The following is a 55,430-nucleotide window of genomic DNA, read 5'->3' on the forward strand; positions in this document are numbered from 1 at the left end:
GCCGCCTGGACGCTGACCCCAACCGACCTGCGGGACCGGGGCTGGAACGCCGATCTCACCGCCCGCTACCGGGTCAGCCGCACCCTGATCGCCGTGCTGGGCGGCGAGTTCGGCCCGCAGAACAACGTCTCGGGCGGGGTGGAGTGGCGGCGCGACCTCACCCGCGTCCTGCCCCCCGCCAAGGGGGACGACCCGGAGGCGGAACCGGCCACCGAGCGCGCGGGCACCCTCACGCTGCGCCTGGGTGCCCGCGCGGGCCGGGGAGTGCTGGGCGTGACCGGCGGCGTGACCTACAGCACCGAGGCGGGCGTGTCCGTGGCCCTCGACGCCCTGGCCGGACCCGGCTCCCTGGGAGCGGTGGGGAGCCTGAGCGCCGCCGACCTGCTGGGCGAGGGCAGCACCACCCGGCTCTACCTCGCGTACGAGCCGTGGCGTCTTGCCAGCGCCCCCCTGCGGGCCGGGGCGGAGGCCACCCTCCCCGCCGGTCCGGGCACCCTCAGCGTGGACGTGCGCGGGGGGACGGGCGGCCTGGGCGCGCGGCTGGGCTACAGCCTGCCCCTGGGCGGCCCGCCGGACGAGGGGCGGTGAACCCCCCGTCAGCGTGCGCCCTTCCTTCTCATGAGAGGGGGTGGAAGACTCCGGGGGTGAACCGACTCCTTCCCCTGCTGACCCTTATGGCCCTGGCCTCCACGGCGAGCGCCCAGACTGTGCAGGACATCCTGAACCGGGTGGACGCCGCCCAGAAGGCCGCGAGGGACGTGACCTTCCGCCTGAGCGGCAGCGCCACCCTCGAATCCTCCCCCCAGAAGATCGACCTCACCGTCAAGAGCATCCCCGCCCAGGGGGTGGCCCGGCTGCAATTCGCCGCGCCCGACGCGCTGGCCGACAACATCGTGGTCGCGGACCGCAACGAGATCCGGCAGTACCTCTTCCTGACCAATCAGGTGACGGTCACGCCCGTCAAGAAGGCGGCCGAGAGCGCGGGCTTCGGCGGGCTCGACTTCACCCAGCTCACGAACGCGGCCACGCTGCTCAGCCAGTACAACGTGCGGCTGCTGAGCACCGCCACCATCTCGGGCAAGAAGGTCTACCAACTGGAGGCCACCCCAAAGAACGCCGGCACCACCGACCGCGCCCGCGTCTGGATCACCGAGGCGGGCTGGCGGCCCACCCGCGTGCAGCTCGTCGGCGGCGGCAAGGTCCTCGCCGACCTCACCGTGAGCAACTACAAGGTCAACAGCGGCCTGACCGTGGCGGGCCTCAAGACCCTCCCCAAGGACGCGCAGGTGATCCGGCAGTAACGCTCCCCCGGACGAGCAATTAATACAACAGTGAAGAGGGGAGCTGTCCAACACGGGGCGCTCCCCTCTTCCGGTCCACCCAGACAGGCGCCCCCACCGGGCGGGATGGGGGCGGGGTCGAGCGCGTTCTCCTCCCGGGTTCAGCCCAGGATGCGGCGGGCGCCGACGAAGCGGCTGGCCCAGTAGGCGTTGCCGAACAGCGGCTCAATCATCGTGCGGCCGTAATAACTGTTGGCGTTCGCCATCATGCCGTTCCCCACGTAGATGCCGACGTGGCTGGCGACCACGCCCGTGGTGTTGAAGAACACCAGGTCACCGGGTTGCAGGTTGCGGCTGCTCACCGCCGTGCCCATGCGCCACTGGCCCGCGGCGCTGTGCGGCAGCCGAATCCCCATCTCCTGGAACACCCGCATCGTGTAGCCCGAGCAGTCAAAGCCCCAGCTCCCCGTGCCGCCCGCCGCGTAGCGGAACCCCAGGAACCGGGTGGCCGCCGTCCTCACAAAAGCCCCGCCGCCGCGCGCTGCCGGGGCGGCGGGCTTGGCCGTACTCGCCTGGGCGGGCGTCCCAGTCACCTTCAGCTTCTGGCCCACCTGGATGGTGGAGCTGTTCAGACCGTTCAGCCGCATGAGCTGCGCCGGGTCCATCCGGTACTGGGCAGCGATCTTGGACAGGGTGTCACCCGCCCTCACGGTGTATGAGGCGGCGAGCGCACTGCCGCTTCCGAGAGCGGTGGCAAGGAGGAGGACGCGGAACGCTTTCATCGACGGGGGAAGTTTACCCCGCCTTTATTCTTTTTTCCTTAATCCTCGGCCTGAGGGGCAGTTTTTATACGCCTATACGGACATTATACGGTGCCGGGGACGATAAATACGCGAGAAATCGGCCTCTTCGACTCAAGCTTCTCAGGATCTGACTCATTTCTGAAATCGCCAGGAAAGAGGGCGCTGGCTGGGCCGCTGCCCTGTCCCCCATCAAGTACTGCTTCCCATGGTTCTCATGAATTGGGTGGGGCGGGGTCCGGGGCGGTGGAAAGGCCCCGCACGGGGAACCCTATACTCCTCTCAAGACGCCGAGTTCGGGCCTTTCCCGCTCCACGGAGGACCAATGAAGGAACCCCTGACCACCGAGCAGCTCCTGCAAGGCCTCAAGCACTACCGCCGCATCGCCCGCCAGGACATGCTACGCGCGCCCGAGACGCCCCACCCCGACGCCTTCCTGCGTCACGCCGAGAGCCGCCGCGAGGTATACGCGGCGCTGGGCGCCTATGCCGAGACGCACGCCAGCGACGAGGTGATCGAGCATGCCCTGGAGCTGTACCGCCAGCTCCCCTTCGTGACCGGCACCGCCGAACACGAGCATCCCGACATCAAGGGCCGCGAGAACGCCCTGGAAAACTTCTTCCTGCTCGTCGGCCTGGACCCCAAGACCCGCCGCGAGGCCCGCAGCAAGCGCCCCCGGCTGAGCGAGGGTGTCCCCGCCCAGGGCTGAGGCCGCCGTGACAGCGCCCGGCGTGCCCGCCCTGCGAGCCCTCGAACTGCGGGCGAAGGGCTGCACGGCCTGCCGCCTGCGCCCGGGCGCCACCCAGGTCGTCGTCGCCGATGGCAATCCCGGGGCGCCCCTGGTGATCATCGGCGAGGCGCCGGGGGGGGAGGAGGACCGCCTGGGACGCCCCTTCGTGGGTCCGGCGGGACAGCTCCTCGACCGCATCCTGGCCGCCGTGGCCCTCACCCGGCAGGACGCCTACCTCACCCACGTCGCCAAGTGCCGCCCCCCCGGCAACCGGACGCCCGAGCCGGACGAGATCGAGGCTTGCACCTCGCTGTGGCTGGGGCCGCAACTCGCCCTGCTGCGGCCCCGGGTGATCCTGAGCCTGGGCAACACCCCGACGCAACACCTGCTGAATACCCGCCTGGGCATCACCCGGCTGCGCGGCACCTGGCACCGCTACCGCTGCCCGGACGCCCGGGGCGGCACCCACGACGCCCTCCTGATGCCGCTCTTCCACCCCGCCTACCTGCTGCGCCAGGACACCCGCTCCCCCGGCGGTCCCAAAAGCCTGACCTGGCGCGACCTCCGCGAGGCGGCGGCCGTCCTGCGCGGGGAAAAGGAGCCCGAGGGTCCGGTCTCCGCCCCCCCTCAGCCTCTGGGAGATCAGCCCACCCTGTTTTAAGTTGATAATTAATACAAAAGATGCCCGGGTAGGAACACGAACACCTTGCATCGCCCATGCGTCTAGCCCCAGAGCTCCCGGGCACGGGCTCGCCGCCCGTTCCATCCCCGATCGCTGCGCCCTACCCCCCTTGCTGACCCTGGCTGCAGTTGCGGTGGGCGCCCTCCTCCAGTTCGCCGTCCCGCAGGTGAGGAGGCGCGGCGGGGACCACCCCGCCTGCATCCCCCCGTACACTGCCCCCCATGCCCCATCCCGAATTCGTCGGACTCGTGAATTCCCTGCAAGCCACCGCCGAGGCGGCCCTGGGCGACCTCAACGCCGCCACCTCCAGCGCCGCCCGCGACGGGCTGCTGGAGGAGGGGCGGGCGCGCCAGGTCGCCGAGCGGTCCCTGCGCCTGCTCACCATGCTCGCCGAGAAGACCCGCGGCAACCTCGACCTCACGGAGGCCGAACTCCTCACGGGCGCCATCGGCAGCCTGCGCGCCCGCCTGGGCAACTAGCATGCGCGCCGTCCTCCAGCGCGTCACCCGCGCGACCTGCACGGTCGAGGGCCGCGTCACCGGCGAGACCGGTCCCGGCTTCCTCGTCCTCCTCGGCGTGGCCCCGGGGGACACCCCCGAGACCGCCCGCACCCTCGCCGCCAAGATTGCCCGGCTGCGCGTCTTCGGCGACGAGGCGGGAAAGATGAACCGCAGCCTCCTCGACCTCGGCGGGGGCATCCTCAGCATCAGCCAGTTCACCCTGTACGCCGACACCCGCCGCGGCAACCGCCCCAGCTTCACGGACGCCGCCCCACCCGACCAGGCCCGCGCCCTGTACGCCGAATTCAACGCGGCCCTGCGCGCCCACAGCCTCCCCGTCGGTGAGGGCGTCTTCGGCGCCCATATGACCCTCGACCTCACGAACGACGGCCCCGTCACCCTGATCCTCGACGCCGAGTAAATTAATACAAGATAGATTGAGTCTAGCTGCAAGAACCCGCCGCCCCCACCCTTTCACCCGCCCCGCCGCGCCCACCGCTATCCTGCCCCGCATGAGCTTGCGCCATCTCCCCCTCGCCGCCGCACTCCTGCTGGGGCTGGCGGGCGCCTACACCGTCAAGCCGGGCGACACCCTCTACTCCATCGCGCGCGCCCACGGCACGACCGTCGCGGAGCTCACCCGCCTCAACCGGCTGACGGGCACGACCATCGAGGTGGGGCAGACGTTGCGTCTGCCGGGCGAACCCGCCCCCGTGCCCACCCCGCCCCTGCCGCGCAGCGACGGCGGCCAGGGGAGCCTCCCGGTGCCCGCCGCGCAGATCGCCGGGCTGACGGTCTCCGCCCCCACCTCACTCCAGATGGGGGACGCCTTCGTGCTGCGGCTCAGCGGGCCGCGCGCCGGGGAGGCGACCGTGCGCTTTCCCAGCGAGGTGGGCGAGGACGTGCGGCGGCCGGCCGAGCGGCTCACCCCCAGCGGCGCGGCGGGGGAGTACGTGGTCCTGGGCCGCGTGGTGCTGGGCAAGACCACCCCGGTCGTGTACGAGGTCCAGGTGGGGGACGACCTCGTGCGCGGCAGCATCCCCGTCGCGGGGCTCGACCAGACCATCCAGCACATCAACCTGCCTCCCAGCATCAGCCGCAAGCTGGAGGACCCCGGGCGCAAGGCCGAGGACGCCGCCGTCGAAAAGGCCTACGCCCGGCGCACCCCCCAGGCCTGGACCCGCCCCTTCCAGCCCGCCGTGGGCGTGAAGGCCCAGAGCAGCGCCTTCGGCCAGCCGCGCACCTACGTCGCGGGCGGCCCGGTGCAGTACCACTACGGCACCGACTACCCGGCGCCCGTGGGCACCGCCGTGACCGCCGTGAACGACGGCACCGTGGTCCTGGCGGGCAAGTACCCGGTGCGCGGCGGCCTCGTCGTGATCGACCACGGGGCGGGGCTCACCAGCCTGTACTTCCACCAGAGCCGCGTCCTCGTGAGGCCGGGGCAAAAGGTCACCCGCGGCCAGAAGATCGGCGAGGTCGGCTCGACCGGCCTGAGCGCCGGGCCCCACCTCCACCTGGAGATGCGCGTGCGCGGGGAGGGCACCAACCCCGCCGACTGGATGAACCGCATCTGGCCGAAGTGAGGCGGGCCTCCCGCACGCTGGAGCGCTGGCTCGGCCCGGCGGCGCAGGGCGAGCGCGGCCCCTCCGCGCCGTCCTGTGCCCCGACCTCCGGCCCCACGCGGGTGACCCCGCATCAGCCCAGGACGTGAATCACCGCCGCCCCGGCGAGCGGGGCGCGGGCCTCCCAACCCCCGGCTTCCGCCCGGGAGCCCTGTACGCCCGGCTGAGGGGGCACGGGTCGCCTGCCCTTCGGCCCCCAAGCCCCTACCTCTCCCAGACCCAGCCCCCCGGCGCCGCCGCCACCCCCACCGCCCGCGGCCCGGTATGCACGTTCAGCACCGGATTCACCCCCGCAAAACCCGCCCACACGACCGGGTGCCGCGCCCCGATCGCCGCGAGCAGCGCGTCCGCATCCTCCCGGACGCTGCCGTACAGCAGCCCCAGCCGCAGCGGGGTGCCCTCCCCATACCGGGCCGTGACCTGGGCCGCGACGGCCTCGATGGCCCCCCGGTAACTCCGCGCCCGGCCCACGTTCGTGTACGTGCCCGTTTCCCGGTCCACCGTGATCACCGGCTTGAGGTTCAGCAGCCCCCCCAGCGTCGCCTGCACCCGCCCGATGCGCCCGCCGCGCCGCAGGTACTCCAGCGTCTCGATGGTGAAGTACAGCTCCGTCTCGTCGTGCGTGCGCCGCACCCAGTCCAGCGCCGTCTCCAGCGTCTCACCCCGCCCCGCGGCCGTCACCGCCGCGTGGACCTGAAACGCCTGCGCCGCGCTGAGGGTCCGCGTGTCATGGACCCTCAGCGGAATCTCCGGCACCAGCGTCCGCGCCTGCTCCGCCGCGTTGCGGCTCCCCGAGAGCCCGCCGCTGATCGTCAAGGCCAGGACGGGCAGGCCCCCCTGACCCGCCCGGCGATACGCCTGTGCCCAGTCCTGCGGGGTGGGCTGGCTGGAGGTCGGGTGCGCCGGGTTCGTCCCCAACTCCCGGAACAGCGCCTCGCGGGTGATCTCGTCCATGCGGTACGTCGTGGAGCCGAAGGTCAGGCTGAAGGGCGCTACGGGCACGTCGTTCCGCAAATCCGCGAAGGCGTCCAGCCCACCGTCGGTGGCAATCGCGAAGGAGGGCGCGCTCATCGCAGCTCCACAGCGTTCATCCGCTCGATCAGCCGCAGGGCGGCGGTGTGATCCACCTCCGGCCCGATGAGGGTGGCGGCGGCGCGGGTCAGGGCCTCGACCTGCATCAGCACGGGCGCGCTGGCCCCCGCCCCGCGCACCACGTCGGCGGCGATGCCCGCGTCCTTGGCGAGCAGGCCCAGCCCGAAGGTCGCGGGGAACTCGCGCGTCAGCACCCGCTGCCCAATTAGGTTCTGGGAGGCGTTGCTGCGCCCGCTGCTCGCATTGATGACCTCCAGCGCGGCCCCCAGGTTCACCCCCCCGCGGGCCAGCGCGGCCAGCCCCTCGCCCGTCGCCCACAGGGTCACCGCGAGCAGCGCGTTGTTCACGGCCTTCACCGCGAAGCCCGCGCCCACCCCGCCCACGTGCACCACCGTGCCCGCGAAGGCGAAGTCATCGCGCACCGCGTTCAGCGCCCCCGCGTCCCCCCCGACCATCACCGTCAACCGCCCAGCCCGCGCCCCCGCCGTGCCCCCGCTCACCGGGGCGTCCAGAAAAGTCACGCCCCGTTCCGACAACCGCTCCGCCTGCCGCCGCGCCGCCTCCGGGTGGCCGCTCGTGCAGTCCACCCAGATGGTGCCGGGCCGCAACGTCCCCTCCAGTTCGCCCAGCATGCCGTCCACCTCCGCGCTCGTGGGCAGGCAGGTGAAGACCACGTCGGCCCCCGCCACCCCGCTCAACTCCACCGCCTCGCTGCCGAACTCTCGGGCGTGTGCCCCCGCCTTTTCCCGCGTGCGGTTCCACACCAGCGTGTGCCCACCCGTTTCCCCCGCGCGCCGCGCGAGGTGCCCCGCCATCGGCCAGCCCATCGCGCCCAGTCCCAGAAATGCCAGCGTTTTGCCCATGGAGCCAGGCTAGGGCGGCCCCGCCGCCTGGCCCCGAACTCTGAACCGAGTCCAGAAAGGCGGCGGCGCGTATCCTGCCCCCCGTGTTCCAGGCCCTCCTCAACGTCGTGCTGCCCGTCGTGCTCGTGGCGGGGGTGGGGGCGCTCCTCGCCCGGCGCTTCACCCTCAGCCAGGACACGCTGGGCAAGGTCAGCCTGAACGGCCTCACGCCCGCCCTGGCGCTCAGCAGCCTGCTGGGCACGACCGTTGGGGTGGGGGAGGGCCTGCACCTCGCCGCCGCCTATTTCGCCCTGGCCCTGGGCGGGGTGCTCCTCGCCTTTCTCGCCACGCGCGGCGTCCCGAGTGCCACCCGCCGCGCCGTCATGGCGAGCGTCGCCACCTTGCAACAACGGCAACTTCGGGCTGCCGGTCGCCCTCTTCGCGCTGGGGCAGCCGGGGCTGGACCAGGCGGTCGTGATCTTCCTGTGTTCGGTCGTCCTCACCTTCACGCTGGGACCGCTGCTGTACGGCTCGGCGGGGGGAGCGCGGGCAGGGCTGCTCGCCGTCGCCCGGCTGCCCGTCGTGTGGTGCATCGCCGCCGCGCTGCTCGTGCGGCTGCTGCATGTCCCCGTCCCGCTGGGGCTGCGGCGCGGCATCGACCTGCTGGGGCAGGCCGCGCTCCCGATGGTGCTCCTGTCGCTGGGGATTCAGCTCGGGCAGGCGGGGCGGCTCTCGCTCACCGGGCCGGTGTTCACCGCCGTCTCGCTGAGGGGGCTCGGCCTTCAGGGGCTGGTCCTGGCCTCGGCGATGCCGACCGCCGTGAATGCCTTTCTGCTGGCGCGGGAGTATGGGGCGGATTCGGAGACGGTCGCCAGCGCGGTGGCGCTCAGCACGTTGGCGAGTCTGCTCACGGCGGCGCTGGTGGTGGCGCTGCTTCCGCGGATCGGGGAGCTGGGGTGAGGGTGGGACCTTCACGGTTGGGCTTTTGGTGGAGGGAGGGGCAGGGTATCTTGCCGCGGTTTACCCCCACCCCCCCAACCCCCCTGCCCCCACCGGGGGCGACGACTCCGCCGCGCGGGGCGGCCCGCGCGTTGACGCCAGGCTCGCTGACGTGTCTCTCCTCTAAGTAGAGGGGGGAGCTTTCCGCTGCGCTCGGCAAGGGGCTCGCCCATCACGCCTGTGGCCGTCCTCTTCTACCCGGAAGGTTTGATCTTGCTGCATTCTGAGCCGCTCGCCCACCGTCTCGCTGCGCGAGCAAGGCGGGGTGAAGGCGGTGCGAGCGCAAGTTCCTTGTGGGGATGGGCCGTCCGCAATAGACGGTTTTGGGAAGCAGAAGCTTCGGCTGGGATGTCTTCCAGGTGCTGCTCAGGACTTTTCGGCGGGCAGGACCAGTTCGCCGCGACTTTGCTGGCCTATGCATCCGGCAGGTCCGGTGCCCGGAGGCCCGCCTTCGAGGGTCGGCCTTCCGTTCGGTTCTGGGGTCATCGTGCCTCACGTGCGGGGATCATGCGGGTCCACGCCTTCCACATATACCCATGCGCCGTTCAATCTTACGAACGTGCTGCGCTCGTGCATACGGTGCCCGCGACCAGCCACCCGCAGCGTCGCGGAGAATTCCACCTCGTTGCCCTCCGCGCGGTGAATCTTGAGCCCCAGGTAGCGCGTGTCATCTTCTTCCGAACTGAGGTCCGGCGGGCAGGTGTCCGGGTGCCACGTCCGCCGCACGTACTCCGTGTCGCGCAGGGCGTAGGCCGTGTAGCGCGAGCGCATCAGCGCCTCGGGTGTCTCGGCGGGCCGCTCGCCGCGGTGCCGGGGGCCGCAGCACGCGCCGTAGGAGCGCCCCGAGCCGCAGGGGCAGGGCTTCAGGGCCGGGAAGGGGAGAGGCATCCCGCCGAGCATAGCGGGCATACTGGGGACCCGATGACCGCTCCTGACGTGATCACCTCCCTGCAAAACCCCCACGTCAAACGGCTCGTACGGTTGCGGACCCGCCGCGAACGCGAACGTGAGGGCGTGATCCTGGTCGAGGGCGCCCGCGAGCTCTCCCGGGCGGTGGCGGCGGGGCTGACGCCAGCCACCCTCTACACCTGTGAGGCCCTCTACAGCCCTGAGGCGCGCGAGGTGAAATCAGCCCTCCCCGGCCCCCGCCTCCGGCTCTCCCGCGAGGCCTTCGAGAAGGTCAGCGGGCGCGAGAACCCCGACGGCCTGCTCGCCCTCATTCCGGCCCCAGCCCCGCGCCTGCCCGAACCGCATGGAGACGCGGTCATCGTCGTCCTGCACGGCCTGGAAAAGCCCGGCAACATCGGCGCGATCCTGCGGACGGCGGACGCAGCGGGGGCGGCGGGCGTGTTCGTTCTCGGGCGAGGCGCCGACCCGTACTCCCCCAATGTCATCCGCGCCTCCCAGGGCAGCGTCTTCTCCCTGCCCGTCGCCGCGCTGGGCGAGGAGGAGGCCCTGGCGTGGCTGGCAGAACGTGAGTTCACCCGTGTCGCCTGCACCCCCGACGCTCCCCAGGTGTACTGGGACGCCCCCCTCACCGGCCGGGTCGCCCTGATCCTCGGTGCCGAGCACGAGGGCCTACCCCCAGAATGGCGCGCCGCCGAACTCCCCGTCCGGGTGCCCATGCACGGCGCCGCCGACAGCCTGAACGTCGCCACCGCCGCCGCCCTCGTCCTGTACGAGTGCCTGCGCCAGCGCCGGGCGTCCCGGTAGGCCAAACACGGGGCCGGAAGCGGTGTTAGCCTGCCCCCATGACCATCACCCAGAGGAAGGCGGCGCTCCCGCCCCGGGCCGACGTGCCGCGCGAGCAGACCTGGGATATCGAGGCCCTCTTCGCCACCCCGGGGGACTGGGAGGCGGAATCGCAGGCCCTCCCCGCCGCCATCGACGCCCTCGCCGCCCACTCGGGAAAGCTGGGGAGCAGCCCCGAGGCCCTGGCCGCCTTCCTGCGCGAGTCCGACGAGGTCGAGCTGCGCCTGGGCCGCTTCTTCTCCTATGCGAGCATGGGCGCGAGCGTGGACGGCCGTGACGCCGCCGCCGCCGCCCGCCGCGACCGGGCGAGCGCCGTCGCCGCCAGCTTCGGCAGCGTGACCGCCTTCGCGGAGCCCGAACTCCTGGCGATGGACGAGGCGACCCTGCGCGGCTGGCTCCAGCGCCCCGACCTCGAAGGCCACCGCATCCGGGTCGAGCGGGTCCTGCGTGACCGCGCCCACGTGCGCTCCGCCGAGGTCGAGGAACTCCTCGGCGCCGTCCAGGCCCCCTTCTCCTCGGAGCGCGGCATCCACCCCGCCCTCGCCAACATGGACCTGCGCTTCGGCACGGCGGGCGGCGAGACGGTCACCCAGGGCAATGTGGACCGCCTCACCTCCGCCCCCGACCGTGAGGTGCGGCGCCAGGCCTGGGAGAACTACGCCGACGCCCACCTCGCCGTTCGGCACGCCCAGGCGGGGATGTACGCCACCAACGTCCGCCAGAACGTCTTCCTGGCCCGCGCCCGCCGCTACCCCGACGCGATCACCGCGGCCCTCGCCCCCGACCGCATCCCGGTCGAGGTCGTCACCACCCTCCTCGACACCTACCGCGCCCACACCCCGACCTGGCACCGCTACTGGAACGTGCGCCGCCGGTGGCTGGGCCTCCCCGAACTGCGCGAGTACGACGTGAAGGCCGCCCTGGTGCCGCCCCGTCCCGTGAGCTACGAGCAGGCGGTGGAGTGGATCGCCGAGGGCATGGCCCCCCTGGGCGAGGATTACGTGCGCGAGCTGCGTGCCGGGCTGACCACCGAACGCTGGGTCGATTACGCCGAGAACGACGGCAAGCGCCAGGGGGCCTATTCCGCCGGGGCCGGACGGGTCAAGCCCTACATCTTCATGACCTGGAGCGGCACCATGAGCAGCTACTCCACCCTCGCCCACGAGATCGGCCACTCCATGCACTCGCTGCTCTCCCAGCGCGAGCACCCCTTCGCCGTGCCCCGCTACACCCTCTTCCACGCCGAGGTCGCGTCGAACTTCAACCAGGCGATGGTGCGCCAGCATCTCTTAAAGCGGGCCCGTGAGGCGGGCGACACCGACTTCGAGGTGGCGATCATCGAGGAGGCGCTCGGCAACTTCCACCGCTACTTCTTCATCATGCCGACCCTGGCCGCCTTCGAGCTGGAATGCTACCGCCGCATCGAGGCGGGCGGCACCCTGAGCGCCCCCGACCTCATCACGCTGACCGCCGACCTGCTGAAACAGGGCTACGGCGACGGCGTGACCATGGACCGCGAGCGCAGCGGCATCCTGTGGGCGCAGTTCTCCACCCACCTGTACGCCAACTTCTACGCCTACCAGTACGCGACCGGCATCAGCGCGGCGCACCAGCTCCTCGCGCAATTTGGGGAGGACCCGGGGGGCGCCCGCGAGCGTTACCTCGCCTTCCTGCGCTCCGGCGGCAGCCTCGACCCCATCGACGCGCTGCGGGAGGCGGGGGTGGACATGCTCTCGCGAGGGCCCGTGGAGGCCACCTTCCGCACCCTGGCGGGCTATGTGGACCGGCTGGAGGACCTCCTCGCCGCCCGCCCCTCACCCAAGTGAGGACCACCGCCTGACCCGTTTCCCGCACACTGTGGGGTGAACATGCCCGACCGTTTCATCCCACGTACGGGGAGTGGCCCGCTCCCCCTGCCCGGCCACCGGGGCGCCCCATGATCCTGCGCCGCGTGCTGGGCGTCCTCTTCGGCCTGCTCGTGGTCCTGGCGCTCGCGGGCTGGATCGGCCTCCAGTTCCCGCCCACCCCGTTCCCCGCTGCGGCGGGGAACGCGGCGGGGCGCGCGTCCACCCCGGAGGTCGTGCCGATCCCCGCGGGTCTCCCCGGGCCCGTGGAACGCTTCTACCGCCAGACCTACGGCGACTGGGTCCCGGTGATCACCAGCGCCGTGATCACGGGCCGGGCTGGCCTGCGCCCCCTGCCCTGGGTCCCCACCATTCAGGGCCGCTTCCGCTTCACCCACGAGGCGGGCCGCAACTACCGCCACGCCGTGGAAGCGACGTGGTACGGGCGGCCCTTCCTGCAATTTGACGAGTCCTACCTGGGCGGGGTGAGCCGCCAGGAAACCCCCTTCGGCTCCAACGCCAACGATCCCGAGGGCGCCCAGGCCGCCAACCTCGCCCTGTGGGCCGAGGCCGTCTGGTTTCCCGCCCTCTACCTCACCGACCCCCGCGTGCGCTGGGAGTCGCTGGACGACGACACCGCCGTGCTGAGCGTGCCCTTCGGGGACGACCGCGAGCGCTTTCTCGTCCGCTTCGACCCGGCGACCGGGCGCCCGTTCCTCCTGGAGGCCATGCGCTACAAGGATGTGAGCAACCCCAACAAGGTCCTGTGGCTGGCCCAGATCCGGGAGTGGGGCGCCTACGGGGGCGTCAACCTGCCCCGCACCGTCACCTTCACCTGGGCCGACGAGGGCCGCCCCTCGGAAACCTTGACGGCAGAAGACATCGACTACAACGTGGACGTGGTTCCTGCTCTCCGGGGAAGCGGGTGAGGGAGCAGATACCCCGAAGAAAAGGTTCACAAGCTAATAGCTAGAGAACAGTTTCACTTGTTTTCCGCGAAAAGAGGGCGGATTTCCCCGCCCCCTTCCTTACGCCTGGGGCTGCTGGAGCTGCGGCCCGGGCACGTAGCCCTCCAGCGCGGCGTAGTCGTCCTGGAAGTGCATCAACACGCCGCCGAAGAGGGTGTCGAAGGTCTCCTGGGGCATCTCGGCCAGGGTGGGGTAGAAGCCCACGTACTCCAGCCAAACGTTGCCGTCGGCGTCGATAGAGCGGCTGAACGCGCGCTCGCGGTTGCGGTCGTTGAGCATCATCGCCACGTCGAGGCGGCGCTGCGCGTACTGCTTCTGGGTCACGCAGGTGATCTCCAGGCGGCTGGTGTTGTTGGGGCCGTCGTTCACGGAGACCAGCACCGCCGCGTCGCCCATCTCGAAGCGCCAGCCCATGCGGATGAACCGCTGACCGTTGTTTTCTTCCATGTCGAGCTGGACTTCCTTCTCGCGCAGGTACTTGGCGAGCGTGTCCAGCGTCAGAAGCGCCGTTTCCATCGTCATCGAAACTCCTCCTCTTAGGGGGTGAAACCCGGGCCGATTCTAACACCCGGCCCGGGTCCGGGGTGCCTCAGGGCCGCGAGAGCACCCGCACCGTCACCGGGGCCACCCCTGAGGACAGGATGCCCAGCCGCGCCGCCGCCGTGCGGGACAGGTCGATCACCCGCGCGGCGCTCCCAAACGGCCCCCGGTCGTTGATCATCACGTCCACCGAGCGGCCCGTGCCCCGGTGCGTCACCCGCACCCAGGTCTCGAAGGGCAGGGTTCGGTGCGCCGCCGTCATGCGGGTGTGGGGGTTGTACCGCCCGCCGTAGTACACCGCTTGGCCCCGCTGAAGTGAACTCGCCCCCGCCCCGCCCAGAAACGGAGACGCCAGGAGGACCCCCGCCAGCGCCAGCGCCCTCACAACCGCTCCTTCGGCGTGCGGCTCAGCACCTCGTATCCCGTCTCCGTCACCAGCACCAGATCCTCGATGCGGACGCCACCGACCCCCGGCAGGTACGCGCCCGGCTCCACCGTCACGACCACGCCCGGCTCCAGCACGTCCTCGCTGCCCTTCCTGAGACTCGGCCCCTCGTGGATGTTCAGGCCGACCCCATGCCCCAGCGAGTGCGCGAACGCCTCCCCTAAGCCATGACGCTCCAGAATGCCGCGCGCCAGGGCGTCCAGGTCGCCCCCCGTCACCCCAGGGCGCACCGCCGCCACCGCCGCTTCCTCCGCCTCCAGCACGGCGTTGTAGACCCGCCGCAGCTCCTCCGATGGTGTGCCGACCGCCACCGTCCGCGTCATGTCGGAGTGATAACCGCGCAGGCGCGCCCCGAAGTCAATCGTCACGAGGTCTCCGTCCTCAATCACCTTCTCGCTCGCCACCCCGTGCGGCATCGCCCCGCGCGGCCCGCTCGCCACGATCACGTCGAAGCCCACCTCGGCCCCGGCGCGGCGCAGGCCGAGTTCGAGTGCGAGGGCCACGTCGAGTTCCCGCACCCCTGCGCGAATCATTGGGCGCACCTCGGCAAAGACCCGGTCCGCCAACGCCTGCGCCCCGCGGATCGCCTGCACCTCCCCCGGCGACTTGACGAGCCGCACCCGCTCCACCAGCCCGCGCGTCGGAACCAGCTCCGCGTCCCAGTGGGCGCGCAGGTCCTCCAGCCTGGCGACCGTCAGGTGCTCGGCCTCGAAGCCCACCCGCAGGCCCCTGACCCGTTCCGCCGCGTCCTGATACGTCTCCGGCGGGCGGGCGATCACTTGCGTGAGGGCCGATTCCTCCCGTGCCTGCACGGTATACCGCGCGTCGGTGTAGAGGATGGCGTCCCCCTCCAGCACGAGCACCTTGCCGTCCCCGCCGCTCGTGAAGCCGCTGACCGCGCGCACATTGGCCGGGCCGCTCACCCACAGGGCGCCCACGCCCGCCTGCCCCATCGCCGCCCTGAGCTGCTCAAGAACCGTCATACGGCGGAAGGTAACACGTCACCCTGCTCCCAACGGAACCCCGCCCCACTGTCCCCACCCGGGGGACAAGGGGCCTGCCTCCCCGGAACGGGGCTTATACTCCTGGATCGGGACAAAAGACAGGCCGCCACGCGCGGAACCCCCCAAGGAGGAGAGAGTCCGTGAAACTTCACGAGTATCAGGGCAAGGAACTGCTGCGCCGCTTCGGCGTGAACGTGCAGGAGGGCCGGGTGGCCTACACGCCCGACGAGGTGCGGCAGATCGCCCGCGAGTACGGCCAGCCGGTCGTCGTCAAGGCGCAGGTCCACGTCGGCGGGCGCGGCAAGGCGGGCGGCGTGAAGTTCAGCCCGACCATCGACAAGGCGTTTGAAAACGGCGAGAAGATCCTCGGGATGGACATCAAGGGCCTGACCGTGAAAAAGGTCCTCGTCACCAAGGCCGTCGATATCGACGCCGGGACCGAGTACTACGTCGGCATGATCGTCGACCGCAACGTGCAGAGCTACACCCTGATGGCGTCCGCCGAGGGCGGCATGGAGATCGAGGAGGTCGCCGCCGCCACCCCCGAGAAGATCATCCGCCACCGGGTGGACCCCGTCACCGGCCTGCGCCCCTTCGAGGCGCGCGAGGTGGCGATCAAGGCGGGCTTCAAGGGCAACCTGAACAAGATCGCCGACATGATGGTGAAGATGTCGGAAGCGGCCCTGAAGATGGACGCCGTGCTGGTCGAGATCAACCCCCTCTTTGTAGAGGCCGACGGCACCCCGCTCGCGCTCGACACCAAGTTCGAGATCGACGACAACGCGATGTACCGCCACAAGGACCTCCTCGACTGGCGCGAGCTGGAGGCCGAGCACCCGCTGGAAATCGAGGCCAGCAAGTACGGCTTCGCCTACGTGAAGCTTGACGGCAACGTGGGTGTCCTGGGCAATGGCGCGGGCATCGTGATGACTTCCCTCGACGTGGTCAACCGCGCCGGGGCCAAGCCCGCCAACTTCCTCGACATCGGCGGCGGCGCGCGGGCCGACATCGTGTACAACGCGGTCAAGCTGGTGTCCAAGGACCAGGACGTGAAGTCGATCTTCGTGAACATCTTCGGCGGCATCACCCGCGCCGACGAGGTGGCGAAGGGCATCATCCAGGCGCTGAACGAGGGCATCCTCACCAAGCCCGTCCGCATGCGCGTGGCCGGGACCGCGGAGGAGGAGGCCAAGGCCCTGCTCGCCGAGGTCAACAGCCCCCTGATCCAGATGTACCCCGACATGTTCCAGGCCGCCGAGGCCGCCGCTCAGGAGGCGAACCAGTAATGGGCATTCTCGTCGATAAGAACAGCCGCGTCATCGTGCAGGGCATCACCGGCCGCGAGGGCGCCAACCACGCCCGCGCGATGCGCGAGTTCGGCACCCAGGTCGTCGCGGGCGTGACCCCCGGCAAGGGAGGCCAGCAGTTCGAGGGCTGGCCCGTCTACAACTCCGTCGAGGAGGCCAAGGCCGCCCACGACGCCAACGTCTCCATCATCTTCGTGCCGCCCGCCGGGGCCGCCGACGCCGTGCTGGAAGCCGCCCACGCGGGCGTCCCCCTGATCGTCCTCATCACCGAGGGCGTCCCCACGGTGGACATGATGCGGGCCGTGCAGGAGGTCAAGCAGCTCGACGCGCGGAGCCGCGCGCAGGGCGGCCAGGGCATCCGATTGATCGGCGGCAACTGCCCCGGCCTGGTCACCAGCGGCGAGTGCAAGGTGGGCATCATGCCCAACCGCATCTACCAGCAAAAAGGGCGCGTCGGCCTGATTTCGCGCTCCGGCACCCTGACGTACGAGGCGGCCAAGCTCCTCCTCGACGCGGGCCTCGGGACCTCCACCACCGTCGGCATCGGCGGTGACCCGGTGATCGGCACGACCTTCGCCGACGTCCTCCCCATGTTCGAGGCCGATCCCGAGACCGACGCCGTCGTCGTGATCGGCGAGATCGGCGGGGCCGACGAGGAGGCCGCCGCCGAGTACATCGCGGGGAACATGAAAAAGCCCGTCGTCGCCTTTATCTCGGGTCGCTCGGCCCCGGCGGGCAAGCGCATGGGCCACGCGGGCGCGATCATCATGGGCAACGTCGGGACGCCCGAGAGCAAGCTCGCCGCCTTCGGGGCCGCGAACGTGCCCGTCGCCGACACCATGCCCGAGATCGTCGACCTGGTGAAAAAGGCGCTCAACGTCACCGCCTGAGCTGGACCGGGAGGGGCCGGGGCAACATGGCTCCGGCCCCTCCCCCTTTTTCCTCAACCCAGCGTCATTTTTCGTCACACACCCGTCAGCCCGGCGCGTAGACTGGGGGGTATGAAGCGCCCTTCCCCCCTGGTGCTGGCCCTTCTCGCGGCGGCGCTCCTCGCCCCCTCCGGTGCCGCCCTGACCGTGACGGGGAAGGTCGAGGGCACGGTCCCCGCGGACACCCGGGTGAGCGGCTGGGCCGTCAGCGCCTCCGGCCAGCCCGTGCAGGAGATCGTGAGCGTGCCCGTGAACGGCGGCCAGTTTCGCCTGGAAATTCCCGGTGCCTCCCCCAGTTTCCGCGCCCAGACCGCACTGAATGCCCAGAACGTTACCTGGCCCGGCGTGCTCGACCCGGTCACGGTGAGCGCCGAGACCCAGACCGCCGAACTCAAGTTCTTCACCTACCGTGACGCCAACCGCAACGGCCAGAACGACGAGGGCGAGGAACTGCGTGAGGTCACCCTGAACGCCGGGCGCGGCTCGCTCTTCGTCGTCTGGGTCAACTCCGACGTGGCCGTCAAGGCCAGCCGCGGGTATCAGGTCGCCCTCAAGCGCGGCTGGAACGCCTTTGTGGTGGAGGTCGGCCGCGCGGTGAAGGTTGCGCCGTTCAGGGACGGCGTGGCCGCCGTAAGTCTGAGCCTGGGCCGCTGAACGGGATGGTTGGAGGGCCGCCTGATCTGCTCCTCACAGCATCAGGCGGCCCTCCAGCCTACCTGAGTAGAACAACAAAAAATTCACGATCAAATCTATCGTGAATCTATTCACTTGAGTGCTGAAGAGCCAAAGGGGAAGGGGGGCCTCCCCCTCCCTTACCCCTCCGCGCCAACCGGAGAAGCCACCCGCACCCCCACCTCCGCCAGTTGGGCAGCATCGACAGGGGAGGGCGCCTCCGCCATCAGGTCCGCGCCGCGGTTGTTCTTCGGGAAGGCGATCACCTCGCGGATGCTGCCCGCGCCCGCCATCACCATGACCAGGCGGTCAAAGCCCCAGGCGATGCCGCCATGTGGGGGCGTGCCGTACGCGAGCGCGTCGAGGAAGAAGCCGAATTTGTCACGCGCCTGCTCCTCGCTGAGGCCGATGGCCCGGAACATCTGCGCCTGCACCCCGGGGTCGTGGATACGGATGGAGCCGCCCCCGATCTCGTAGCCGTTCAGCACGAGGTCATAGGCCTGGGCGCGAATCTCGCCCTGCCGGTCCGTGCCGAAGAGGGGGAGGTCCTCCGGGCGCGGCGCCGTGAAGGGGTGGTGCATGTAAGTCCAGGTCCCCGACTCCTCGTCGAATTCGAGCTGGGGGAAGTCCACCACCCAGGAGACGTGGAAGCGCGGGCCATTCGCCGCCAGGTCGAAGAGGTCCCGCAGCGCGAGGCGCACTGCTCCGAGAGCCGACACCGCCTTCTTCCACTCGCCCGCCGCGAAGAGGAGCGTGCCGCCCTGCTCCACGCCCGTCCGCTCGATCAGGGCCGCGGCCTGCCCGCCCACGAACCGGCTGATGCCGCCCGTAAAGCCCTCACCGTCGCGCCTCAGCCAGGCCAGCCCCCTTGCCCCGTTCTGCTTCGCCACCCGCTCCAGCTCGTCGATCTGCTTGCGGGTGAGTTCCGGTGCGGCGAGGACCTTCACCGCCTCCGCCTTCGCAAAGGCCCCGAACTCGCCCCCCCGGAAGAGGTCGGTCACGTCCACGAAGCTCAGGTCGAAGCGCAGATCGGGCTTGTCCGACCCGTAGCGGTCCATCGCCTCGAAGTAACTCAGGCGGGGGAAGGGGAGGGCCAGTTCCACCCCCAGCACCTCGCGGAAGACGTGGGCGAGCAGGCGCTCCTGCACCTCCAGCACGTCCTCCTGGGTGACGAAGCTCATCTCCATGTCGAGCTGGGTGAAGTCGGGCTGGCGGTCGGCGCGCAGGTCCTCGTCGCGGAAGCAGCGGGCGAGCTGGTAGTAACGGTCTAGACCTGCGATCATCAGCAGTTGCTTGAACAGTTGCGGCGACTGCGGCAGGGCGTAGAACTCGCCCGGATTCAGCCGGGAGGGCACCAGAAAGTCGCGCGCCCCCTCCGGCGTGGAGCGCGTGAGCATGGGCGTTTCCACCTGCACGAACCCCGCCGCGTCGAGGAAGGCCGTCACCGCCGCCACTGCCTTGCTTCTCAGCATCAGCGCCCGCTGCATCTCGGAGCGGCGCAGGTCGAGGTAGCGGTACTTCAGGCGGATGTCCTCGGACACAGGAACGGGAGAGCCGTCCACCGGGAAGACGGGCGTTACGGCGCGGTTCAAAATTCGCAGCTCGGACGGAATGACCTCAATTCCACCCGTGGAATAGGCGTCCGTGCGCTGGGCCTCTCCCCGCTCACGAACCAACCCGGTCACCTCAATGACGTACTCGCTCCGCAACTCGCCCGCCGCCCCATAGGTGGGGTTGTCCGATTCAATGGTGAGCTGCACGATCCCGCTGCGGTCGCGCAGGACCACGAAATACTGCTCGGGGAAGTCCCGGACGCGACTCACCCACCCCTGCAAGGTGACCGTCTGCCCGACGTACGACTCGTTCAGTTCCCCGACATAACAGGTGCGTTTCATGCTTGCTCCAGAAAGGCATTCAGCTCGGCCAGCGGCACTTCCCGCCCCTCACCCGAGTTCAGATTCTTGATGTTCAGGACCCCCCGCGCTGCCTCGTCGCTGCCGATCACGGCGGCGTAGCGGGCGTGGCGGCGGTCGGCCTCGCGGAAGGCGTTCCCCGGCTTCAGGGCGCGGTAGGCGAACTCCACCCGGGCGACCCGGCGACCCTGAAGCGCCACCCGCGCCGCCAGCCCCACATTCTCCTCGTCCATCGCGGCGAGGAAGAGGAGCGGCCCCTCCGCCCCCGGGAAGGCCATACCCTCCGCCTCCAGCGCGAGGAGCAGCCGCTCAATGCCGAAGGCCCAGCCGATGCCCGGCACCTCCGGCCCGCCGAGCTGCGCGGCCAGCCCGTCATAGCGCCCGCCCCCGCCCAGCGCCGACTTCGCCCCCACACCCTCGTGGTGCAGCTCCCAGGCCGTGCGGCGGTAGTAGTCCAGCCCGCGCACGATGGAGGGGTCGATGTCGAAGGGCACCCCCCAGTCACGGAGGTAGCCCTGCACCATCTCGAAGTGCGCCCGGGCCTCCTCGCCCAGGAAGTCGAGCATGGGGCGAACACCCAACTCCCGGATCAACGCCTGGTCCCCCTCGCTCTTGGAATCCAGAATCCGCATGGGGTTGCGGATTAATCGGTCCTGGCTGTCGCCCGAGAGGCGCCCCTCATGCGGCTTGAAGAGGTCACGCAGGTAGGCGTTGTAGGCCTCGCGGTCAGTCGGGTCGCCGATGGAGCCGAGCTTCACCCGCACGCCCGTGAGCCCCAACTCGCGCACGACCTCCCACATCAGCCAGATCGCCTCGGCATCTACTAGAGGGTCGGTCGAGCCCAGCACCTCGTAATCCACCTGGTGAAACTGACGCAAGCGGCCCTTCTGCACGTTCTCGGCCCGGAACATCGGGCCGTGCGTCCAGAGCTTGAGCGGCGCCGGAAGCTGCTTGAGCCCGTTCTGGAGGTAGGCCCGGACGATGCTCGCCGTGCCCTCGGGGCGCAGGACATACCCGCCGTGATCCCCGAAGTAGTACACCGTGAACATCTCCTTGCGGACGATATCGGTGGACCCGCCCACCCCGCGCCTCACGAGTTCGGCCTCCTCGAACAGCGGCGTGTCGATGAACTGCGCCCCCGCCCGCTCCAGCACGCGGCGGGCGGTGTCCTGCACATGGGTGAACGCGGACGCCTGCACGTCTCTTGTCAGTTTCGGGCTGCCGTCCGGCAGGTGATCCTGGGTGCCCTTGGGGCGTTGGAGCGCCATAACCCTGGAAGTGTAGCAGGGAGCGGTCAGCGGGAAAAAATAGGGGAGAGGGCGGCCCCACGCGGGTAGGCCGCCCTCTCCCAAAGGGCCTTACTGCCGGACGCTGTAAGGCAGCCCGGTCGACTGCCGCCCGCCGACCTCGACGAACAGCCAGGAGCCGCCGACCGGGGCATCTGCCGGGATGGTCAGGACGATCTCGCTGTCGGTCCAGGAACGCACCGCCGAGGCGGGGAAGACGTAGCCGCCCTCGCCCGACTCGTTCGCGCCCAGCCGCACGCGCCCGGTGGACGGCCCGCCCAGGTAGCGCCCCTGGATGGTGAGGGTGCCGCCCCGCGCCGCCGGTTCGGACAGCTTGATCAGCACCGGGGTGACAGTCACGCCCGCTGTCGCCTGCTGACGCGGCGCGCAGGAGGCCAGGACACCCATGAACAGTAAAGAAGCAAAGAAGAAACGCACCATAGCAGCAGCCTCCGTGCGGGCAGTCTAATGAGCCCCAGATGACGGGTCAAACCACCCCCCCTGTTGGGGAAAATGCCACATCCCCGGACGGGGGCGCGAGTCTGGCGGGCAAGCGCGTGCTCGTCGTCTTCAACCCCCGCAGCGGCCAGGGGGAGAGCACCCTCCCCGCCTTCGTGGAGCGGCTGCGGGCCGGGGGCGCCGAGGTCACCGAGCGCGAACTCCAGCCGGATACCCCCATGTCCGAGTACGTCTCCGACTTGACAAACCACGATTGCCTCGTCGGGGCGGGGGGGGACGGCACCGTGAGCAGCCTCGCCTACGCCGCCCGCTACACCGACGTGCCGCTCCTCGCCTACCCGGCGGGCACCGCGAACCTGATCGCGCAGAACCTGGGCCTGCCGCGGGACCCCGCCGCGCTCGCGGACATCCTCGCGGACGGGCATACCGTGCGGGTGGATCTGGGCGAAGTGGAGGTCAAGGGCGAGAAGAGCGGCTTTGCCATGCTCGCCGGGGCGGGGGCGGACGCCGCCATGATCCGCGACTCCGAGGACCTCAAGGAGCGGTTCGGCGCGATGGCCTACGTCCTGAGCGCGATGAAGCAGCTCAGCCCCAAAAAGACGACCTTCCACCTCGTCCTCGACGGCGAGCCGCGGGAGTTCGAGGGCATCGGCGTCATGGTGGCGAACTTCGGCATGGCGAACTACCGCCTGCCCATCACCAGTGACATCAGCCCGTCGGACGGCCGCTTCACCGTCGTCCTGCTCAAGGCCGGAAACATCCTGCGGCTGGTCCCGAACCTGATCGATTCCGTCCGGGTCAAGCTCAACCTGGGTGACCCCCTGTTCAGCGGCAACCTGGAGACCCTCTCGGCCAAGACCGTCACCGTGGACGCCGACGAACCCTTTCCCCTCCAGTACGACGGCGAACTGCACGTGGAGACCACCCCCTTCACCGCCAGCATCCTGCCGGGCGCGATCCGCTTCCTGACGCCGGTAAGAAAGGCCGATCTGGACACCTGAAGGATATTCCTGGTCTCAGACTCCCTTTTCCGGCTTCCCCACAGGAAGGCTAGGAAGGGGCCTCGAACGGTTCCCGAGGGTTCAGGAGGGGGCAAACGGCGGGCGACTCCGGGAGGCCAGTCGCGGAGAGCGGGTCATCCTTGGCGCGGTTGCGCGGCTCACGGACGATGGTGAGGTTCTATCGCATGTTTCGGGTTTCCTTGGGGAGCGGGCTGACGTGATGACCCGCCTAGCCGAAGGTGTCCGGCGGGCCGAGCGAGGAGGCGCACCTCGCCACAAGAGAGACACCGCCTCTACCGCTCCAGGTCCACCCTCTACTCCTGATAATTTGAGTTCTGCGGAGTATAGTGGTCCTGTGACCAAAGCTGTCCCCGGCCTGGCCCTGCAACTGGCGAGCAAATGGAGCAGTCCCGAGAACCGGCGCCGCGAGGGGTTGCGGGCGGCGCACGCGCAGGACGCCGGGACGCTCATTGACCTGACAACCACGTACATGCGGCTCAAATCCAGCCGCAAGGGCCGCACGAGCGAGCTGACCCTGAAGGCCTACGCGGAGTCCATTCGGCAATTTCTCCAGTTCACTGGCCCCCCCGAGTCGCCCAGCCGCGCGCTCAACCAGCTCACCGCCGAGGACTTCGAGGTCTGGCTCCTCACCATGCAGGAGGCCGGGCTGAAGCCGAACACCGTCAAGCGCCACCTGTACGGGGCGCGGAATCTGATGAAGGCCCTGGTCTGGGCGAACGTGCTGAAGGCGGACCCCAGCGCGGGCGTCTCGCCGCCTTCCGACCCCACCCCCGCCCACGCGAAAAAGCGGGCGCTGACGCAGACCCAGATCCGCGAGTTGTTGGCCCTGCCCGCCGAACTGCACGCGGGGGACGGGCTGCGCGCGAGCCGCGACGCGCTCCTGCTGGTGCTGGGGGGCACCCTGGGCCTGCGGGCGGCGGAAATCGTGGGGCTGGACGTGGGCGACGTGGACCTGACCGGGGGGTCACTCACCGTGCGCGGCAAGGGCGGCAAGACGCGGGTGGTTCCGCTGCCCGCTGGGGTGAAGGCCCTGCTAGGGCGCTGGCTCGTGGCCCGCCGCGCGGTGACGGTGGATGGGGGGAACCCCGCCCTCCTCGTATCCCTGTCGGGCGTGAATTACGGCGGGCGGCTCTCGACCGACGGGGCCCGCTTCATCGCCCACACCTACTACCGCCACCTGGGCCTGCCCCCCGAGATGTGGGGCCTGCACACGCTGCGGCGCACGGCGGGCACCCACCTGTACCGGGCCACTCGCGACCTGCACGTGGTCGCCGACCTGCTGGGCCACGCCTCAGTCACGACGAGCGCGATCTACGCGAAGATGGACGTGGACGTGCGCCGCGAGGCCGTGGAGGCGATGGAGCGGCTGCGGGCGGGGGAGGAGTGAGGCTCTCCCCCACTCAGCGGTCGAGCCGCCGGGCATAGACGAGCATCAGCGCGGCGAGGAGCAGGGCGGGCAGATCGCCGAGTCGGGTATAGAGGGTCTGCCCGGTCAGCAGCCGGGGACGGACGTGCAGGGCACCCTCCCCGGCGCTCAGGGTCTGGACCGGTTCGCCGAGGTCGTTCACAGCGGCGGCGACGCCCTCGTTCACGCTGCGGACCAGCCAGCGCCGGGTCTCGATGGCGCGCACCCGGCCCATCAGGAAGTGTTGCTGCACGCCCCAGCCCTCGTACCAGCCGTCGTTGCTGGGGTTGACGAGGAGCTGGGCACCTTTCCGCACCAGGTGCCGGGCGACCCAGGGGAAGACGCTGTCGTAACAGACGTAGGTGCCGTAGAGGGTGCCGCTCAGGCGGAGGGGAGTGACTTGCCGGGCCGGGAGAATGGCGAGGGCGGCCAGGTCGAGGCCGGTGGCCTCTTCAATCAGGTGGTAGCCCGGGCGCAGCGCCCGGTAGAGGGGAAAGGTTTCGCCGAACGGTACGGGCCTTGCTTTTTCATTGAGTGCGGTCACCCGCCCCGAGGCGTCCACGCTTACCACCGCGTTCTGGCGGGGCTGGAAGGTGCCCAGTCCACTGATTCCGGGGCCGGGAAACTCCGGGAGCCGTATGGGCACCTCGAAGCTCGTCAGGGCGGTTTCGCTCCAGACGACGAGTTCCCCGGGGATGCGGGAGGCGCTGAGCCTGCGCTGAACCTCGAGCTGCTCCTCGGGCGTGAGCTGACGGGTGGCCCGCCCAAACGAGTCGAACTCGGTCCGCAGCACCAGCATGGGCTGAACGGGTCCCGCCCCCGGCACGCGCGTCACCCCGTAGGCCAGCGCCGCCACCCACAGGGCCGAGAGCAGGACGAGGGGGGGGCGTCTCCCCCACCAGAAGCTGACCAGCGCGGCGGCGGTGGCCGTGACGAGCACGCTGCCCAGCAGCACCCCGCCCAGGTCGGCGATCTGGATGGCGGGGGTGGGCAGCAGTGTGTAACCCAGGGTGGGCCAGGGAAAGGCGAGGGGGCCGAGGAAGCGCAGCCCTTCCAGGATCACCCAGCCGCCCGCCAGCGCCCAGACCCGCGCCTCGCGCGAGGCGGCGAATCGTGCGGCGAGCCAGGCCATCAGCGCCAGGAAGGCCCCCTCCAGCGCGAAGAGGGCGAAGGCGAGGACCCCCAGGACGGGCGTGCCGAACAGCCTCGCGAGGAAGGCGGTGAGCCACCACAGGTGGACGGCGCTGTAGGCGGTGCCCGCCCACCACATTCGCCCGGCCATCTGGCGGGGGGAGGCGCCGCCGGAGACGAACAGCAGCAGCAGCGCGAGCGGCAGGTACGACAGGAAACTCCAGGGGAGCGGCAGGCCGCAGGCGGCGAGCAGGGCCCCGAGGAGGGCGGCGGTGAGGGGGGGCGGCGGGCGCACCGGGCCATGATAGGGCGGGCCAAATTTGGGAAATGCGGCAGCGGGCGGGCGGGCTTTGCACTAGCATGGGGGCACCTTGAGACTGGCGTTTATCAGTGACCTCCACGGCAACATTCACGCGCTGACGGCCGTGAAGCGCTTCCTTTCCGAGAACGTGGTGAACGGGGTCGTCGTGGTCGGCGATCTGGTCGGCTACGGCGCCTCGCCGGGGCCCGTGATCGACTTCGTGCGCCGCGAGGGCTGGCAGACCGGCCTGGGCTCCAGCGACCTGCGGGTGGCCCTGGAACTGGGCGAGCGCCCCGCGCGCGGGGGCGTCGCTGACCAGATCCTGGAGTGGACGCGCAAGGTGCTCTCGCCCGATCAGCGCGACTTCCTGCGCCGCTTGCCCCCCGGTGGCCGCCTGATGACCCCGGTGGGGCGGGTGCGCTTCTTCCACGGCTCGCCCCACGCCCCCGAGCAGCGGCTCGACCTGATGGCCCCCGAGCGCGAGCTGGAGGACCTGGCCGAGGCGCTGGGCGCGCGGGTGATCGTGGCGGGCGGCTCGCACATCCCGTTCGTGCGGGTGGTCAGTGAGACGACCTTCGTGGACCCCGGCTCGGTGGGCCTGAGCCTGAACAGCGAGCCGGGGGCGGACGTGGCCCTGATCGACTGCGTGGGCCGCAAACCCCGGGTCACCCTGCACAAGGTGCCCTACGACTACGCCTCCTCCGCCTTCGACATCCTGGCGTGGAACCTGCCGCCGGTGGTGGCGGACGTGATCCGCACGGGGCGGATGGGGTAGGCGGGGAGTGGCCCGTGGGCAGTGGGCTCGATCTTTCCCACTCCCCACTGCCGGTCAGGCGGGCACCGCGCCCAGCGCCGCCTCGAAGCGGGCCACCAGGCCGCGCTCGTTCAGCAATTCCTCCAGGGCGGCGAGCAGGGCGCGGTAGGGGGCCGGGCGCGCGGCTTCCCCCATCAGGCCCAGGCGCCAGATCAGGCCCGCGGTGGGGCCCAGGCCGCCCGTCACGCTGATCTCGCGTTCCCGCAGGGCGCGGCGAATCCCGGCGTCGTCGAAGCCCGCGGGAAGCCGCAGGGCGAGGACGGTGGGGAGCCGCGCGGCTCTTTCCCCGACGTAGGGGGTGAAGCCCAGCGGGGTCAGCGCCGCGAGGACGGCCTCCCCGATTTCCCGCACCCGGGCCTGGCGAACGGTGAGGCCCTCCTCCAGCGCGGCCTCCAGCGCGGCGTGCAGGGCGTAGTGCAGGTTGACGGGCACGGTGTGGTGGTAGGTGTGGTCCTCCCAGTAGTCGCGCAGGCCCCCGAAGTCGCAGTACCACAGCGGCGTGGGGGTGCGCCGGGCCGCGTGCCGTGCGAGGGCCCGCTCGCTGATCGCCACCGGGGCGACGCCGGGGGGGGCCGAGAGGCATTTTTGCGCGCCGGTGTAGACGTAGTCGATCCCCCAGGCCTCCATGTAGAAGGGCTCCATCCCGGCCGTCGTCACCGCGTCCACGGTCAGGAGGGCGCCGCTGCCGCGCACCACCTCGGCGATCTCGGGCACCGGGTTGAGGACGCCGGTGCTCGTCTCCCCGTGGACGACGGCGACCAGCCTCGCGCCGTCCAGCTTCGCGGCCACGTCCGCCGGGTCGATGGGCTGCCCGAGGGGCGCCTCCACCAGGCGGACCCGCGCGCCGTAACGCCCCGCCATCTCCGCCATGCGCCGCCCGAAGGACCCGTTCACGCAGACCAGCACCTCGTCCCCCCTTTCCACGAGGTTGGCAAAGCCCGCCTCCATTCCCAGGCTGCCGGTTCCCGCCAGCAGCGCGGTGAAGGTGGCCGGGGCCGTGCCGTACAGGGTCCGTAGGCCCGCCTGAATCTCCCCGTTCAGGGCGAAGACCTCGGGGTCCATGTGCCCGAGCATGGGGCGCAGCAGCGCCCGCTGGGCCCGCGGGTGGATCGGCGTGGGTCCGGGCGTCAGCAGGAGGTGTTCCGGGTGGGCGCTGGGACGGTCCTCGAACATAGGGCGGAGTGTAGCACCCCGACCGGGCAAGGGCGCAATGAAATTGCTCTGAACGGGCTAGGCAGGCGAGTGGGCGCAATAGAATTGCCCCACCCTCTCCGGGTCGGCGCTATCTCGGGAGCAGATCGGGGCAGGTCGCTCTGCTAGTGATAAGATTCACGATACATCTGGTGCGTGAAATTTTTGTTCTGTTGGGCATAGGGAGAGCTTAGAATGTTCGATCGTGACAACTTCAAGAGCTTCCGGGCGGCTGCTCGCCGTTCTCTTCGACCGTGACGACACGCTGGCGTATGCCGACCCGGGGGTGTACCGGGAGGCGGCGCTGTGGGCGAGTGAGCGGTTCGGAGTAGACTCCTAGGTGGCCGGGCGGGTGCTGGCGGGGCTGTGGCAGGAGCAGGCGTCCTCGTGGTGGGACCTGCGGACGCCCGAGGAGGAGGCGTTCTGGACGCGCTACGGGGAGGGGCTCGGCGCCCGGCTGGGGCTGGGGGTGGAGCAGGCCGCCCAGGTGCTCGCCGCCTTTCCCTATGAGCGGTACCTCAGGCCGGTGGAGGGGGCGCGGGAGGTGCTGGCGGGGCTGCGGGCCCGGGGCCTGAGGATCGGGGTGCTGAGCAACACGCTGCCGAGCATTGACCGGACGTTGCGGGCGCTGGGGCTCGACGATCTGGTGGATGTGGCGGTGGCAAGCTGCACGGTGGGCGCCCACAAGCCGGAGGCGCGGGCGTTCACCTCCGCGCTGGAGAGGCTGGGGCTTCCGGCGGGCGCGGTGCTGTTCGTGGACGACCGTCCCGAGAATGTCGAGGCCGCGCGGGCGCTGGGGATGCGGGCGGTGCAGATCGACCTCTGCGGGCGGGTGCCGGGGGCGCTGCACCGCCTGCGGGACGTGCTGGCCGTGGTGGACGGGCCGGTGCCCGCTTGACCCGGCCTCCCCCGCTGATCGACGGGCACCTCGACCTGGCCTATAACGCGGGGCTGGGCCGGGACCTGACGTTGGAACTGGGGGCGCTGCGGGCGCGGGACCCGGTGCCCGGCCAGACGGCGACGGTGACATTTGACGAGCTGCGGGCGGCGGGGGCGCGGGTGGCCTTGGGGACGCTGTTCGCGCTGCCGCGGACGGGTGAGAGCCCGGGGGGCTATACCGACCACGCGGGGGCGCGGGCGCAGGCCCTCGCGCAACTGGACACCTACCGCCGCTGGGAGGACCGGGGGCTGATCCGGCTGCTGCGGAGCGGGGCGGAGGTGGCGGAGCACCTGGAGGGCGCGGACGGCCCCCTGGGCGTCGTTCTCCTGATGGAGGGGGCGGACCCGGTGCGGGACGCGGACGACCTGGGGTTCTGGGTGGGGGCGGGAGTGCGGCTGATCGGCCCGGCGTGGGGGCGGACACGTTACGCGGGGGGTACGGACGCGCCGGGGCCGCTGACGGCGGAGGGCCGCGACCTCGTCACGGCGATGCGGGACCTGGGCATAGCGCTCGACGCCTCGCACCTGGATGACGCCGCGTTCTGGGAGGCCGCAGAGATCGGGCCGCGGCTGGTCGCCTCGCACTCGAACAGCCGCGCGTTCCTGCCCGGGAACCGGCACCTCACGGACGGGATGGCGCGGGCGGTGGCGGCGTCGGGCGGGGTGATCGGGCTGGTGTTCCTGAGCCCGTTCATCCGGCCGGGGTGGGACGTGGCCCAGCCGCGGGTGGGGCTGGACGAACTCGCGGCGCACGCGCGGCACTATGCGGGGCTGGTGGGCTGGGAACACGTGGGGCTGGGCACCGATCTCGACGGCGGGTTCGGGCGGGAAAAGGCCCCGGCGGGGATTGGAAGTTACCGGGATGTGGGCCGCTTTCTGGACCTGTTGCCGGGGGAGCACCGCGCGGGGGTGGCGGGCGGCAACTGGGCGCGCTGGCTGACCCGCTTCCTGTAGGGGGAGGCGCTACCCTGGGGATATGCTCACCGCTCCCCCCCTGGACCCCCGCACGCACGCCTTCGACCCGGCCACCCGGCTGGCGGCGGCGGAGTTGCGCGGCCTCCTGCCGGACGAGGGGTGGTCGTTCGTCACCCCGCGCCCGGCCCGGGCCGGAAATGCCCGCGTCAGCCTGCGGGCGCGGCCCGACCTCGCCGCCTCGCAGGTCACGGAGGCGCTGCCCGGCGAGGGGCTGGAGGTGCTGGCCGAGCGGGACGGCTGGGCCTGGGTGCGGACGGGGCACGACCGGTATCTGGGCTGGGCGAGGGCGGACGCGCTGCGGGCGGGCTCCGGGACGCGGGGGGAGGAGTTGCGCGTCACGGCCCTGCGCGCCCACGCCTTCGCGGGGCCGCGGGTGAGCCGTCCCATCGTCGCGGAGCTGTGCGCCGGGGCGCGGCTGACCCGTGCGCCCGGCGAGGTGGAGACCGAGGACGGGCGCCGCTGGGTGCCGGTCCTCCTGCCCGACGGGACGGGGGCGTGGGTGCAGGAGGTCGTCCTCTCCCCCGCCCCGTGGGCGGACGCGGCGGAGTTCGCGCTGCGGTTCCTGGAGACGCCCTACGTCTGGGGCGGGCGCAGCGCGTGGGGCGTGGACTGCTCGGGGCTGGCGCAGCTCGCGTACGCGGCGCTGGGGCTTGCCCTCCCGCGCGACGCGGACCAGCAGCAGGAGGCGCTGCGGCCGGTGGAGACGCCGGGTCGGGGCGACCTCGTGTTCTTCCCCGGGCACGTGGGGATCATGCTCGACGGGCGGCGGCTCGTCCACGCGAACGCCACGCACATGCGCGTCACGGTGGAGACGCTGGGCGAGGGCGAGTACGGGGGGCGGCTGGCGGGGGCGCTGACGGGCTTCGGGCGGTGGCCCGCGTGAGCGTGACCTGGGAGACGCTGGAGCTGCACACCGCCCGGCCCTTCGGCATCGCGCGCTGGACGCACTCGACCTACCCGCGCACCCTCGTCACCTTCGAGCAGGGCGGGATCGTGGGCCGGGGGGAGGCGGCGCCGAACGCCTTTTACGGCGAGACGCGCGGGACGGTGGAGGCGGTGCTGCCCCTGCTGGCGGGCGCGCTGACGGACGGGTGGGACTGGGACGGGCTGGACGCGCGGCTGAAGGCCCGGATGCCGCAGGGGCACCCCAGCGTGAGGTGCGCGCTGGAGATGGCGGCGGTGGAGTGGGCGGCCTGCGCGGCGGGCGTGCCGGTGTGGCGGCTGCTGGGGCTGTCGCCCTCTCCCCTGCCGGAGAGCAGCTACACGGTGGGCCTGGGCGAGCTGGACGACATGCGGCGCCAGGCACGCGAGGCCGTGGCGCGCGGGCACGGCGTCCTGAAGGTGAAGCTGGGCACCGACCGGGACGAGGCCATCCTGGAGGCGCTGCGGAGGGAGGTCCCTCAGGTCTCGCTGCGGGTGGACGCGAACGCGGGCTGGACGCGCCCGCAGGCGAAACGAATGCTGGCCGTGCTGGAGGCGGCCCGGGTGGAACTCGTCGAGCAGCCCCTGGCGGCGGGGGACCTGGAGGGGCACGCGGAGTTGCGCCGCCTCGCCCGGGTCCCCATCGTGGCGGACGAGAGCCTGCACCACGTGCCCGACGTGATCCGGCTGGCGGGGGCCTTCGACGGGGTGAACCTCAAGCTCGCCAAGCTGGGCGGGCCGTTGCGGGCGCTCGCCGCGCTCCGGCTGGCCCGCGCCCACGGCCTGGGGGTGATGATGGGCTGCATGATCGAGAGCAGCCTGGGCATCGCGGCGGCGGCGCATCTGGCGGGGCTGTGCGACTGGGCGGACCTCGACGGGGCGCTGCTGCTGGGGGAAGACCCGTTCACGGGCCTGGAGTGGACGGCGGGGCGGCTGGAGCGGCCGACCGGGGTGGGCTGGGGGGTGGAGCGGAGGTGACGGTCACCGTCGCCATCCTCGGCTGCGGCAACCGGGGGGCGGACGTGTACGCGCGGCATCTGGCGGCGCAGGGGGCGCGGGTGACCCACCTCGTCGATCCCCGGCCCGCCCGCTTGGGCGAGGTTGCCGCTCGGCACGGGTTGGGGCCGGAGGCGTGCTTTCTCGATGCGGACGCCTTTTTCGCCCTGGGCCGGGTGGCAGACGCGCTGGTGATCGCCACACCCGACCATGCCCACGTGGGGCCGTGCGTGCGGGCACTGGGCCTCGGCTACGACGTGTTGCTGGAAAAGCCCATCTGTCTGGAGGAGGCCGAGCTGGACAGGCTGCTGGCGGCGGAGGCGGCATCGGGCGGGCGCGTGACGGTTTGCCACGTGCTGCGCGCCACGCCTTTTTTCCGCAGGGTCCGGGAGGTGCTGGACTCGGGGCGGCTGGGGCGGCTGGTCGGCATGCAGCATGCGGAGAACGTGGCGTACTGGCACTACGCGCATTCGTTCGTGCGGGGCAACTGGGCGCAGTCGCCGCCCGCCGCGCCCTTCGTGCTGGCGAAGAGCGGGCACGACCTCGACCTGCTGCGCTGGTTTGCGGGGGCGTCGCCCGTCCGGGTGAGCAGCGAGGGGTCGCTGTTCCACTTCCGGCCGGAGGAGGCGCCGCCGGGGGCCTCGGATCGCTGCGTGACCTGCCCGGTGGTGGAGTGCCCCTACGACGCCCGGCGTATTTACCCCACCCGCGACCCGGAGCGGTGGCCGGTCACGGTGCTGACGGCGGGGGGCATCTCTCTCGCCGACGCCCTCGCGTCTGGGCCCTACGGGCGCTGCGTGTACGGCGGGGGGAACGACGTGGTGGACCACCAGGCGGTCACGGTCGTCTTCGAGGGCGGGGTGACGGCGGGGCTCACGGTGAGTGCCTTCACCCACAACAACACGCGGACCTTGAAGCTCCTGGGCACCCACGGCGAGTTGCGCGGGCACCTGGACCGGGGCGAGATCGAGGTCCACGACTTCCGCACGGACGGGGTCGAGCTGTTGGCGGTCGATGTGAGCGGCAACCACGGCGGCGGGGACACCGCGCTCGTCGCCGCGTGGCTGGCCTTCCTGCGGGGGGAGGCGGGGGTGCCCACGCCCTTGGCCGAATCGCTCGACTCGCACCGGATGGCGTTCGCGGCGGGGGGGGACGGTGGAACGGGTGTGAGGCGGCTTGTACGGTCCTGAGTGGCCGGGCTCATCCCTCTCTCCTTGTATTAATTAGAAAGCTACCTCACCTCGCGGGTGCCTCTCCTCACGCCCCCACCTCCCGGAGGAAATCGAGGGTGTAGCGCGCCACCGTTCGGGGAAAGGAGTCGGTGAGGGCGTGGGTGCCGCCGGGGATCTCGCGGACGGTGGCGTCGGGGATGGCGGCGCAGATCGCCTCCAGGGTCCAGGCCTGGATGACGGGGTCGTGGGTGCCGTCGAGGAGCAGGGTGGGGGCCAGCACGTGGGGGAGCAGGGGGCCGGTATCGTGTTGGCTCTGGTCCTGCGCCAGGCGCAGCATGCGGGCGGGGCCGCTGCGGGTGTAGGCGGCCAGGGCGGGGAGGAACAGGCCGGGCCGCTCGCGGGGCAGGTCGAGGAGGAGGCGCAGCAACTGCTCCCGCACGCTGGGGTTTTCCGGGATGCCGGTGGGCGCGCAGGCGATCGCGGCGGAGACGTGGCCGGGGTAGCGCGCGGCGAGGTCGAAGACCACCTCTCCCCCGAGGGAGTGGCCCAGCAGCGGCACGCGGCCCAGGCCCGACTCGGCGAGCCAGGCGGCGAGGTGATCGGTCAGGCCCTCGATGGTGCGCGGGGAACCGGGGCGGCCCGCGCTCCGGCCGTGGCCGGGGGGGTCGTAGGCGTACACGGTGCGCGCGCGGGCGAGCTCCCGGGCGACCCGGGTGTACATCCAGGAGGCGCAGCCCAGGCCAGGAATGATGACGAGAGGTGGCCCCTCGCCGCGCACCCGGGCGTGGGTGAGCAGGCCGCGGACGCGGGTGTAGCGGGACTCGGCGTTCAAGTGCCCTCACGCAGGAAGTCGAGGACGAGCGCGTTGAACTCCCCCGGCGCGTCCACCATCACCACGTGGCCCGCACGGGGAATCTCCTCGTAGCGGGCGCCGGGGATCGCGGCGGCGAGCGCGCGGCCCAGCGAGGGGGGCACCAGCGCGTCCCGCCCGCCCCAGATCACCAGCGTCCGGGCGGTGAGGCCGGGCAGGAGGTCCTGCACGCTGTCTTTCAGCAGGTCGCGGGTGCTGCGCCACAGATTGAGCGGCCCGCTGCGCGCGGCGTCGGCGAGGATGCGCGGCACGAAGGTGACCCGGCCGGTCAGGACGGCGCGGGGCAGGTGCAGGGCGACCCGGTAGAGCCGGTCCCGCAGCAGGCCGCTCGCGCAGGCGAGGACGAGGACGCGCACCCGCTCGGGGCGGCGGGCGGCGACGTGCATGGAGATGTGGCCCCCCAGGGAGTGCCCGATCAGGGTGACGTTCCTGAGGTCGAGGTGGTCGAGCCAGGCGGCGATCAGGTCGGCGGCGGCCCGCACGCCCAGCGACCGCTGGCGCCGCGCCTGCCCGTAGCCCGCGAGGTCGAGGACGTAGACGCGGTGGGTCCCCGACAGCGCGGGGACATTGTGCCGCCACCAGCGGCTCGACCCGCTCAGGCCGTGGACGAGCACGATGGGATCGCCGTGCCCGGTCGCGTCGTACCTCAGGGTCGCCCCACGGGAGCGAAATTGCAGGGCTCGCACGCGCCCGAGCATACGGGAAAGGCGGCGGGGAGGGCTTAAGGAAGCGGTGACCCTTCAGCCGGGGACGGGGACGGCGGCCATCTTCAGGAACAGCGCGTGCAGCCGCGTGTCGGGCGTGAGTTCGGGGTGAAAGGAGGAGGCGAGCAGCCGCCCCTGGCGGGCGAGGACGATCCTTCCCTCGTGCCGGGCGAGCACCTCCACCCCCTCCCCCACCCGCTCGATCACGGGCGCGCGGATGAAGACGGCGGGGAAGGGGGCGCCGAGTTCGGGGATGTCGAGCCCGGTGTGGAAGGAATCCACCTGGCGCCCGAAGGCGTTGCGCCGCACGCTGAGGTCCATGACGGCGAGGCTGTCCTGCTGGCCGCCGAACTGGGGGGGGGCGCCGAGAACTTCCCGGGCGAGCAGGATCGCGCCCGCGCAGGTGCCCCAGAGGGCCCCGCCGCGCGCGTGGAACTCACGGATGGGGTCCCACAGCCCGAAATCGGTCATCAGCCGGGCGATGGTGGTGCTCTCCCCGCCGGGGAGGATCAGGCCGTCCAGTCCGCTCAGGTCGGTGGGGAGGCGCACCTCGCGGACGCGGGCGCCGAGGGCTTCCAGGCGCTGGCGGTGTTCGCGGAAGGCGCCCTGGAGGGCGAGGACGCCGATGGTGGTGGTGGGGGATGGGGTCATGGGGGCTCCGGGAGAGGAGGAACTGTTGCTACTGCTTTTGCTTTGTCTCTTTTTGTATTAATTACAAAAGGAAACGGAGGGGCGAACGCTCAGCACCCCTCCCCTTCCCTTACCAGCCGCGTCCGGCGAGGCGCTCCTCGGGGATCAGGCTGTCGATGTTGATGCCGGTCATGGGGGCGCCGAGGTCCTCGCTGACTTCGGCGAGCACGTCGGGGTTCCCGTAGTGGGTGACGGCCTTGACGATGGCGCGGGCGCGGCGCTCGGGGTTGCCACTCTTGAAGATGCCGCTGCCGACGAACACGCCGTCGAGGCCCAGGTGCATCATCAGGGCGGCGTCGGCGGGGGTGGCGACGCCGCCGGCGGCGAAGTTCACGACGGGCAGCTTGCCGTGCTCGTGGACATACTGGACGAGGTGGTAGGGGGCCTGGAGGTCGCGGGCCACCGTCATCAGCTCCTCGGTGGGGCGGGCCTGAATGGCGCGGATCTCGCCCAGCACGGTGCGGGCGTGGCGCACGGCCTCGATGATGTTGCCGGTGCCCGCCTCGCCCTTGGTGCGGATCATGGAGGCGCCCTCACCGACGCGGCGCAGGGCCTCGCCCAGATTTTTGGCGCCGCAGACGAAGGGGACGGTAAATTTCGTCTTCTCGATGTGGAACCCGTCGTCGGCGGGGGTCAGGACCTCCGACTCGTCGATGAAGTCCACGCCGAGTGCCTGGAGGATCTGCGCCTCGACGAAGTGGCCAATGCGGACCTTCGCCATCACCGGGATCGTCACGGCGGCGATGATCTCCTTGATCATCTTGGGGTCGCTCATGCGGGCCACGCCGCCGTCCGCGCGGATGTCGGCGGGCACGCGCTCCAGCGCCATCACGGCAGTCGCCCCGGCGGCCTCGGCGATGCGGGCCTGGTCGGCGGTCACCACGTCCATGATCACGCCGCCCTTGAACATCTCGGCGAAGCCCTGCTTGATCTGGGGGGTTCCGGTCTGTACGTCGCTCATGGAAACAGGCTAGGGCAAAACTGGCCCCATGAGCAGGGCCAGTTGGGGGGAAGGAGGGGGTCAGTTGCGGGCCGCGGCGACCCGGCGGATGCTCTCGACAAGTTGCGAGGGCCGGAAGGGTTTGACGAGGTACTCGGTGACGAGGCCGGGCACGTGGTCGGGCCGGTTGAGGCCCGAGAGGAAGACGACGGGCGGCATGGCGGCCCGCAGCTCGGCCTGGAGGCGCCGCACGGTCTCGAAGCCGTCCCAGGGGGCCATGAGCACGTCCATCACGATCACGTCGAAGGTGGCCTCGCGGGCGGCGGCGAGCGCGTCGGGGCCGCTGCGGGCGGTGACCACCCGGAAGCCCTGGAGGCCCAGGGTGAGGTCGAGCAGTTCGAGGATCTGCTCCTCGTCGTCCACCACGAGCAGGCGCAGATCGGCGGCGGGGGCCCTCACGGCAGCAGGGCCAGGGGGTCGACCGCCCGCCCGTCCAGCCGGACCTCGAAGTGCAGGTGCGGGCCGGTGCAGATGCCGGTGCAGCCGACCTCGCCCAGCAGGTCGCCGCGCCGGACAGTCTGCCCGGCGGTCACGGCGGTGCGGCTGAGGTGGCCGTACACCAGCGTGCTGTCCCCCTGCGCCGTGTAGACGTTCATGCCGTACGCACCATACCCGCTTTCGGTGACCGTGCCGTCCGCCGCCGCGTACACGGGGGTCCCGGCGGGGGCGGCGAGGTCCACCCCGCCGTGAAAGACCTGCTTGTGGTAGTCGATGTCGGCCTCCCCGAAGCGGCTGGTGACGCGGGCATTCTGCACCGGCCAGGTGAGGCGGGTGGAAACGTTCACCCCAGCGGGCTGGACGCTGAGGGGCTGGCGGGCCTGCTCGCGTTCGCGGAGGGCGGCCTGGGCGGCCTCGTACTGCGCCTGCCGCTCGTACGCCTCGATCAGGCGCTGGCGCCCGGGGCTGTCCCGCCAGGCGAGGTAGGCCTCGTACTTCTCCTGCATGGCGTACCGCTCCTGGAGCCGGGCACGCTCACGCTCCTTCTGCTGGGCGAGGTAGCGGTCGTACCGGGCCTGCATCTCGGCCCGCCGCTCGGCCTCCTCCCGTGCCTCGCGGTGCTCGACGAGCCGGGTGTACAGGCCGTCCGCGCGCACCCCGGGGAGCAGGAGGTAATCGCCCACGCCGAGGGCGGTGGGCAGCACGTCGTTCGCGCAGGCGGTGCGGGCGAGGTCGGCCCCGTACCCGGCGATGAGCGTTAAGGCGGTCTGCCCGGGCTTGATTCGCACGAGCAGACCGCGCTCGGCGGTCGGGATGTGGAGGGTCTCGCCCGCCTCCAGGTCGTCCAGGCTGCTCCGGTCGAGGTTGGCGCTCAGGAGCTCGACGAGACTCAGGCCCGCGTCCGCCGCGATACTCGCCAGGGTCTCGCCGGGCCGCACGGTGTGGGTGACTATGGAGGCGGGCAGCGCGGGCGGGTGGGCCGGGGCGGGGGCGGGCAGCCGCACGCGCAGGAGGCGGGCCTGTTCCCCGGCGGGGCGGGGCAGGGCGGCCACCGCCGCCGGGGGCACCCCGTAGCGGGCGGCGACGCTCGCCGGGGGCTGGGGAGTCACGACGAGGATGCTGGGGGGCTCAGCCACGTGCGTCAGGTGGACGGTGGGGAGGGCGGTCCGGAGCAGGTCCGCGGGGGTGGGCACACCCAGGAGGTCGGCGACGCCTTCCGGGCTCGCGGGCCGGGCGGCGGCGAGGGGGGCGAGGGCGGCCAGCGCGAGGGTGAGGGCCAGACGCGGGGAAAGTGGCCGCCAAGGCAGGGGGGCGTGGCCCCGTGGGGGGCGGGGGGGAAACTCGGGCACTGGACCTCCGGGGGGCACGCGGCCCCCGGGGACGGGGTGTCCGGCGGCTGCCCCGCGTAGGGGCATTCGCCCGGACACCCCGGGGAAAGGGACGGTGAACTCAGCCGCCCGCGAGCGACTGGAGGAACTCGACGTTGTTGCGCGTCTTGCCCATGCGCGAGAGCAGCATCTCCATCGCGTCGGCGGGGTCCATGTCGGAGATCACCTTGCGCAGGAGCCACATCTTTTTCAGCACCTCGGGCTGGAGGAGCAGTTCCTCGCGGCGGGTGCCGGATTTCAGGATGTCGAGCGCGGGGAAGATACGGCGCTCCTCCAGGCGGCGGCTGAGGACGAGTTCCGCGTTGCCGGTGCCCTTGAACTCCTCGAAGATCACGTCGTCCATGCGGGAGCCGGTCTCGACGAGGGCGGTCGCCAGGATGGTGAGGGAGCCGCCGTCGCGGATGTTGCGCGCGGCCCCCAGGAAGCGCTTGGGCCAGTGCAGGGCGTTGGAGTCCAGACCGCCGGAGAGGGTGCGCCCGGTCGGCGGCGTCACGAGGTTGTTCGCCCGGGCGAGGCGGGTGATCGAGTCGAGCAGGATGACGACGTGGCCGCCCTCCTCGACGATGCGGCGGGCACGCTCGTGGACGAATTCCGCCACCCGGACGTGGTGCTGGGGCGGCTCGTCGAAGGTCGAGGCGATGACCTGGGCGCCCTGCACGCTCTCGCGGAAGTCGGTGACCTCCTCGGGGCGCTCGTCCACGAGGAGGACCATCACGGTCACGTCGGGGTAGTTCTTGACGATGGAGTTGGCGACCTTTTTGAGCAGGGTCGTCTTGCCCGCTTTCGGGGGCGCGACGATGAGCGCGCGCTGCCCGCGGCCGATGGGCACGAGGAGGTCCACCACCCGCAGGCTGAGGCTGTCGTCCATCAGCGGGTCTTCCAGGACGAGCTGGCGGTCGGGGAAGGTCGGGGTCAGGTCGTCGAAGCGGGGGCGCTGGCGGGCGGACTCGGGGTCCAGGCCGTTGACCGCCTCGACCTGCACGAGGGTGCCATAGCGCTCGTTCTCGCGGGGGCGCCGGGCGCGGCCAATCACCTCGTCGCCGGTGCGGAGGTGGAACTGCTTGATCAGGCCCGCCGTCACGAGCACGCTTCGGGAGGCCGGTTCGAGGAGGTCGGCCTGCAGGAAGCCGTAGCCGTCGGCGCTGATGTCGAGGTAGCCGCGGGCGAGGACCTGGCCCTCGGCCTCGGCCTGGCGCTCCATGATGGCGAGGGCCAGGGCGTCCTTTTTGAGCTTGCGGTAGTTCTCGATGCCGCTCTGAGCGGCGATGAGGTGCAGCTCGGGCAGGATTTTCTGCTGGAGTTCGTGAAAGGGGAGCGGCGCGATGTGGGGCTCGGTCACTTCTTCTGGCCTCCCTGGGCGGTCACGCCGCCCGCCTGCGGGTTGGTGCCCGCCTCACTGGAGGGCGTCTCGGGGCTCGCCCCCGCCCGCTTCGCCCAGTCCCCCAGGAAGGCGTCGAGTCCCGCCTGGGTCAGCGGGTGCTTGATCATCGCGGTGAAGACCTTGTAGGGGATGGTCGCCACGTCGGCCCCGGCGAGGGCAGACTGCACCACGTGCTGCGGGTGGCGGATGGAGGCGGCGAGGACCTTGGTGGGGATGTCCCCCATCACGTACGCCTCCTTGATCTGGCGCACGAGTTCGATGCCGTCCCAGCCGATGTCGTCCACCCGGCCCGCGAAGGGCGAGATGTAGGTGGCCCCGGCCCGCGCGGCGAGGAGCGCCTGCGGCACCGAGAAGCACAGGGTCACGTTCGTGCGGATGCCCTGGCTCGTCAGCGTCCGGCAGGCCTGGAGGCCCGCCGGGGTCAGCGGCAGCTTGACGACGACGTGCTCGCTCCAGCTCGCCACCTCGCGGCCTTCCCGGATCATGCCCTCGGCATCGAGGGCGGTGACCTCCGCGCTGATCGCCCCGCCCACGAGCGCGGCGATCTCCTGGATGACTTCCTTGAAGTCGCGCCCTGAGGAGGCGACGAGGCTGGGATTGGTCGTCACACCTGAAAGCACGCCCCAGGCGTTGATCTCGCGCACCTCGTCCACGACGGCGGTATCGATAAAAAATTCCATGTTGACTCCTCCTGTCAGAGTAGTGGTTTTCGGGAGGGGGCCGGGGCGCCGAGGTGTTCGGCGCGGGCCCCTCTCCCACCTGTTGTCCACTCACCATACGCCCCGGGGACGAATGCGTCACCTGGCGCATTGACCAGGTCATCCTGCGGCCCTACCATGAGCGACACCCCCACCGGGGGTGAGCAACTCAAGGCGACCGAGAGAAGAGTACGCGGGGCAAAGCGCTCACGAGCGAGTCCGGGACGGTGAGAGCCGGACGAGCCGCCCCCCGCCGAAGATCCCCTCCCGCGCCGGACGAAGAACGGCCTCCCGGCCCAGTAGACCGTCCCGGCTGCCCCCCGACAGCGGGCGCAACGAGGCCACGTTAGCGTGGCGAAGTTGGGTGGTACCACGCGCGAGAACAGTCCGGCGCGTCCCAGCATACCGTCTGGGACGCGCTGTCTTTTGTTTTCCCGATCTCCCTTGGAGGACCTATGACCACCACCGAACCCAAGCCCACCTCTCCCCTGTTCCGCCCGGTGCCCTCGCAGCCCAGCTTCCGCGAGCTGGAGGCGAACGTCCTGAACTTCTGGCAGGAGAAGCACATCTTCGAGCAGACCCAGGAGCGGCGCGAGGGGCAGCCCGAGTACGTCTTCTACGAGGGGCCGCCCACCGCGAACGGGCGACCGGCGCTGCACCACGTCCTGGCCCGGTCGTTCAAGGACCTGTTTCCCCGCTATAAGGTGATGCAGGGGTATCACGTCACCCGTAAAGGCGGCTGGGACACCCACGGCCTTCCGGTCGAGATCAGCGTCGAGAAGAAGCTGGGGTGGCTGGGCCGCAACCACGGGGCCAGCCGCGCCGAGCTGGAGGAGTTCAACCGCCTGTGCCGCACCTCGGTGTGGGAGACGATCCAGGAGTGGAACACCTTCACGGAGCGGCTGGGGTACTGGGTGGACCTGGAGGACCCGTACATCACCTATCAGAACAGCTATGTGGAGAGCGTGTGGAACCTGCTGAAGAGGCTGCACGCGGAGGGATTGATCGCGCAGGACTACAAGGTGGTGCCTCTGAGTCCGCGTATCTCCACGACGCTCTCCCGCGCGGAGCTGGGCGAGGTGGACAGTTACCGGATGGTGGACGATCCGAGCGTGTACGTGCGCTTCCCGATCCTCTGGGACACGTTGCCGGAGCGGGCGCGGGCGGCATTAGGTGGGCTAAGCGAGGAGGACCGTCAGGGCCTGGCGCTCGTGGTGTGGACGACGACTCCGTGGACACTGCCGAGCAACACGCTGGCGGCGGTGAACGCGGACCTGACGTACGTGGTGGCGCGGGGTGAGGGCGGAACGATCATCGTCGCGGAGGACGCGGTCGAACGCCTGAGCGGACTGCACAAGAACGCCGCGCCGCTGGAGGTGCTCGCCTCCTTCCCGGGCCGCGACCTGGAGGGCGTGGAGTACGAGCCGCCCTTCCCGGAGGTGGCGGTCGAACTGGGCGTGTTGAAGGAATTGCACGAGCGCAACGCGGAAGGCCGCCCCGTCATGCATTTCGTCACGCTGGCCGATTTCGTCTCGGCCCAGGACGGGTCGGGTGTGGCGCACGAGGCCCCGGCGTACGGCGCGGAGGACCTGGAACTCGCCCGGAAATACGGCGTGCCGCTCATGTTCGGGGTGGATGACCACGGCATCCTGCGGGTGACGGGGGAGCGCGGCAAGTTCTTCAAGGATGCGGACAAGGGCCTGATCGCGGACCTCAAGGCGCGCGGCCTGATGTTCCACGCGGGGACCCTCCGGCACCGCTACCCCTTCCACGACCGGACGGGCGACCCCATCCTGTATTTCGCCAAAAAGGGGTGGTACATCCGCACGAACTCCGTGGCGGACCGGATGCTGGAGACGAACGAGCAGATCAACTGGGTCCCGGCGAATATCAAGCACGGTCGCTTCGGCAACTGGCTGGAGGGCAACGTGGACTGGGCCATCAGCCGCGAGCGGTACTGGGGCACGCCCCTGCCCTTCTGGATGAGCGAGGACGGCGACCTGCGCGTGGTGGGGAGCGTGGCGGAGCTGTCGGAGCTGGCGGGAAGGGACCTCTCGGACCTCGACCTGCACCGCCCCTACATCGACGACATCACCTTCGAGGTGAACGGCAAGACCTACCGCCGCGTGCCAGAAGTGCTCGACGTGTGGTTCGACTCCGGCTCCATGCCGTATGCCCAGTGGCACCTGCTGACGGACGAGACGGGCGAGCGTCCGCTGCCGGGCACCGAGGCGAACAAGGTCCAGTTCGAGCGGCACTTTCCCGCCGACTTCATCTGCGAAGCCATCGACCAGACGCGCGGGTGGTTTTACAGCCTGCACGCGATCGCCACCATGCTCTACGGTCAACCCGCATACCGGAACGTGATCTGCCTGGGGCATATCGTGGACGAACACGGGGCCAAGATGAGCAAGAGCAAGGGGAACGTGGTGGAGCCGCTGCCCCTCTTCGACCGCTACGGGGCGGACTCCGTGCGCTGGTACATGTTCATGGCGTCGGACCCCGGCGACCAGAAGCGCTTCTCCGAGCGGCTGGTGGCCGAAGCGCAGCGCAGCTACGTGAATACGCTCTGGAACGTCTATTCCTTCTTTGTGCTGTACGCGAACCTGGATCAGCCGGGGCTGGAGGAGGCGCCCGCCGCTGGGGACCGCCCCGAGATGGACCGCTGGCTGCTCGCGCGGCTGGAGGAGACGGTGCGGGACGTGACGGCAAGCCTCGATGCCTACGACGCCCGGGGCGGTGGTCGGGCGCTGGAACGCTTCGTGGACGACCTGAGCAACTGGTACGTGCGGCGTAATCGCTCGCGCTTCTGGGGGGACGCCGGACAGGTGGACGTGGCCGCCTACGCCACCCTGCACGAGGCGCTGCTGACCGTCTCGCAGCTCACGGCGCCGTTTACCCCCTTCCTGGCCGAGGCGATGTACGGGAACCTCACGCGCGGGCTGGGGGCCGAGAGCGTCCACCTCACCCGCTGGCCGCAGGTGCGCCCCGAGCGGCTGGACGAGCGGCTCACCGCCGAGATGGCCGCCGTCATCAAGGTGGTGGAGCTGGGGCGGGCGGTGCGCGGGGCACACAACCTCAAGACCCGGCAGCCGCTGGCGAGCGCGACGGTGCGGGCGAGCACGCCGGAACTGACGGACGCGCTGCGGCGTTCGCAGGAACAGATCATGGAGGAACTGAACGTCAAGGACGTGACGTTCCTGGAGGGCGTGACGGACCTCGTGGAGTACAGCCTGCGCCCCAACCTCCCGGTGCTGGGCAAGGTGTACGGCAAGGCGCTGCCGCAGGTGCGGGCGGCGCTGGCGAACGCGGACGCGGCGGCTGTGGCCCACGCGGTCCAGAACGGCGAGCGCTTCACCGTGGAGGCGAATGGGCAGAGCTTCACGCTGACCCCGGATCAGGTCCTTGTGGACGCGAGGGCGCCGGAGGGCGTGGCCGCCGCGGAGGACGGGGGGTTCCTCGTCGCCTTCGACACGCACCTCACCCGCGAGCTGGTGCTGGAGGGCCTCGCCCGCGACCTCGTGCGCGGCATTCAGGAGGCGCGCAAGGCGGCGGGCTTCGAGGTGCAGGACCGCATCCGCCTCGCGCTGGAGCTGGAGGGAGAGGCGCGGGAGGCGGCCCAGGCGTGGCGCGACTTCATCGCCGGGGAGGTGCTGGCGGCCGAATTGAGCTTCGGCCCCGGCACGGGCCACGCGGCGGAGGTCGAGGGCGGCCGGGCGTACCTGACGCGGCTCTGAGCGCGGAGAGACCAGGGGACGCGCCTGCGGGTGCCGTCTCCTTTCTCCAGCCTTACCCGGGAGGTGCCGTCCTCTCAGCGGCGGCCCCCACGCTGGGGCGCAGGAGGACGCCATGCCCTACCGGAGCATCTCGGACCTGCCGCAGTCGCAGGTAGACCAGTACGACGAGCATCAGAAGGAAGCCTTCCTGAAGGCCTTCAACCATGCGCTGGAGGAATACGGCGGGGACGAGCACCGCGCCTTCGCCGTGGCCCATGCGGCGGCCAAGAAGGCTGGGGACAAGGAGCGGCGCGAGGGGGACGGGTAATTTGGGCAAAGAGGGAGAGGTGGCAGCCCTATTCTCCTCTCTTGTATTAATTTCTAGCCACTACTCCCTGGCCGTTATCCTCCTTGTTACCACTACAGTACGTACACCAGCGGGGCAGGCCGACTAGGCTGAGTCATGACCTGGAATCCCGAGCAGTATCACCGCCACCGCGAGGCGCGGAGCGCGCCAGTCCGCAACCTGTTGGCCCTGCTCCCTGACCTCCCCTACCGGGACATCGTGGACCTGGGGTGCGGGACCGGGGAGCACACGCGGACGCTGGCGGAGCGTTTCCCGGACGCCCGGGTGACGGGCCTGGACAGCAGCGCCGAGATGCTGGCGAAGGCGAACGCGCGGGGCCTGCCCAACTTGCGGTTCGAGCGGGGGGACATTCTCGACCTGCGGGGGGAGTACGACCTGCTGTTCTCGAACGCGGCGCTCCAGTGGCTGCCGGATCATCCGGCGCTGCTCGCCCGGCTCTGGGGGCATCTGCGGCCCGGCGGGGTGATCGCGGTGCAGGTCCCCGCCAACCACGATCACGACAGCCACCGTTTGCTGACCGAGACGGCGCGGGAGTTCGCGACGGAGCTCGGCGGGTTCACCCGTTTCGGCACGGCGCAGGGGGCCTCGCCGGTCATGACCCCCGCCGCCTACGCCGAGAGGCTGGACGAGTTGGGCGGGGTGGACATCGTGGCGATGAGCAGGGTGTACCCGGTGGTGTTGCCCGGCGCGGAGGGGGTGGTGGACTGGACGCGGGGCACGGCGCTCGTACCGTACCTCTCGCGGCTGAGCGCGGCGGACGGGGAGCGGTTCGTCGCCGCGTACCTGGGGAGGCTGCGGGAACGCTGGCCGGGGGAGCGGGTGTTCTACGCCTTCACGCGGGTATTGTTCCTCGCCCGCAAGGAGTGAACGTTCAGGCCAGCAGGGGCCGGGCCATCAGGCCGTAGGTGCCGGGGCCGACGTGGGCGCCGATCACCGGGCCCATGAGCTGCATCCGGCCCCGGGCGACGTTGAGGCGGCTGGCGTCCATCGCGGCCTTGAGTTCGGCGATGCGGGCGGGGTCGCGCCCCGCGTGCCCGACCGTGACGGCGACGGGCTCGCGGCCAAAGCGTTCCTCGAGCTGGGCGAGGATGTCGCGCGTGGCGTGGGAGGCCCGCACCCGCCGCACCGGCTGGAGGCGCCCCTCGTCGAAGCGCAGGACGGGCCTCACCCCCAGCATGTTGCCGATGAGGGCCTGGGTGCGCGAGAGGCGCCCGCCCCGCCGCAGGTACTCCAGGGTGGGGACGGTGAACTCGGCGAGGAGGCTCTTCTGGACGCCCTGAATGGCCCCCAGCGCGGCGGCCATGTCGCCGCCCGCACGAATTGCCTCACACGCGGCAATGGCCGCCTCGGCGAGCGGCAGGGAGGCCAGGCCGCTGTCCACGATCTGAATCCGGCTCCCCGCATTCAGGGCCTGGGCCGCCAACCGGGCGTGCTCGGCCGTGGCCGAGAGCTGCCCGCTGAGGTGGAGGCTGATCACGCCCTCGTGGGTGGCGAGGAGGTCGCGGTAGGTCGCCTCGAAGGCCGTCTGGGTGGCGGGCTGGGTGCTCACCTCGCCGCCCTCCCGCTGGTGGTCGTACACGGCGTCGGGGTCGATGTCGTGCCAGTCCAGGAAGGAGCGGCCCCGCAGCAGCACGTGCAGCGGCACGACGCGCAGGCCGAGGTCGCGCGCCACATCGGGGTGAAGGTCGCAGGTGGAGTCGGTCACGATGGCGAGCATGTGGGGCTACCTTAGATAGCGGGGGCGCACACGATTCTGACAGGGGACGGGTAACCTCTGCCCCGGATCAGCCGCGGAACGCTCCTGTGAGCGCCGCGCGGAGGGGAGGCCCGTGGTCCTATACTCGGCAGTTATGGCGCCCATTCCAGAAAAGATTGCCGTGCTGTGCCACGTGGGGGCGGGGGGCTCCGGGGTGGTCGCCACCGAGCTGGGGCTCAAGGTGGCCCAGGCCGGGCACGAGGTCCACTTCGTCGGCCCGGCGATGCCGTTCCGGCTGTCGGGGCACCAGGGGGTGAGGGGGCCTTTTTACCACCAGGTGAGCGGCTTCGCCTACGCGCTGTTCGACCAGCCGTACCCGGAACTCGCCGCCGCGAACACCCTGACGGAGGTGATTCTGGAGCAGGGCGTGAGCCTCACGCACGCGCACTACGCGATTCCGCACGCGACGGCGGCGATCCACGCGCGGGCGATCACGGGGCGCAGCCGGGTCATCACCACCCTGCACGGCACCGACGTGACGCTCGTGGGGGCCGAGCCCGCCTTCCGGCACACGACGCGGCACGCCATCGAGCGCAGTGACCACGTGACGGCGGTGTCGCACTTTCTGGCGCGGCAGACCCGCGAGGTGTTCGACGTGGACCGCGAGATCGAGGTGATTCACAATTTCGTGGACTCGGGGCGTTTTACGCGCGTGACCGACCCTGCCGTGCGCGCCCGCTTCGCGCACCCGGACGAGGCTTTGATCGTGCATGTCTCCAACTTCCGGCCCATCAAGCGGGTCGAGGACGTGGTGCAGGTCTTCGCGCGGGTGGCGAGCGAGATTCCCGCGCGGCTGCTGATGGTGGGCGACGGCCCCGAGCGGCCCCGAGCGGTGGAACTCGCCGGGCAGCTCGGCGTGACCGGGCGCACGCACTTCCTGGGCTCGTTCCCGGACGTGCAGACGGTGCTGGGGATCAGCGACCTGTTCCTGCTGCCGTCGTCGCAGGAGAGCTTCGGCCTGGCCGCGCTGGAGGCGATGAGCTGCGAGGTTCCCGTCGTCGCCTCGGGCGCGGGCGGCATCCCCGAGGTCGTGGAGGACGGGGTGACGGGCTTTCTCGTCCCGGTGGGCGACGTGGACGCGATGGCCGACGCGGCGCTGCGGATTCTGCGCGACCGCGACCTGTATCTGGCGATGGGCGCGGCGGCGCGGCGGGCGGCGCTGACCCGCTTCCACCCGGACCAGATCGTGCCGAGGTATCTGGCGGCATACGCGCGGACGGTGGCGGGGCAGGTGGTCTGAGGGTCAAGCCCCGGCGGTGGGGAGGTGCGAGGCGTCCGCCAGGCGCACGGCCCGCCAGCGTTCGCCGTCCCATTCCAGCTCGGAGACGGCGGTATTCGCGTGGGCGAACCGGCTCCCGGCCCAGGCCTCCCGGTGATCCACCCCCAGCAGGGCGGCGAGCAGCGCCGTGAGGGCCGCGCCGTGCGAGACGATCACGGCGGGCTCCGGGTGGGCGGGGAGCGCGGCGCGGAAGCGGGCGGCCACGTCGGCCAGGCTCTCCCCCCCCGGAAAGCCCAACCCGCCCGCCGGATGCAGCAACTCGTGGCTGAAGGTTCGCAGATCGCTGTAGGGGCGCCCTACCCAGTCGCCGGGGTCGATCTCCCGCACGCCGTCCAGGAGGGTCAGGGGCACACCGAGGGCGGCGGCGATGGCTTCCCCGGTCTGGCGGGCGCGCAGATAGGGGCTGGCATACACCCGGGGCCGGGGGAGATTGAGGGCGGCGAGGTGGGAGGCGACCGCGCGGGCCTGGGCCTCCCCCACCGCGTCGAGGGGATCGTCGGCGCTTGACGGCCCGCGGAGGATTTGCGAGACGTTGCTCGCGGTCTGGCCGTGGCGAACGAGGAACAGGCGGGCGGGGAACATGGGCCGAGGCTAGCGCGGTGAGCCTTCTTCCGGTGGCCCGCCGCGCTCTCCCCTATCCTGGGGTGTGCATCTCGACGACCTGCCCGTGCTGCCGACCGTGCCCGGCGTGTACATCTTCCGCAAGGGGGGCACGCCCATCTATATCGGCAAGGCGGTGAACCTGCGCTCGCGGGTGGCGCAGCACTTCAAGGCGGGCGGCAAGAGCGGCAAGTTCACGGCGCTCGCCGACGGGCTCGAATTCATCACCAGCCGCAACGAGGTCGAGGCCCTGATTCTGGAGGCCAACCTCATCAAGCAGCACCGCCCGCACTACAACGTGCTGCTCAAGGACGACAAGCATTACCCGTTCCTGAAGTTGACGAACGAGGAGTTCCCGATGCTCGTCGTGACCCGGCGCGTGCTCAAGGACGGCGGCAGTTATTACGGGCCGTATCCCGACGCCTCGGCGGTGCGGCGGGTCAAGCACCTGATCGACACGATGTTCCCGCTGCGGAAGAACTCGGGGCTGCCCCTCCAGAAGAAGCCCCGCCCCTGCCTGAACTACCACATGGGCCGCTGTCTGGGGCCGTGCATCGACGCGGCGGACCCGGGCGACTACGCGCGGGTGGTGGAGGACGTGAAGGCGCTGCTGGAGGGCCGCGCCGCCCCGGTGATCGCCCGGCTGAAGGAGGACATGAAGGTCGCCGCGAAAGCCCAGGATTTCGAGCAGGCCGCGCGCTTACGCGACCGGGTGAACGCCGTCGAGAAGCTTTTCGGCACCGAGCAGCACGCCTTTGTCAGCGAGGAGACGGACCTGGATTTCCTGGGGGTCGCGCAGGCGGGCGAGTACGCGATGGTGCAGCTCTTCCGGCTGCGCGGCGGGCGGGTGGTGGGCCGCGACAAGCGCTTCCTGACGGACGCGGAGGGCGGGGGCGACGTGGGCGAGGTGCTGGGCGCCTTCGTGCAGGACTACTACTCGCAGGCCACGCACGTGCCGCCCCTGATCCTGCTCCCCGCCGAGTTCGAGGACGCGCCGATCTGGAGTGCCTTCCTGAGCGAGAAGGCCGGGCACCGGGTCGAGATGCGGACCCCCAAGCGCGGCGACAAGGTGGACCTCGTGGATATGGCGCAGCGCAACGCGCAGAACGGGCTGGAGTCCGAACTCGCGCTGCTGGAGCGGCGGGGCGACCATCCCGGGCTGGACGCGCTGCGGGAGGTGCTGGCGCTGCCCGACCGGCCCTGGCGCATCGAGGGCTACGACAACTCCAACCTCTTCGGCACGAATATCGTCTCCGGCATGGTCGTGTTCGAGGGCGGGCGGGCGCGGCGGGGCGAACACCGCCGCTTCAAGGTGAAGGGCCTGGACCACCCCGACGACTACACGGCGATGAAGCAGACGATCTCGCGCCGCTTCACCGGGTCACTCTCGGACAAGCTGCCGCTGCCCGACCTGATCCTGATTGACGGTGGGCGCGGGCAGGTCAACGCCGCGCTCGACGCCCTGCGCGAGGCAAACCTGCACCTGCCGGTCTTGGGCCTCGCCAAGCGGGAGGAGCGGATCATCCTGCCGGGCCGGTACGGGGCGCAGTGGTGGCTGGAGACGGGCACGGAGGTCGGCGTGAACCGGGAATTGCTGCTGCCGCACTCGCACCCCGCCCTGCGCGTGCTGATCGGCGTGCGCGACGAGGTCCATAACTACGCCGTGAGCTACCACCGCAAGCTGCGCGGCCAGGACATGCTCCGCAGCGTGTTCGACGACCTGCCGGGCATCGGCCAGAAGCGCAAGGACGCCCTGCTGGAACACTTCACCTCGCTGGAGGACCTGGCGGGAGCGCCCGTCGAGCAGATCGCCCGCGTGCCGGGCATGAACCTGCGCGCCGCGCAGAGCGTGAAGGATTTCCTCGCGCAGCGGGCGGCGAACGAGGCGCCGGTCTGAGGGGCAAGGGGGAGCGGATGGCTCTTGCTCCCGGCCCTGCCCCTGCGTTAGAGAGGGCAGGCTGCGGCGGCCACCCCCCACCCAGCCTCCCCCGCAAGGGGGGAGGAGCGAAAAAAGCTAAAGCCCTCGCTTCCTAAAACCGTCTATGGTGGACGGCCCACTCCCACCCCTTGACTTGCTCTCGCACCGCCTTCACCACGTCGGCTCGCGCAGCGAGACGGTGGGCGAGCGGCTCAGGATGCAGCAAGATCAAACCTTCCGGGTAGAAGAGGACGGCTACAGGCGGAGTGGGCGGGTCCCTTGCCGAGCGCAGCGGAAAGCTCCCCCTGCCCCCTCTGGGGATAGGGGGCTGGGGGGTGGGGGCAAACCGGCCAATCCAAACCCAAAGCCCTGTCCAACTCATACCGCCGCGGCCCAAAATGCGCCACCCCCTCGTTAGCGGAGGGGGCGGTTCCTGGTGAAGGCGCAGCCGATCATGCGGGGCGAACGCGCGGGCGCAGGTGGAGGGCGCTGAGCAGGGCTTCCAGGGGGCGCGCGGCGGGCCGCTCGGGTCGGGCGCGGCGGGCCTCACGGTCGCGGTGGGCCTCGGCGCGCAGGGCTTGGGCGCGGTCGCGGCTGAGGTCGAGCTGCATCTGGTGATTCATCGTCTCTTTCCTTTCCGCCGCTCGGCACTCCTGCTTCCCGGCTGCCCCCATGGTGCGCCCCGGGACCCCGCGCGGGCATCGGTGGGGTGGCGCAGCGGGCGTGCGCCGAATGGCGGAGGGCGTCGCGCGCACCCGGCCTAGAGTGGGGGAATGCGCCGCCTCCCGCATCTGCTCGCGCGTCACTGGACCCAGCTTGCCCTGCTGCTGCTGGGCATCCTCCTGCCGCTGCTGCTGCTGGCCGACCTCACGGAGGACGTATTCCGGGAGGGGGGCTACCCGTGGGACCAGAGCGTCCTGGCGTGGTACGCCGCGCACCGGACGCCGGGGCTGACGCGCCTGGCGCGGGGACTCGCGCTGCTGGGGGGCGTGCCGCTGCTGCCGCTCATCACCGCCGCCATCGCGCTGGGGCTCGCGCGGGTGGGGGCGCGGGCCCACGCCTGGTTCCTGGCCGCCGCCGTGGGCGGGGCGACCCTGCTGAACGTGCTGGCGAAGGTCATCTTCCAGCGGCCCCGCCCGGACGAACTCGGGGCCGTGCTGAGCGAGCCGGGCTACTCCTTTCCCAGCGGGCACGCGATGAGCAACATGGCCTTTGGCTTCGCCCTCGCGCTGGTGTTCTGGCGCTCGCGGGCGGGATGGCCCGCCGCGGTGCTGGGGGTGGGGTGGGCGCTCGCGGTGGGGCTGAGCCGCAACTACCTAGGGGTGCATTACCCCAGCGACGTGCTGGCGGGCTTCGCGGCGTCGGCAGTCTGGGTGACCGGGCTGTACCTGATCCTGGGGCAGCGCTGGCCCCGGCTGCGGCGCTCGCCCCGGGGCGAGCGGGACACGCGCTGAGGCCGCGCCGCCCTGCTCGGGTGAGCCTGCCGCACCTGGCCGCCATGAAGGTGTCCCGGGGCTTGCCCGGAAGTCCCTCCGAATGCGGGGGCGGACGCGCTAGAATCAGTCTTCCATGACTCCTGCCTCTCCCCGGCAAGCCGCCCTGCTCGCCCTCCTGCTCCCGCTGCTGGCCGCCAGCCTGCCGGGTGAGGCGCTGGCCCAGAGCGCGGCAAAGGCGTCCACCCCCCAGTTCAGCGGCCCCATCGTGATCAGCCGCGGGGGAACCTACCGGGGCAACTGGCAGAGCCTCAACCCCGATCAGGCGGCGGTCCTGATCAAGACCTCGGAGCCCGTGATCATCGAGGACTCGGTGGTCCAGGGCAAGGGCACGCTCATCAAGAGCGTCTTTCAGGGGGCGCGGGTCACCATCCGGCGCACCCGGGGGATCGCGCTCAACCCGGGCCGCCCGCTCTCCGAGTACCGCTACCCCGGCCGCTTCCTGCACCTGGAGGAGTTCCGCAGCGCGGTCGTCGAGAACAACGAGCTGGTGGGCACCTCGGGGATGTACTTCCGCGACTACAAGGGCACGGCCGAGCGCGGCGAAACGATCAAGATCCGCCGCAACCGGGCGAAAAACATCGACGGGCGCTACAGCACCGGGCCGAACACCTTTTCCCTCGACCGCGCGCGGCTGGTGCAGTTCGTGCAGTTCAACGGGGTGCAGCGGCTGGCCGGGGCAGAGATTGCCTGGAACGAGGTGATCAACGAGCCGGGCAAGAGCCGCCCGGAGGAGGTGATCTCCATGTTCCTGTCCAGCGGGGTGCCCAACTCGTCCATCTTGATCCACAACAACTACATCCAGGGCGCCTACCCCGCCCGGCCCACCGACGGGCACTACAGCGGCGGCGGCATGAACCTGGCGGACGGCGGCACGAAGAACCTGCGCGATGCCAACGCCTATATCAAGGCCTACCGCAACGTGATCATCAACACGGGCAACCAGGGCATCGCCATCTCGGCGGGGCACGACATCCAGGCGTACGAGAACCGCATCCTGTCCAGCGGCTACCTGCCGGACGGGCGGCCCATCGGCACCCAGGGGGTGGGGCTGTACGTCTGGGACCTGAACGGGAACCGCAAGTACGGCACCTTCTACAACAACTCGGCGCGCGACAACCTGGTGCGCTGGGAGACCCCGCTGCGCGGGAAGAACAGCACCAACAACTGGTGGTTCCCCGACTGTCCGGCGGTCTGGAAGAGAAACGGCGTGACGGTCAAGGGCTGCACCGGCAACCGCACGCTGCCGGGCCGCGTGACCCAGAGCGTGGAGCGCCAGGAGTACGCGAGCTGGCTGGCGCGGGTGAAGGCGGCGGGGCTCCGGCTGGGGCTGGACTAGTCAGCCCCACTCCTCAACGTCGGCTGGGCGCGGCCTGGGGGGTCAGCAGTTCGTTCTCGCGGACGAAGGCGAGGAGAAAGCGGGCCATCACGTTCATCTGCGAGCGGTGTTCGCGCAGGGCGCGCAGCTTGCCGTCCTCCTGCGCCTCGGTGAGGTCCAGGCGCTGCCAGGCGAGGTGGCGGCCGCGCGGGGGGATCAGCAGCGGGAGCCCCTCGTGCAGCCCCTTGGGGAGCGGGTATTCCAGGCCGCCGTGGACGATCCAGAAGCGCAGGCGGCCCGCCTGTCCCCGCGCGGCGAGCAGCCGGGCGATGAAGTCGCTCGTCGCCCGGTGGTCGGGGTGCGCGTCCCGCACGCTGGGGGCGAGGACCAGGTCGGGCTTCACCCGGTCGAGGACCCGCCCCAGGTCGCGCTCCAGGTCGCGGCCCGTGTAGGGGGCGCCCGGCGAGAGGGCCTGGGCGTAGGGCACCCGGGTGGAACGGGTGTAGCGCGAGGTGTACGGGCGGCCATAGTTCTCGCGCAGGAGGTGGAGCAGGCCCCGGTCGGGGTAGCCCAGGAAGATCAGGTGACCCGGCGGGACGCGCAGCGCCGCCATCGCCCTCCGGGCCTCCCCCATCCGCCGCTCGCCGAGCCCGGCGAGGGGGGCACCGGTGGGCCGGGGCGCATGTTCCAGCAGGAGGGCGTCGAGTTCGAAGCCGTCGCCGCTCGTCAGCCAGACCACCCAGACCTGGGCGCCCGCCGCGAGCGCCTGCTGGATGCTGCCCGCGCAGCACAGCGTCTCGTCGTCGGGGTGGGGCGAGACGACCAGGAGGCGCTGCCCGGCGCGGTAGGGGGAGGCGGCGGGGAGGGCGGCCACCTCGGCCACGGCGTGCGGGTAGAAGAGGCGCAGGGCGCTGGTCGCGTTGATGGCGTAAGCGGCGACGAGCAGCAGGGCGGCCGTCAGGATCGCGGCGCGCTGGCGGCGGAACACTCCGGCAATCAATCAGCCGCCGCGGCGGGCTCGCCGAGCTGGAAGGCGGCGTGGACGGCGCGGGTCGCCCCCTCGACCTGCGAGCCCTCGATGGCGACGCTGATGTTGAGCTCCGAGGACCCCTGGCTGATCATCAGGATGTTCACGTCGCTGCGGGCGAGCGCGGAAAAGAGCCGCGCCGCCACGCCCTTCTGGCCGCGCATCCCCGCCCCCACGATGGCGAGGACGGCCACGCCGGGCTGCTCCTCGACGTTCAGCTCCGCCGTCACCGCGCGGCGCAGGGCCGCGAGCGTCCGCCCCGCGTCCACGCTCTGCACGGCGAGCGACACGTTGCTCATGGAACTCGATTGGGAGACCATCAGCAGGGTGATGTTCTCCCGGGCGATGGCGCCAAATAAGCTGGCGACCACGTCCGGCACGCCGAGGACGCCCGCGCCCGTCACGTTGATCAGGCTCACCTGTCGGATGGCGGTCACGGCCTTGACCGGGTGCCCGGTCTCGTTGTGGGCGGCCTCCTGCACCAGGGTGCCGGGGAAGTCGGGGTCGGCCGCACTCTTCACCCGCAGGGGGATGCCGCTCTCGCGCAGGGGCGTGACCGCGAGGGGGTGGAGGACCTTCGCGCCGAAGTAGGCGAGTTCCATCACCTCGCCGTAGCTCAGGACCTCGATGTTGCGGGCGTCCTTCACCACCCGGGGGTCGGCGCTCATCACGCCGTCCACGTCCTTCCAGGCCCAGACCTCGTCAGCGTGCAGGGCCTTGCCGATGATGGTCGCGGAGAAGTCGGTGCCGCCCCGCCCCAGGGTGGTGATCGCGCCGTCCTCCGTCTCGCCCATGAAACCCGCCACGACCGGCGTGACGCCCGCGTCGAGCACGGCGCCCAGGCGGTCGCGGATGCGCGCGTAGGTGCCGGGGAGGGGCCGGGCGTTGCCGAAGTGCGCGTCGGTCGTGATGCCCGCCTGCCCGCCGGTGAGGTGGTGGGCGCGCAGGCCCTGGCCCTCCAGCGCGAGGGTCATCAACGGCGCACTCAGGCGCTCGCCGAAGGCCACGATGAGGTCGCGGCTGCGGGGGGTGAGTTCGCGCAGCAGGTAGACGCCGTAGACGGCCTGGCGCAGCGTCTCGTGCAGCTCGCGGATCTCGCGCACCGCGGCGGAATCGGGCGCCGCGCCGAGTTCCTGCGCCGCCGCGAAGTGGCGGGTCCGCATCGCCGCGATCTCGTCGTTGGCCGCCGCGATGTCACCGCCCTGCGCGGCGTCGGCGAGCCGCAGCAGCCCGTTCGTGACCCCGGCCATTGCGGAGACGACGACGACCACCCGCACGCCCTCCCGGATGCTGCGCGCCGCGAGCGTGGCGCTGTGGCGGATCGCCGCCGCGTCCTGCATGTTGGTGCCGCCGAACTTCATCACGAGGAGCGAATACGCCATGCGCCACAGTATGACGCCCGCTCCGATCCCCGGGAGCGGGCGTCTGGGCAGGGGGGCGGCTCAGGGCGGGGCGAGGGCGGCCTGGGTGTGTTCCCCGTGGGTGGGCGGGGGGGTGGTGCCCAGGGCGGCGGACACGCCCAGCACGGCCAGCAGCAGCAGCGTCTCCAGGGCGAGGGTGCGCCGGACCCCCCGCCCCCGGGCGAAGGCGCGGCGCACGAGCACGGCGGCGAGCAGGGTGAGGGCCGCCACCCCGAGCTTGACGAGCAGGGTCTGGCCGTAGAGGCTGTCCGGGAGCGCGAGGAGGTTTCCGGCGTGCCGCAGGGTGAGCAGGAGGCCCGTGCCCGAGAGCAGGGCCACGCAGGTCACGGCGACCGGCGTGAAGCGCCGCGCGAGGGCGGGGGTGGGCGCGGCAACGGTGAGGAGGGCCAGGGCGCCGCCCACCCACACGCCCATCGCCCCCAGATGCAGGGCGGTCAGCACCCTGGTGCCGGGGCCGTGCGACCCGCCGTGTCCAGCACCCGCCACACCCCACAGCAGGACGGCCCCGGGCAGGACCGCCAGCCACCCGGGCCAGCCGGACAGCTCGGCGGCGAGGAGGAGCGCCCCGCCCATCACGGTCGTCAGGGCGGCGCGACCCGGCGCGGTCGTCGTGACGTAGGCGAGGGCGTCCGGGAGGGTCAGGAAGCCGAGGTCGTTCAGCGTCCAGCCGACCTCCAGCCCCGCCCCAAGCACGAGCAGCGCGAATCCCAGCGCCAGGAGGCCCGGACGGGGATGGGTGGGCGTAAGCACGCGGCGGGCGAAGGTGCCCCCCACCAGGAGCAGCGTGCCCAGCGCGGTCAGGAACCCCGCGGCGGCCAGGGCGGGGAGC

General features: G+C 71.1%; 56 protein-coding genes (2 of these 56 only partly in view). 30 read left to right on the forward strand and 26 right to left on the reverse strand.

From position 1 onward, the window contains the following. Window positions 1-588: the 3' portion of a hypothetical protein gene (locus DAERI_RS13445; protein WP_103129939.1), read on the forward strand. It extends 351 nt beyond the left edge of the window; the window shows 588 of its 939 coding nt (coding positions 352-939); its start codon lies off the left edge, out of view; its stop codon occupies window positions 586-588. Window positions 589-644: 56 nt separating this feature from the next. Further along, window positions 645-1,301, forward strand: coding sequence for an outer membrane lipoprotein carrier protein LolA (locus DAERI_RS13450; protein WP_103129940.1), 657 nt, complete (start codon window positions 645-647; stop codon window positions 1,299-1,301). Window positions 1,302-1,441: 140 nt separating this feature from the next. On the opposite strand, the gene DAERI_RS13455 is transcribed toward DAERI_RS13450, so the two are convergent. Continuing rightward, window positions 1,442-2,062 carry a C40 family peptidase gene (locus DAERI_RS13455; protein WP_103129941.1) on the reverse strand — a complete coding sequence of 207 codons (621 nt, stop codon included), beginning with the start codon at window positions 2,060-2,062 and terminating at the stop codon, window positions 1,442-1,444. A 343-nt stretch (window positions 2,063-2,405) separates the two neighbouring features. Here DAERI_RS13455 and DAERI_RS13460 point away from each other — a divergent pair, with 343 nt between their 5' ends. The 5 genes from DAERI_RS13460 to DAERI_RS13480 all read left to right on the forward strand — a co-directional run bounded on the left by DAERI_RS13460 (window position 2,406) and on the right by DAERI_RS13480 (window position 5,578). After that, window positions 2,406-2,789 carry a hypothetical protein gene (locus tag DAERI_RS13460; RefSeq protein WP_103129942.1) on the forward strand — a complete coding sequence of 128 codons (384 nt, stop codon included), beginning with the start codon at window positions 2,406-2,408 and terminating at the stop codon, window positions 2,787-2,789. Window positions 2,790-2,796: 7 nt separating this feature from the next. Further along, window positions 2,797-3,471, forward strand: coding sequence for a uracil-DNA glycosylase (locus DAERI_RS13465; protein ID WP_103129943.1), 675 nt, complete (start codon window positions 2,797-2,799; stop codon window positions 3,469-3,471). 242 nt (window positions 3,472-3,713) lie between these two features. Then, a complete protein-coding gene (locus tag DAERI_RS13470; protein ID WP_103129944.1) occupies window positions 3,714-3,971 on the forward strand; it encodes a DUF1844 domain-containing protein in 258 nt (85 codons plus the stop codon). Window position 3,972: 1 nt separating this feature from the next. Then, window positions 3,973-4,413, forward strand: a complete 441-nt coding sequence (dtd, locus tag DAERI_RS13475) for a D-aminoacyl-tRNA deacylase (protein WP_103129945.1) — start codon at window positions 3,973-3,975, stop codon at window positions 4,411-4,413. A 91-nt stretch (window positions 4,414-4,504) separates the two neighbouring features. Then, window positions 4,505-5,578, forward strand: a complete 1,074-nt coding sequence (locus DAERI_RS13480) for a LysM peptidoglycan-binding domain-containing M23 family metallopeptidase (RefSeq protein WP_103129946.1) — start codon at window positions 4,505-4,507, stop codon at window positions 5,576-5,578. A gap of 243 nt (window positions 5,579-5,821) precedes the next feature. Here the strand turns inward: DAERI_RS13480 and DAERI_RS13485 are convergent, their stop codons facing one another. Both DAERI_RS13485 and DAERI_RS13490 read right to left on the reverse strand, forming a co-directional pair. Continuing rightward, window positions 5,822-6,688: a DegV family protein gene (locus tag DAERI_RS13485; protein ID WP_103129947.1), complete on the reverse strand. Its 867-nt coding sequence runs from the start codon at window positions 6,686-6,688 to the stop codon at window positions 5,822-5,824. Next, window positions 6,685-7,572 carry an NAD(P)-dependent oxidoreductase gene (locus DAERI_RS13490; protein WP_103129948.1) on the reverse strand — a complete coding sequence of 296 codons (888 nt, stop codon included), beginning with the start codon at window positions 7,570-7,572 and terminating at the stop codon, window positions 6,685-6,687. The genes DAERI_RS13485 and DAERI_RS13490 overlap by 4 nt, the downstream gene beginning before the upstream one ends. A 342-nt stretch (window positions 7,573-7,914) precedes the next feature. On the opposite strand from DAERI_RS13490, the gene DAERI_RS13495 reads away from it, so the two are divergent. Continuing rightward, window positions 7,915-8,511: an AEC family transporter gene (locus tag DAERI_RS13495; RefSeq protein WP_235610386.1), complete on the forward strand. Its 597-nt coding sequence runs from the start codon at window positions 7,915-7,917 to the stop codon at window positions 8,509-8,511. A 531-nt stretch (window positions 8,512-9,042) separates the two neighbouring features. On the opposite strand, the gene DAERI_RS13500 is transcribed toward DAERI_RS13495, so the two are convergent. Then, window positions 9,043-9,438, reverse strand: a complete 396-nt coding sequence (locus DAERI_RS13500; RefSeq protein WP_114149455.1) for a YchJ family protein — start codon at window positions 9,436-9,438, stop codon at window positions 9,043-9,045. Between the two features lie 33 nt (window positions 9,439-9,471). On the opposite strand from DAERI_RS13500, the gene DAERI_RS13505 reads away from it, so the two are divergent. The 3 genes from DAERI_RS13505 to DAERI_RS13515 all read left to right on the forward strand — a co-directional run bounded on the left by DAERI_RS13505 (window position 9,472) and on the right by DAERI_RS13515 (window position 13,075). Then, the gene (locus DAERI_RS13505; RefSeq protein ID WP_103129949.1) at window positions 9,472-10,263 is read left to right on the forward strand and encodes a TrmH family RNA methyltransferase; all 792 of its coding nucleotides are present in this window, start codon (window positions 9,472-9,474) and stop codon (window positions 10,261-10,263) included. A gap of 38 nt (window positions 10,264-10,301) precedes the next feature. After that, entirely contained in the window at window positions 10,302-12,128 is a 1,827-nt protein-coding gene (pepF, locus tag DAERI_RS13510) for an oligoendopeptidase F (RefSeq protein WP_103129950.1), read from the forward strand. A gap of 110 nt (window positions 12,129-12,238) precedes the next feature. Further along, on the forward strand, window positions 12,239-13,075 hold the full coding sequence (locus DAERI_RS13515; RefSeq protein ID WP_103129951.1) for a DUF6544 family protein: 837 nt from the start codon (window positions 12,239-12,241) through the stop codon (window positions 13,073-13,075). 99 nt (window positions 13,076-13,174) lie between these two features. Here the strand turns inward: DAERI_RS13515 and DAERI_RS13520 are convergent, their stop codons facing one another. From DAERI_RS13520 to DAERI_RS13530, 3 genes are all read right to left on the reverse strand, one after another. Further along, window positions 13,175-13,636: a YbjN domain-containing protein gene (locus DAERI_RS13520; RefSeq protein WP_103129952.1), complete on the reverse strand. Its 462-nt coding sequence runs from the start codon at window positions 13,634-13,636 to the stop codon at window positions 13,175-13,177. 67 nt (window positions 13,637-13,703) lie between these two features. Beyond that, window positions 13,704-14,039, reverse strand: a complete 336-nt coding sequence (locus DAERI_RS23120) for a septal ring lytic transglycosylase RlpA family protein (protein ID WP_103129953.1) — start codon at window positions 14,037-14,039, stop codon at window positions 13,704-13,706. Further along, window positions 14,036-15,082 (reverse strand): M24 family metallopeptidase, encoded by a 1,047-nt coding sequence (locus DAERI_RS13530; RefSeq protein WP_103129954.1) that lies wholly within the window; start codon window positions 15,080-15,082, stop codon window positions 14,036-14,038. Before DAERI_RS13530 ends, DAERI_RS23120 begins: the two co-directional genes overlap by 4 nt. A gap of 161 nt (window positions 15,083-15,243) precedes the next feature. On the opposite strand from DAERI_RS13530, the gene sucC reads away from it, so the two are divergent. The 3 genes from sucC (at window position 15,244) to DAERI_RS13545 (ending at window position 17,993) form a co-directional block, all read left to right on the forward strand. Continuing rightward, window positions 15,244-16,389, forward strand: coding sequence for an ADP-forming succinate--CoA ligase subunit beta (gene sucC, locus DAERI_RS13535; RefSeq protein WP_103129955.1), 1,146 nt, complete (start codon window positions 15,244-15,246; stop codon window positions 16,387-16,389). After that, a complete protein-coding gene (gene sucD / locus DAERI_RS13540) occupies window positions 16,389-17,300 on the forward strand; it encodes a succinate--CoA ligase subunit alpha (RefSeq protein ID WP_103129956.1) in 912 nt (303 codons plus the stop codon). Before sucC ends, sucD begins: the two co-directional genes overlap by 1 nt. A gap of 111 nt (window positions 17,301-17,411) precedes the next feature. After that, on the forward strand, window positions 17,412-17,993 hold the full coding sequence (locus DAERI_RS13545) for a hypothetical protein (RefSeq protein WP_103129957.1): 582 nt from the start codon (window positions 17,412-17,414) through the stop codon (window positions 17,991-17,993). A gap of 158 nt (window positions 17,994-18,151) precedes the next feature. On the opposite strand, the gene aspS is transcribed toward DAERI_RS13545, so the two are convergent. The 3 genes from aspS to DAERI_RS13560 form a co-directional block, all read right to left on the reverse strand. Further along, the gene (aspS, locus tag DAERI_RS13550) at window positions 18,152-19,906 is read right to left on the reverse strand and encodes an aspartate--tRNA ligase (RefSeq protein ID WP_103129958.1); all 1,755 of its coding nucleotides are present in this window, start codon (window positions 19,904-19,906) and stop codon (window positions 18,152-18,154) included. Next, window positions 19,903-21,192, reverse strand: a complete 1,290-nt coding sequence (gene hisS / locus DAERI_RS13555; protein WP_103129959.1) for a histidine--tRNA ligase — start codon at window positions 21,190-21,192, stop codon at window positions 19,903-19,905. The genes aspS and hisS overlap by 4 nt, the downstream gene beginning before the upstream one ends. A 90-nt stretch (window positions 21,193-21,282) precedes the next feature. After that, window positions 21,283-21,651, reverse strand: a complete 369-nt coding sequence (locus tag DAERI_RS13560; protein WP_103129960.1) for an IPT/TIG domain-containing protein — start codon at window positions 21,649-21,651, stop codon at window positions 21,283-21,285. 38 nt (window positions 21,652-21,689) lie between these two features. Between DAERI_RS13560 and DAERI_RS13565 the strand changes: the two genes are divergently transcribed. Both DAERI_RS13565 and DAERI_RS13570 read left to right on the forward strand, forming a co-directional pair. Beyond that, window positions 21,690-22,670 carry a diacylglycerol/lipid kinase family protein gene (locus tag DAERI_RS13565; RefSeq protein WP_235610387.1) on the forward strand — a complete coding sequence of 327 codons (981 nt, stop codon included), beginning with the start codon at window positions 21,690-21,692 and terminating at the stop codon, window positions 22,668-22,670. Window positions 22,671-23,025: 355 nt separating this feature from the next. Next, a complete protein-coding gene (locus DAERI_RS13570; protein ID WP_103129961.1) occupies window positions 23,026-24,078 on the forward strand; it encodes a tyrosine-type recombinase/integrase in 1,053 nt (350 codons plus the stop codon). A 13-nt stretch (window positions 24,079-24,091) separates the two neighbouring features. Here the strand turns inward: DAERI_RS13570 and lnt are convergent, their stop codons facing one another. Continuing rightward, window positions 24,092-25,522: an apolipoprotein N-acyltransferase gene (gene lnt, locus DAERI_RS13575; protein WP_103129962.1), complete on the reverse strand. Its 1,431-nt coding sequence runs from the start codon at window positions 25,520-25,522 to the stop codon at window positions 24,092-24,094. 76 nt (window positions 25,523-25,598) lie between these two features. On the opposite strand from lnt, the gene DAERI_RS13580 reads away from it, so the two are divergent. Further along, window positions 25,599-26,303 (forward strand): metallophosphoesterase family protein, encoded by a 705-nt coding sequence (locus DAERI_RS13580; RefSeq protein ID WP_103129963.1) that lies wholly within the window; start codon window positions 25,599-25,601, stop codon window positions 26,301-26,303. 54 nt (window positions 26,304-26,357) lie between these two features. Here the strand turns inward: DAERI_RS13580 and DAERI_RS13585 are convergent, their stop codons facing one another. Further along, entirely contained in the window at window positions 26,358-27,515 is a 1,158-nt protein-coding gene (locus DAERI_RS13585; protein WP_103129964.1) for an aminotransferase class V-fold PLP-dependent enzyme, read from the reverse strand. Window positions 27,516-27,738: 223 nt separating this feature from the next. On the opposite strand from DAERI_RS13585, the gene DAERI_RS23340 reads away from it, so the two are divergent. The 6 genes from DAERI_RS23340 to DAERI_RS13610 are packed head-to-tail and all read left to right on the forward strand — an operon-like array spanning window position 27,739 to window position 32,554. Beyond that, window positions 27,739-27,873: a hypothetical protein gene (locus tag DAERI_RS23340; protein ID WP_369689459.1), complete on the forward strand. Its 135-nt coding sequence runs from the start codon at window positions 27,739-27,741 to the stop codon at window positions 27,871-27,873. Continuing rightward, window positions 27,874-28,431, forward strand: a complete 558-nt coding sequence (locus DAERI_RS13590) for an HAD family hydrolase (RefSeq protein ID WP_369689460.1) — start codon at window positions 27,874-27,876, stop codon at window positions 28,429-28,431. Further along, window positions 28,428-29,426, forward strand: coding sequence for a dipeptidase (locus DAERI_RS13595; RefSeq protein ID WP_103129965.1), 999 nt, complete (start codon window positions 28,428-28,430; stop codon window positions 29,424-29,426). The genes DAERI_RS13590 and DAERI_RS13595 overlap by 4 nt, the downstream gene beginning before the upstream one ends. Window positions 29,427-29,448: 22 nt before the next feature. Continuing rightward, a complete protein-coding gene (locus DAERI_RS13600; RefSeq protein ID WP_103129966.1) occupies window positions 29,449-30,330 on the forward strand; it encodes a C40 family peptidase in 882 nt (293 codons plus the stop codon). Next, a complete protein-coding gene (locus DAERI_RS13605) occupies window positions 30,318-31,346 on the forward strand; it encodes a dipeptide epimerase (RefSeq protein WP_103129967.1) in 1,029 nt (342 codons plus the stop codon). The genes DAERI_RS13600 and DAERI_RS13605 overlap by 13 nt, the downstream gene beginning before the upstream one ends. After that, window positions 31,343-32,554: a Gfo/Idh/MocA family protein gene (locus DAERI_RS13610; protein WP_103130005.1), complete on the forward strand. Its 1,212-nt coding sequence runs from the start codon at window positions 31,343-31,345 to the stop codon at window positions 32,552-32,554. The genes DAERI_RS13605 and DAERI_RS13610 overlap by 4 nt, the downstream gene beginning before the upstream one ends. Before the next feature lie 67 nt (window positions 32,555-32,621). On the opposite strand, the gene DAERI_RS13615 is transcribed toward DAERI_RS13610, so the two are convergent. From DAERI_RS13615 to fsa, 8 genes are all read right to left on the reverse strand, one after another. Then, complete coding sequence (locus tag DAERI_RS13615) at window positions 32,622-33,368, reverse strand: alpha/beta fold hydrolase (RefSeq protein WP_103129968.1); 747 nt, start codon at window positions 33,366-33,368, stop codon at window positions 32,622-32,624. Continuing rightward, window positions 33,365-34,105: an alpha/beta fold hydrolase gene (locus DAERI_RS13620; RefSeq protein WP_103129969.1), complete on the reverse strand. Its 741-nt coding sequence runs from the start codon at window positions 34,103-34,105 to the stop codon at window positions 33,365-33,367. The genes DAERI_RS13615 and DAERI_RS13620 overlap by 4 nt, the downstream gene beginning before the upstream one ends. A 42-nt stretch (window positions 34,106-34,147) precedes the next feature. Continuing rightward, entirely contained in the window at window positions 34,148-34,762 is a 615-nt protein-coding gene (pdxT, locus tag DAERI_RS13625; protein WP_103129970.1) for a pyridoxal 5'-phosphate synthase glutaminase subunit PdxT, read from the reverse strand. Window positions 34,763-34,871: 109 nt separating this feature from the next. Beyond that, window positions 34,872-35,762 carry a pyridoxal 5'-phosphate synthase lyase subunit PdxS gene (gene pdxS, locus DAERI_RS13630; RefSeq protein ID WP_103129971.1) on the reverse strand — a complete coding sequence of 297 codons (891 nt, stop codon included), beginning with the start codon at window positions 35,760-35,762 and terminating at the stop codon, window positions 34,872-34,874. Window positions 35,763-35,822: 60 nt separating this feature from the next. Beyond that, on the reverse strand, window positions 35,823-36,200 hold the full coding sequence (locus DAERI_RS13635) for a response regulator (protein ID WP_103129972.1): 378 nt from the start codon (window positions 36,198-36,200) through the stop codon (window positions 35,823-35,825). After that, a complete protein-coding gene (locus DAERI_RS13640) occupies window positions 36,197-37,588 on the reverse strand; it encodes a peptidoglycan DD-metalloendopeptidase family protein (protein ID WP_103129973.1) in 1,392 nt (463 codons plus the stop codon). Before DAERI_RS13640 ends, DAERI_RS13635 begins: the two co-directional genes overlap by 4 nt. 100 nt (window positions 37,589-37,688) lie before the next feature. Beyond that, a complete protein-coding gene (gene rho / locus DAERI_RS13645) occupies window positions 37,689-38,966 on the reverse strand; it encodes a transcription termination factor Rho (RefSeq protein WP_103129974.1) in 1,278 nt (425 codons plus the stop codon). Continuing rightward, window positions 38,963-39,688, reverse strand: coding sequence for a fructose-6-phosphate aldolase (gene fsa / locus DAERI_RS13650; RefSeq protein ID WP_103129975.1), 726 nt, complete (start codon window positions 39,686-39,688; stop codon window positions 38,963-38,965). Before fsa ends, rho begins: the two co-directional genes overlap by 4 nt. Window positions 39,689-40,161: 473 nt before the next feature. On the opposite strand from fsa, the gene ileS reads away from it, so the two are divergent. The 3 genes from ileS to DAERI_RS13665 all read left to right on the forward strand — a co-directional run bounded on the left by ileS (window position 40,162) and on the right by DAERI_RS13665 (window position 44,656). Then, window positions 40,162-43,443, forward strand: coding sequence for an isoleucine--tRNA ligase (ileS, locus tag DAERI_RS13655; protein WP_103129976.1), 3,282 nt, complete (start codon window positions 40,162-40,164; stop codon window positions 43,441-43,443). A 112-nt stretch (window positions 43,444-43,555) separates the two neighbouring features. Continuing rightward, window positions 43,556-43,750, forward strand: a complete 195-nt coding sequence (locus DAERI_RS13660; RefSeq protein WP_103129977.1) for a ChaB family protein — start codon at window positions 43,556-43,558, stop codon at window positions 43,748-43,750. Between the two features lie 135 nt (window positions 43,751-43,885). Beyond that, on the forward strand, window positions 43,886-44,656 hold the full coding sequence (locus DAERI_RS13665) for a methyltransferase domain-containing protein (RefSeq protein WP_103129978.1): 771 nt from the start codon (window positions 43,886-43,888) through the stop codon (window positions 44,654-44,656). Window positions 44,657-44,660: 4 nt separating this feature from the next. Here DAERI_RS13665 and DAERI_RS13670 read toward each other — a convergent pair whose 3' ends face one another. Beyond that, a complete protein-coding gene (locus DAERI_RS13670) occupies window positions 44,661-45,506 on the reverse strand; it encodes a DegV family protein (RefSeq protein ID WP_103129979.1) in 846 nt (281 codons plus the stop codon). A 133-nt stretch (window positions 45,507-45,639) separates the two neighbouring features. Between DAERI_RS13670 and bshA the strand changes: the two genes are divergently transcribed. Then, a complete protein-coding gene (bshA, locus tag DAERI_RS13675) occupies window positions 45,640-46,785 on the forward strand; it encodes an N-acetyl-alpha-D-glucosaminyl L-malate synthase BshA (protein ID WP_103129980.1) in 1,146 nt (381 codons plus the stop codon). Between the two features lie 3 nt (window positions 46,786-46,788). Here bshA and DAERI_RS13680 read toward each other — a convergent pair whose 3' ends face one another. After that, complete coding sequence (locus DAERI_RS13680) at window positions 46,789-47,406, reverse strand: histidine phosphatase family protein (RefSeq protein ID WP_103129981.1); 618 nt, start codon at window positions 47,404-47,406, stop codon at window positions 46,789-46,791. 64 nt (window positions 47,407-47,470) lie between these two features. Here DAERI_RS13680 and uvrC point away from each other — a divergent pair, with 64 nt between their 5' ends. Next, a complete protein-coding gene (gene uvrC / locus DAERI_RS13685; RefSeq protein ID WP_103129982.1) occupies window positions 47,471-49,321 on the forward strand; it encodes an excinuclease ABC subunit UvrC in 1,851 nt (616 codons plus the stop codon). 473 nt (window positions 49,322-49,794) lie between these two features. Here the strand turns inward: uvrC and DAERI_RS13690 are convergent, their stop codons facing one another. Continuing rightward, window positions 49,795-49,965: a hypothetical protein gene (locus tag DAERI_RS13690; RefSeq protein WP_165794205.1), complete on the reverse strand. Its 171-nt coding sequence runs from the start codon at window positions 49,963-49,965 to the stop codon at window positions 49,795-49,797. Between the two features lie 150 nt (window positions 49,966-50,115). Between DAERI_RS13690 and DAERI_RS13695 the strand changes: the two genes are divergently transcribed. Both DAERI_RS13695 and DAERI_RS13700 read left to right on the forward strand, forming a co-directional pair. Next, a complete protein-coding gene (locus DAERI_RS13695) occupies window positions 50,116-50,796 on the forward strand; it encodes a phosphatase PAP2 family protein (protein ID WP_103129983.1) in 681 nt (226 codons plus the stop codon). A gap of 115 nt (window positions 50,797-50,911) precedes the next feature. Continuing rightward, window positions 50,912-52,174 carry a hypothetical protein gene (locus tag DAERI_RS13700; RefSeq protein ID WP_103129984.1) on the forward strand — a complete coding sequence of 421 codons (1,263 nt, stop codon included), beginning with the start codon at window positions 50,912-50,914 and terminating at the stop codon, window positions 52,172-52,174. Between the two features lie 13 nt (window positions 52,175-52,187). Here the strand turns inward: DAERI_RS13700 and DAERI_RS13705 are convergent, their stop codons facing one another. The 3 genes in view from DAERI_RS13705 to DAERI_RS13715 are tightly spaced (at most 60 nt apart) and all read right to left on the reverse strand, a layout consistent with a single transcriptional unit that may run on beyond the window. Beyond that, window positions 52,188-53,141 carry a PIG-L deacetylase family protein gene (locus tag DAERI_RS13705; RefSeq protein WP_235610388.1) on the reverse strand — a complete coding sequence of 318 codons (954 nt, stop codon included), beginning with the start codon at window positions 53,139-53,141 and terminating at the stop codon, window positions 52,188-52,190. An 8-nt stretch (window positions 53,142-53,149) separates the two neighbouring features. Further along, window positions 53,150-54,562, reverse strand: coding sequence for an aspartate kinase (locus DAERI_RS13710; RefSeq protein WP_103129986.1), 1,413 nt, complete (start codon window positions 54,560-54,562; stop codon window positions 53,150-53,152). A gap of 60 nt (window positions 54,563-54,622) precedes the next feature. Continuing rightward, a protein-coding gene (locus DAERI_RS13715; protein ID WP_235610389.1) for a CopD family protein crosses the window boundary here: on the reverse strand, window positions 54,623-55,430 show its 3' portion. 2 nt of this gene lie beyond the right edge of the window; 808 of the gene's 810 nt are visible here — the last part of the coding sequence; only part of the start codon is in view: it crosses the right edge, with 1 base visible at window position 55,430; the stop codon is at window positions 54,623-54,625.

This window comes from Deinococcus aerius, assembly GCF_002897375.1.
Classification (GTDB): Bacteria; Deinococcota; Deinococci; order Deinococcales; family Deinococcaceae; genus Deinococcus; species Deinococcus aerius.

Excerpts from the sequence above, each read along its gene's own strand:
- DAERI_RS13500 (WP_114149455.1), bottom strand. The coding sequence starts at position 9,438 with ATGCCTCTCCCCTTCCCGGCCCTGAAGCCCTGCCCCTGCGGCTCGGGG.
- DAERI_RS13480 (WP_103129946.1), top strand. The coding sequence starts at position 4,505 with ATGAGCTTGCGCCATCTCCCCCTCGCCGCCGCACTCCTGCTGGGGCTG.
- DAERI_RS13700 (WP_103129984.1), top strand. The coding sequence starts at position 50,912 with ATGACTCCTGCCTCTCCCCGGCAAGCCGCCCTGCTCGCCCTCCTGCTC.
- pdxT (WP_103129970.1), bottom strand. The coding sequence starts at position 34,762 with ATGACCCCATCCCCCACCACCACCATCGGCGTCCTCGCCCTCCAGGGC.
- DAERI_RS13470 (WP_103129944.1), top strand. The coding sequence starts at position 3,714 with ATGCCCCATCCCGAATTCGTCGGACTCGTGAATTCCCTGCAAGCCACC.
- DAERI_RS13690 (WP_165794205.1), bottom strand. The coding sequence starts at position 49,965 with ATGAATCACCAGATGCAGCTCGACCTCAGCCGCGACCGCGCCCAAGCC.
- bshA (WP_103129980.1), top strand. The coding sequence starts at position 45,640 with ATGGCGCCCATTCCAGAAAAGATTGCCGTGCTGTGCCACGTGGGGGCG.
- ileS (WP_103129976.1), top strand. The coding sequence starts at position 40,162 with ATGACCACCACCGAACCCAAGCCCACCTCTCCCCTGTTCCGCCCGGTG.
- DAERI_RS13565 (WP_235610387.1), top strand. The coding sequence starts at position 21,690 with ATGACGGGTCAAACCACCCCCCCTGTTGGGGAAAATGCCACATCCCCG.
- DAERI_RS13710 (WP_103129986.1), bottom strand. The coding sequence starts at position 54,562 with ATGGCGTATTCGCTCCTCGTGATGAAGTTCGGCGGCACCAACATGCAG.
- fsa (WP_103129975.1), bottom strand. The coding sequence starts at position 39,688 with ATGGAATTTTTTATCGATACCGCCGTCGTGGACGAGGTGCGCGAGATC.
- DAERI_RS13460 (WP_103129942.1), top strand. The coding sequence starts at position 2,406 with ATGAAGGAACCCCTGACCACCGAGCAGCTCCTGCAAGGCCTCAAGCAC.
- DAERI_RS13670 (WP_103129979.1), bottom strand. The coding sequence starts at position 45,506 with ATGCTCGCCATCGTGACCGACTCCACCTGCGACCTTCACCCCGATGTG.
- pdxS (WP_103129971.1), bottom strand. The coding sequence starts at position 35,762 with ATGAGCGACGTACAGACCGGAACCCCCCAGATCAAGCAGGGCTTCGCC.
- DAERI_RS13490 (WP_103129948.1), bottom strand. The coding sequence starts at position 7,572 with ATGGGCAAAACGCTGGCATTTCTGGGACTGGGCGCGATGGGCTGGCCG.
- DAERI_RS13560 (WP_103129960.1), bottom strand. The coding sequence starts at position 21,651 with ATGGTGCGTTTCTTCTTTGCTTCTTTACTGTTCATGGGTGTCCTGGCC.
- sucD (WP_103129956.1), top strand. The coding sequence starts at position 16,389 with ATGGGCATTCTCGTCGATAAGAACAGCCGCGTCATCGTGCAGGGCATC.
- DAERI_RS13660 (WP_103129977.1), top strand. The coding sequence starts at position 43,556 with ATGCCCTACCGGAGCATCTCGGACCTGCCGCAGTCGCAGGTAGACCAG.
- DAERI_RS13620 (WP_103129969.1), bottom strand. The coding sequence starts at position 34,105 with ATGCTCGGGCGCGTGCGAGCCCTGCAATTTCGCTCCCGTGGGGCGACC.
- DAERI_RS13485 (WP_103129947.1), bottom strand. The coding sequence starts at position 6,688 with ATGAGCGCGCCCTCCTTCGCGATTGCCACCGACGGTGGGCTGGACGCC.
- aspS (WP_103129958.1), bottom strand. The coding sequence starts at position 19,906 with ATGAAACGCACCTGTTATGTCGGGGAACTGAACGAGTCGTACGTCGGG.
- DAERI_RS13505 (WP_103129949.1), top strand. The coding sequence starts at position 9,472 with ATGACCGCTCCTGACGTGATCACCTCCCTGCAAAACCCCCACGTCAAA.
- hisS (WP_103129959.1), bottom strand. The coding sequence starts at position 21,192 with ATGGCGCTCCAACGCCCCAAGGGCACCCAGGATCACCTGCCGGACGGC.
- DAERI_RS13665 (WP_103129978.1), top strand. The coding sequence starts at position 43,886 with ATGACCTGGAATCCCGAGCAGTATCACCGCCACCGCGAGGCGCGGAGC.
- DAERI_RS13585 (WP_103129964.1), bottom strand. The coding sequence starts at position 27,515 with ATGTTCGAGGACCGTCCCAGCGCCCACCCGGAACACCTCCTGCTGACG.
- dtd (WP_103129945.1), top strand. The coding sequence starts at position 3,973 with ATGCGCGCCGTCCTCCAGCGCGTCACCCGCGCGACCTGCACGGTCGAG.
- DAERI_RS13545 (WP_103129957.1), top strand. The coding sequence starts at position 17,412 with ATGAAGCGCCCTTCCCCCCTGGTGCTGGCCCTTCTCGCGGCGGCGCTC.
- DAERI_RS13600 (WP_103129966.1), top strand. The coding sequence starts at position 29,449 with ATGCTCACCGCTCCCCCCCTGGACCCCCGCACGCACGCCTTCGACCCG.
- DAERI_RS13520 (WP_103129952.1), bottom strand. The coding sequence starts at position 13,636 with ATGACGATGGAAACGGCGCTTCTGACGCTGGACACGCTCGCCAAGTAC.
- DAERI_RS13695 (WP_103129983.1), top strand. The coding sequence starts at position 50,116 with ATGCGCCGCCTCCCGCATCTGCTCGCGCGTCACTGGACCCAGCTTGCC.
- DAERI_RS13680 (WP_103129981.1), bottom strand. The coding sequence starts at position 47,406 with ATGTTCCCCGCCCGCCTGTTCCTCGTTCGCCACGGCCAGACCGCGAGC.
- DAERI_RS13515 (WP_103129951.1), top strand. The coding sequence starts at position 12,239 with ATGATCCTGCGCCGCGTGCTGGGCGTCCTCTTCGGCCTGCTCGTGGTC.
- DAERI_RS13455 (WP_103129941.1), bottom strand. The coding sequence starts at position 2,062 with ATGAAAGCGTTCCGCGTCCTCCTCCTTGCCACCGCTCTCGGAAGCGGC.
- DAERI_RS13530 (WP_103129954.1), bottom strand. The coding sequence starts at position 15,082 with ATGACGGTTCTTGAGCAGCTCAGGGCGGCGATGGGGCAGGCGGGCGTG.
- pepF (WP_103129950.1), top strand. The coding sequence starts at position 10,302 with ATGACCATCACCCAGAGGAAGGCGGCGCTCCCGCCCCGGGCCGACGTG.